A 57,671-nucleotide genomic window follows, 5' to 3' on the forward strand; every position below is an offset into this window, starting at 1 on the left:
TTCAATGCCGATAAAACTCCAGAAGGCGAGTCCCGCCGCCGCGCCAATCTGGCCCCAGTCGAAAGAGGTCGGTTCAGCAGGGATTGGCGGTATGACGTCTAACCAGGCCAGTACGGACAGCAGCACCACAATGCCGCCGACGCTGAAGGCGATGGTGGTTTGTAATGAACCTGACAGCTTGACGCCTCTCAGGTTGACCCACAGCATGCCCGCCACTAGCGCCAGTTTGACGGCGAGGAGTTCAGCCGGCGTCAGCGCCACCAGAGAGGTGAGAAACCAGCCCGCCATTTCCATCGCCGCGGGCAACCCTACCGGCACCAGGGCCAGTAATACCCAGCCTACGATGCGGCCTTGAGTCGCGCCAAAGGCGGAATGCACATAGTGGGAGGCGCCGCCGGCGTGAGGATAACGTTTACCCAGTCTGGCGAAAGCGAAGGCGATGGGAATAATGGCGAACACCAGCAAGCCCCATCCCCACAGCGCGTTGGCGCCGGACTGTTTGACGGTGAGCTCGGGAACGATAAAGACGCCGGTCCCCAAGAGGGCGGACACCAAGATGCCAAGACCCTGACTGAAACTGAGCGAGCGGTGGAGCGACTGCATGATAATTTTCCTCGAGGTGTTGCGGGGTCTATGGACAGCGTCGTGCTGTCAATGACGAAACGGCGACGGACCTTTGTAATAATAATCAAATCCCTCGTTGCAAATTGCGGCTTTACGCCGCCAAAATGCCGGTTTGATCGGCATAACGTCGGCGCGTCGCCAAAATGCGGGTGAAACGGCGCTTGATAGTTGATTTGTCGAGTATTTTAGTGGGAGAGCCTGTGGACAAATTCGATGAAAAAATTCTTCAGTCATTGCGTGAAAATGCGAGACAGCCAGTATCCGCCATTGCGGAGAAAGTAAGCCTGTCCCGCTCGGCGGTGACGGATCGTATCCGCAAAATGGAAGAGACGGGAATTATCCGCGGCTACCAGGTGCTCGTCACTCAGGCTCGGGAGGACCAGGTCTCGGTGTATCTGGAAATCAGCTATAACGAAATTCAGTGTACGGAAATGGCGCAGATACTCAGAACCATTCCTGAAATCAAAGTGTGTCATGGGGTGGCCGGGGACACGGATATGATGCTGTTCCTGAAGGCGCCGAACATGGCGCGGATTCATGAAATCCGCGACCGTCTTACCTCGATTCAGGGGGTGGGGAAAATCAAAACCCACGTTGTGATGTCTGAGTACATCAATGAATTTCTTAATGCCTGAGGGCGCTTAACCATAGCCTCGCGCCATGAGCACGCCGCATAACGGAATAAGCAGAACCAGCAGCATTTGCGCATGGATTGCGCGGGTGACTATGCGACGGGCGTCGACGCTAAATTCCGGCGTTTGTCCGGCCTGAATCGGCTTGCGCCAGCGCAGAAACTGCACTGTTGGATAAATGGAAATCAGCCCGGCGATGATGAACATCGCAAGCTTGCTCCAAAAGAAGAAGTTGGAAAAATAGTACGCCTCGCCTTTCTCAAAAAATACCCTCGCAAACCCGCTTGCCAGGACTGTCATCGCGCTAAGCCCAAACCAGCGGTCCGTCGCCAACAACGCCTTGGCGGTGTCCAGTGACCAATTCATACTCAGGATTTTCCGCTCTTGCAGCAACAGACTGACCAGCGCAAAGATGCAAATAAAGTGGAGCCAGGTTAGAGCGATGGGAAGGAACATGACGTGATTTCCTATTTATGTTGTCGGCGAAAACATTGTGCGTCTAAAATGTTTTCTGTGTCAACAATGTTGACGCTTGTGGTTTTGCGCCCCACACTTATCAGAGATATCCGGTTTGAAGCGGAATTTAACGCTTAACTTCGGAAGCATCGCACGAAACGGCGTTAAGCTGCTGTGGATCATGGGAGAGACTTTGAGATGGATTTATCCTGAACCAATAAACACAAATAAGTAGAAGAGAGTAAGGTGAGTAATTTGAGAGAAGCTGTCGCAGGCGTTGACGCGCACCAGCCCTACCATCACGGCAACCTAAGGAATGAGTTGCTGGACAAAGCCCTGGCGCAGCTCAAGCAGGTCGGGCCGGACAAGATCAGTCTGCGTGCGCTGGCGCGTGAAATCGGCGTGTCGCAAACTGCCCCCTATCGCCACTTCGCGGATAAAAATGCATTGCTGGCTGCCCTGGCGGCGCAGGGATATAGAGAACTGCAGCGGGTAACCCAGGAAGCCGCTGACGCGCATAACGACCCATCGCAACAACTTTGCCATTCCGGCAATGCCTATATTCAGTTCGCGCGAGATAACCCTGAACTCTACAAATTGATGTTCGGCCCTGTGATCGCCTGTCCGATGGACTATCCGGAGCTGGCGGAAGCAGGCAGCAGCGCGTTTCAGGTTATCCTTAACATCGCCACAAAAGGCGTGAGCGAGGGCGTGTTCACTGACCGGGATGTTTCTCTGATCGCCCACGCCGCCTGGTCAATGGTGCATGGCATCGCCAGTCTCTGGATAGATGGAATGTATAAATGCACGGAGAGCAGCGGCGAAAAATCGATGATTCTGGATTCTCTGAAAATCTCGCTGTACGGAATTTTGAAAAGGGACGGGGATTAAACAGGCGGGAGATGAAATTTGAAAAACGGCGGGAGAATGTCCCGCCGTTTATGCGATATGGGGTTCGCCGTCAGACGTTAAAAGAATGAGCGAGCTTCTTCGCCACTAACTGATTTTTCAGCTTCACGTAATCCGGCACGCCGTTTTTGTAAGGCGGGTAGGACTCGCCCTGAATCAATGGCTGCAGGTAGCGGCGCGCTGCTTCAGTAATGCCGAAACCATCCTCGGTGATGAATTCTTTCGGCATTTTCTTTTCCACGTTGGCGATCTTCGCCAGAGGCGCTTCGCCAATCGACCACTTATAGGGGCTGTCCTGCTCCCTCACAATGACCGGCATGACCGCATTTTTACCCGCCAGGGCCAGATCCACGGCGGCTTTGCCTACGGCGTAGGCCTGATCCAGGTCGGTGGCGGAAGAGATGTGGCGGGCGGAGCGCTGCAGATAGTCCGCTACCGCCCAATGGTATTTATAGCCCAGCTCGCTTTTGATCATATTGGCGATGAACGGCGCCACGCCGCCCAATTGCGTGTGCCCGAAAGCATCGGTGACGCCAGCGTCGGACAGGAAACGCCCGTCCGCATATTGCGCGCCTTCCGATACCACGATGGCGCAAAAACCGTCGCGCTTGACCACTTCATCCACGCGTCTGAGAAAGCTGGCTTTATCAAATGGCGTTTCCGGGAACAGGATAATCTGCGGCGCCCCGCCTTCTTCGCGCTGCGCCAGTCCCGCTGCCGCCGCAATCCAGCCGGCGTGACGCCCCATTACTTCCATGACGAATATTTTGGTGGAGGACTCGCACATGGATTGGATATCCAGGGAGGCTTCCATAATCGAGGTGGAGATATATTTGGCGACGGAGCCGAACCCAGGACAGCAGTCGGTGATAGGCAGGTCGTTGTCGACGGTTTTGGGGATGCCGATGCTGATGATCGGGTAACCCAGCTGCTCGCTGATCTGAGAGACTTTGTAGGCGGTATCGGAGGAATCGTTGCCGCCGTTATAGAAGAAGTAGCCGATATTGTGAGCCTTGAAGACTTCGATCAGGCGCTCATATTCAGCTTTGTGGGTTTTGATGTCTTTCAGCTTGTAGCGGCAAGAGCCGAAAGCGCCGCCGGGAGTATGTTTCAGCGCGGCGATGTCCGCGTCGCTCTCCAGGCTGGTGTCGATCAATTCTTCACGCAATGCGCCGATAATGCCGTTGTGGCCAGCGTAAACTTTGCCGATTTTATCGGAATGGGCGCGCGCTGTTTCCAGTACGCCACAGGCAGAAGCGTTGATGACCGAGGTCACACCGCCGGACTGCGCATAAAACGCGTTTTTAACCGTCATATTCGTTGTCGCCTCTCGTCGTCTTATGGGCGCGAATCATACGCGAGTTTAATGCCATTTTCATGTCCCTTTACAGGCGCTGACGGGCGTTTGACCGGGTAGTCAACTAACCAACGCCGGGCGTTTGGCGTGCAAATTCGCCTGCGTTTTATCACTTTGCCTGCAAAGCAGGGCATGTTATTTGGAGCAACCGGTGATTCAGGATTGCGTAATCAATGAGCTGCTCGCCTGCCTTTGCCAACCGCGCTTGGAACGGATTTTCTTAAATTTACTCAATACATAGGGCCATTTCCGGTCCGACGCTGGCGCTTAGGGAACCCGTCAGTAATAATTGACCGATATGCGCCTGAAGCTCAGTTTTCTGACGTTCAATTCGCAATCTGCGCCAAACAGACCGCCTGCGTGGGCGGCCGGACGGATGAGACACTGATTCTTTTCACTGATTAAAAGATAGCGATTAGCAAGAAACATGCATGTACACATACTAGGCATTTGCGGGACTTTCATGGGTAGCCTGGCGTTGCTCGCCAAGGAAATGGGATACAAGGTCAGCGGGTCCGACAAAAATGTATATCCTCCCATGAGCACTCAGCTGATGGCGCAGGGAATAGAGTTGCGCGAAGGGTATGACCCCTCCCACCTTGATCCCAAACCCGACCTTATTATTGTCGGTAATGCCATGAGCCGGGGTAATCCGCTGGTGGAGTATGTTCTGGATAAGGGGCTGCCTTACACCAGCGGCCCACAATGGCTGGCGGAGCACGTGTTGCAGGAGCGCTGGGTATTGGCGGTGGCTGGCACTCACGGTAAAACCACCACCACCAGCATGCTGGCCTGGGTGCTGGAGCAGGCCGGTCTGGCGCCGGGCTTTCTGATCGGCGGCGTTTCCCAGGGATTTGATGTCTCCGCCAGACTGGGCGATACCTCCTTTTTCGTCATCGAGGCGGACGAATACGACAGCGCTTTCTTCGACAAGCGCTCCAAGTTTATTCATTACCGTCCGCGCACCCTGATCATCAACAACATGGAGTTTGATCACGCGGATATCTTCCGCGATCTCGGCGATATACAGCGCCAGTTTCACCATGTCGTGCGCACCGTGCCGCGCCAGGGGCTGGTGATTACGCCTACGCAGACGCCCGCTGTTGAGGAAACGCTGGCGATGGGATTGTGGTCGCCGCGGCAGACATTCTCTTTGAGCGATGATCAAGCGGACATTCGGGTGGAGTGTCTGATAGAAGACGGCAGCCGTTTCGAAGTGTTTTTAAACGACGAGTCATGCGGCGTCGTGGAGTGGGGCATGAGCGGCGCTCACAACGTACAGAATGCGTTGGCGACCTTGCTGGCCGCCCGTCATATTGGCATTCGGCCGCAAAACGCGATTCCTGCGCTGTCCGATTTTCCCGGGGTTAAACGCCGCCTGGAAAAACTGGGCGAGCGCAACGGCGTGGTTGCCTACGACGACTTCGCTCATCATCCCACTGCGATTCAACTGACGTTGGAAGGACTGCGCAAACGGGTTGGCGATGCGCCGATCTGGGCGGTCATCGAGCCGCGTTCCAATACTATGAAAATGGGCGTGCATCGGGACACTTTGTTGGCGTCTGCGGAGCTGGCGGATCACGTGATCTGGGCCAATCTGGATAGCTACGAATGGCTTGATGAAGCGGTGCGTAATGCGTCGCCCAAGCACCAGTGTGTGGGCAGTGTTGACGAAATCACCCGTTTGCTTGCCGACGTGAAAGGTCCCGCACATATTGTCCTCATGAGCAATGGCGGTTTCGCGGGATTACCTGCGAAACTGAAAAGCCTGCTCGCCGAAGAAGAGGCGGTGTCGTCGTGACGTTCAAGGAGCCGATTACCATTGCGATTACCGGCGCCTCCGGCTTTCAGTACGGCTGGCGTTTGTTGCAGGTGTTGCTGCAAAAGCATCATCAGGTTTATTTGATGGTGTCGAAGGCGGCCTATGTGGTCGCCAGTGTGGAAGCCGATATCAAGCTGCCCGGTCAGGCGGCGAAGCTGGAGCAGACGTTGACTGAAGAGTTTGACGCAGCGCCAGGCCAGCTGCGCGTATTTGGGAAAGAGGACTGGATGTCTCCCGTGGCTTCCGGCTCAGGCTCTCCAGCGAGAATGGTGGTCTGTCCCTGTAGTACGGGAACCCTGTCCGCCGTGGCCACTGGTGCGAGTAATAATCTGATTGAGCGCGCTGCGGACGTTGTGTTGAAGGAGCGTAAGCAACTGATTCTGGTGCCGAGAGAAAGCCCGTACTCCACGGTGCAACTGGAAAACATGCTGAAGCTATCGCAAATGGGCGTCACGATTATGCCTGCATCTCCCGGTTTTTATCACAAGCCGGCGTCTGTGGAGCAGATGATCGACTTCATCGTCGCCCGCATTCTGAATCATCTCGGCATTGACCAGGATCTGACTCCGGCGTGGGGCAGGGCCTCCTCGACTCCCGGCGACGACGAATCCTGATCTGACGTCGTCCGCCTGTCTTAAAAATCAAATATTGCGAGCAGCATTATGAGTATTGATTGGAACGTGACTCCCGCCGCAATCTGGCGACAATTCAAAGGCAACCTGCGCGCCGTACGTGAAATTGACCCTGTGCGTTTTGATGAGCTATTGAACGTAGATCGTCAGAAAACGGCCTTGCAGCGCAATACGGAGCGCTTTCTGGCGGGTAAACCGGCTAACAACGCTTTGTTATGGGGCTCTCGCGGCACAGGCAAGTCGTCACTGATCAAGGCTATGTTGAATGAATATTTCCCTCAGGGATTGCGCGTCATTGAAGTCGACAAAGACGATTTGATTTATCTGCCGGAAATTGTCGATGAAGTACGCGACCTGCCTCAGCGCTTCATTATTTTTTGCGATGATTTGTCATTCGAAGCGGGGGAGAAAACCTATAAGGTTCTGAAAAGCGTACTGGAAGGTTCTATTGAACTGCCGCCGAAAAACGTGCTGATCTACGCGACCTCCAATCGTCGTCATTTGATGCCTGAGTACATGTCGGAAAACCTGGAGACCAAGCTGGTCAACAATGAGATTCACCAGGGGGATTCGGTGGAGGAGAAAGTCTCGCTGTCGGATCGTTTTGGCTTGTGGCTCTCTTTTTATCCGTTCAACCAGGACAGTTATCTGGATATTATCGATCACTATTTTCATGACTACACGGGCGACCGCGAGGCGCTGCACAGGCTGGCGATTCAGTTCGCCACCTCCAGAGGCGGCCGTAGCGGTCGCGTGGCGTTTCAATTCTACAAACAACATAGCGAAAATTAGTCGATGACGTGGCGCAAGCGGCTGGCGTGGGGCGGTCTTATCACCTTGCTGACGCTCTGTATTTTGACGGGAGTGGCCTGGTGGTTTGCGCCGCAGTGGTTGCCGCCTCTGGCGCAGGAGCTGGCGGGCCGCGCAGGCGTCGACATCCGCAAGCTGGAAATTGGACGTCCCGGCTGGGGAGGCTGGCGCTTGCGGGAGGTCGAACTTGGCCTGGATGGCGGAGCCATCGTCTACGGGGAAAACGTCAAAATCGGCTGGCGCTGTTGCCAAAAAATTGAACAATCACTGACTGCGAAAGCGCAACGGATTGTCTATACGCCAGCGGAGAAAAGCACTGCGGAGTCGAGCGCGCCGGTGGCGGTGAGCGCCTTGTTATACAGCGTGGCGCAACGTATTCCCTTTATCACGGTTGAGGTGGAGCAGCTGGAAACACAGGCTGGCGACCAGACGCTGACCGCCAGCCTGTCTCTGGAGCGGACGCTGGAAGGGCTGGATCTGCAGGCTCAAACCCAGTATCAGGATGCGCCATTGGCCGTGTCGTTAAACTGGGTGGCGCCTACGTCACTCTCTCTCAGTCTGGCGAGCGATCAACGCATGACGCTTAGCGCCAAGGGAGAGTTGGGCGATGACGGCGTCTGGCGTTTTAGCGGGGAACATTCTGCGGATTGGGCGGCGTTCCTCGCCGCCATTCGAATGCCGCAAGAGTCCATTACCTCACTGCAGACTTCCGGCGCGCTACAGCTGATGTTTCCAGATGTCATTGGCGGCGCTCCCTGGTCGTTCAGCATCAAGCCCAAGTTCCAAACGCAACTGGCGCAGCAGGATATCAAGATTTCCGGTGAAACGAATATTGAGCTTAATGGCGTGATGACTCCAGAAACCGCGGTGATCCAGCCATCGACGGTTCTAGTCAATGTGCCGCAATGGCCTGAGTCCGCGCCATCGCTGCCTTCGACATGGCAGGTAAGCGTGCTGGAAGCGGTGCGCTGTGAACATCTATCTGCGGAGCCGAGTTGTCCTGGCGCACTGAAACTGGAGTTGCACTCCAAACCAGCGTCGGACATGGAGCCGCAGCTCAATGCCAAGGCGTCGCTGCAATACGCCGCAGCGACAAAGACTGTGGCCGCGGTGCTGCAAACCGATGCAACCCTGACCGATCCCAAATACCCGCAAAAAGTAGAGCTGACGCTGGATGGGCAAGTTAAGTTGGGGACAGAAATTCAGGTGAACCTTAAAAAAGGCGCTCGTATCGCTTGGAGCGGCTGGTCGCTTCAAGACGCGTCAATGGAGCTCAAGGACGGAAACATCGAGCTTGGGAAGACGGCTCTGTCGATGAATACGGGAGCGTCGGGGCAGGGTAAGCCCGCATTTTCCTGGAGCTTAACTACGGATGCTAAAGCCAAAGTCAGCCTGTCTCACAAGGGGCAAAATGCGGAAGTGAACTTGGTGGGCAGGGTGAAAGCGGATGACAAACGTATCGCGCTGGATAAAGGACAGTTGAGCGCATTGGGACTGAGCAGCCCGATCGAAGTGATATACCGGACTGCGGAAAATAAAGGTTGGCTGTCTTACGATGTCGAAGGCAAATTAGCGAACTTCAACTTTATTAAATCCTATATCGCCGCTTTTCCCGAAGCATTGACGATCAGTCTTGGCAAAGTCTCCGCCAGCGGCGCCCTGAACTGGTCAATGAAAGACGCTTTGGCGATTGATGGGCGCTCGAATGTCGCGCTGTCCAATTGGGGAGCGACCTACGAAGAAATTAAAGCGAAAGGCGTTAGTCTGACCTCGGATGTGCAATTCACCGGACAGGCGGCTTCCTTTACTCAGCCGCTGCGCCTCACTGTCGCCTCGGTTGAGGCGGCGGATATGTTGCAGACCAGCGATGCGGCGGCGGAGGTTTCCGGTCGTGTGGAATACGCCAAGGGGCTCACATGCGACCTGCAGTTGGACCGCGCCTCCATCGGGCTTTTTGACGGCAAAGCGAGGCTGGTGCAACCGGCGAAAGTACAATGCCCGTTGACCCACTCCGACTTTTGGGTGGAAGTCTCCAATCTGGACCTGGGTAAGCTGGTTGCGCTGGAGAGCGATAAAATCAAGGCCAGCGGCCGCATTGCCGGTCTGTTGCCGATCACCATAAAGGACGGCGGCGTCATCGCCAATAATGGCCGGATCGCCGCCCAGTCGTCCGGTTCGATAAATCTGGTGGATGTGGACTACTGGCGGGCGCTCAGCGCCGCCAATCCCAGTTTGCAGTTTGCTGTCGATGCGCTGGAGAACTTTAACTACAATTCTCTGGTCAGCCGGGTGGATTACCAACAAAATGGCGTTCTGCTGTTTGATATTGAGCTGGCGGGAAGGAGCGCGAATAAACGCTACTCCGGCGCTCCTATCGCGCTGAACGTGAATCTGCAAACCAATATTATTGATAATCTGCGGAGCATTTTGGTCCCTGGCTCTATTCAGAAAAAGTTGGAAAAAGGGACTTATTAACCGTGGCGGCAGTTCAGTTTATGTTCAGCTACGGTTGCTATAGTTAACTGAAGTAAATAAGGCTTAGTTATTTGATGAATACTAAAAACTCAATATTGTGTGCGTTATGCTTACCGCTTATCGTCGCATGCGCTCCAAGGGTTGAAGTGGCGGTGCCTGACAAGCCCATCACGATTAACCTCAATGTAAAAATTGAGCATGAGATCAGGGTGAAGGTTGAGAAGGATCTCGAGAAGCTCTTCTCCGAAGAAGATGATTTGTTCTAAGCAGCGCCCCTACGTTGCGATAAAAGTAACCAAACGACCGCATACCTGTGTGTAGAGGCGCGAGAGAGGATTTCTGTATGAAAAAGATCATTCTGGCTTTATTTTGTAGTCTGTTTGTCAGCATGCCCGTGTGGGCGTTGGATTTAGACGAGGCCAAAGCGAAAGGCTTGGTCGGCGAGCAGGCTGACGGCTATCTGGGCGCAGTCAAATCTGGCGCGGAGGTCAACGCGCTGGTATCGGAAACCAACGATAAACGCAGCAAGAAGTACGCAAAAATTGCTGCGGAGCGCGGCATCTCTGTAGACGAAGTCGGCAAACTAGCCGGTAAGTTGCTCATAGAGAAAGCCGGCCCTAAAGATTACGTTAAAGGTTCCGGCGGCTGGGTAATGAAAGAGCAGCTTTAATCACCCCGCAAGGGAAATAGCGGCGACATGCATCCCTCTATTTCCCTGTTATTTGCTGGAGCTGGTTAAACGTTTTATCCGTCACGGTATACGCGGCTCCAAATCCTTTCACAAAACGACCGCTGGTGATCTCCAGCCTCAATAAGCTAAAGTCCGGCAGTTGACGCAGCATGGCGATAGTCGGGCCGAATTTGTCGGCGAACCTGTCGAGCATGGCTTCATAGTCCTGACTATCACGACCGACTTCTAACACTGCGCATCGCAGAATCAACCTCAATCTGGCGAAGAGATTCCGGCTTGCCTGCTCCTCCTCTATAAACAGCAAACTCGCGACGGGGGTTGTCTTCAGATAGGCTGTATGAGGCGCCAGCGCGCTGACGTAGATGTAAAAGTCTCCATCCTGTCTGACGAATGGGGCATAGCTCGCCAAAGGCTCGTTGTTCTCATTGACGCAGGCGAACTGCACCGTCTTAAAGCGTTCGATCAGCGCCTCTATTTCCGCCCTCAGCGATTCCGTTTCTGTTGACAAGTCCGTCTTCCTCTTCGCGTTAATCCAACGAGTCAGGCGTTTCGCTCGATCGCGAACTGTCTGTTTTCGTCAGTCAAAATGAAACTTTTCGTTATTGGTGGGTCCTGGCGTAATTGCGACACTGAATCCATATTCACACCATGGAAAACCTCCTCACAGAATAACAACAGGAGACGGTCATGATACCGAGAGCACTTTTCGATAGCGACCTGGAACAGTTCAGAGATTCCTTCCGCAAGTTTTTGGAAAAAGAAGCGGCCCCTTTTCATTTGCAGTGGGAAAAAGACGGGCAGGTGGATCGCGGCCTTTGGAACAAGGCGGGAGAGATGGGATATTTATGCCCGACGATGCCGGAGGAATACGGCGGCTCTGGCGTGGACTTTCGCTTCAGCGCAGTGATTTCCGAAGAGATTTCCCATTTGGGATTATCCGGCATTGGTTTCGGACTGCACTCGGATATTGTGGCCCCCTATATTCTTCACTATGGAACCGAGCCACAGAAGAAAAACTACCTCTCCAAAATGGCGACTGGGGAGATGGTGTCCGCCATCGCAATGACGGAGCCCGGCGCAGGCTCAGATCTACAGGGCGTGAAAACCACCGCGGTTAAAAACGGGGATCATTACGTCCTGAACGGCTCGAAAACCTTCATCACCAACGGACAACATGCGGATGTCGTGATTGTGGTCGCCAAGACCGATCCCAAAGAGGGCGCCAAAGGCACAAGTCTGTTTTTGGTGGAGAGTAACTGGAAGGGGTTCAGCAAGGGCAAGAATCTGGAAAAAGTGGGCATGAAAGCTCAGGATACTTCTGAGCTGTTCTTTCAGGATGTCATTGTTCCGGCGGAAAATCTGTTAGGCGCTGAAAACAGCGGGTTTATCGCCCTGATGCAGGAACTACCTCAAGAGAGGCTATTGGTAGGCATCACCGCAATCTCCGCCTGTGAAGCGGCGCTCGACCTGACCATCAAATACTGCAAGGAACGCAACGCCTTCGGTAAACCACTAATGGCGTTTCAAAACACCCGCTTCAAACTCGCCGAGCTAAAAGCGGAAGTCACAGCAGGCCGGGTCTTCCTGGACCGCTGCCTGGAACTCCATCTCGACAAAAAACTCGACGTACCCACCGCCGCCATGCTCAAACAGTGGTCCACCGACCTGCAATGCAAAGTCATGGACGAATGCGTCCAACTCCACGGCGGCTACGGCTACATGTGGGAATACCCCATCGCCCGCGCCTGGGCCGACTCGCGAGTCCAAAAAATCTACGCCGGCACGAATGAGATCATGAAAGAGATAGTGGCTCGGTCTTTGTGAGTGTTCGAGCCGTTTGGATCTGTTGTGAAATATTCTCAGGATTCAGCTTGGCTTTAAGAGTGCAAAGAACATGTATTGCCTTTATCTACGCTGACAACTGGGCAGTCCGTCACAATTCGGTTAGATGGTTCGTCCTGTAATGGGTATGACATCACCCAAATGGTACGTATTAATAAGTAAGCCTCGGGTAGTCTAGTCCCCCTCTGGAGCCTGATAATTTCGTCTGCAGTCAGGCTCCTGACTTTCCCTTCTTCTCCGTCTTCCCTTACTACGCGTGAGGCTCAGCCGGTTGCGGCTTTAACGTTTAAGATCAATGCGTCTGCAATCTCATGCCGGTTAGGTTGGTTGTGTACTATCCACTAGAGATAACGGACTAGTCCTAGGGCTAGACGGCCTGACCGATACAAAGAAATTAACAACGTTAATAGAATGCCCGGCCATGTGGGTCTAAGGTTATATGCATAGCATTTTCCGCTCTATCGAAAATGCTAAAGGACTTTGGGCCACCGCTCGAAGATACAAACTACAAAAAGGGCTGACTTATGTTTCATAAGAACAGAAAAGTTGGGGTATTTATTGGGACTGCTTTGCTAGCCAGCGCCGCGCAGGCTTCCCTACCGCCAGTGCAGGGCGCGTCTAACAGCCGTCCTATAGAAGTTCACGAACACGCCATTCCGTCTCAGCAGCAGACGGAGCTTCCACCGCCAGTGATGACGCCCACCAAAATCCATCAGAGCTTTATGATGATGGCCGCCAAGGAAATTGCGGCGGATTGCGATCCCCAGAATTTGGCTTCTCTCTCCGGGTCCGCATTGACCCAGGCCATCCAGAAATCCGATATGGGATGTATCAACGACCTGTTTCAGGCGCGCGGGGATTTGGCGCGCAATCTGTTCCAGGAAAGCAAAATGATTACGGTCGCGCAGGCGATGGCGTCTGAATCAAGCCGTTACCAGGGTGACAACACCACGGGTATGGAGCAGCTGATTCTCTACATGCGCGCCGGTTACTTCGTGCAGTGGTATCACTCCGATGAAGTGGGTGATTACAGCAACAACCTGAAACAGCAAGCCGCTACGGCGATCACCGCGTTCATGAATAGTGCGTTGAACTACCTGCATAAGCGGGAAAACGCATCGGTCATGGGTGAAGCCTTGACGTTGGTGGACAGCTCCTTGAACCAGGGCGTCTTTGTCTACGACACCATCTACTGGCTGCAACTGCTGCAGGACAAAGCCGCGACTGAAGATGCATATGCTCGCGCACTGAACAGCATTTTCACCATCTACTTCCGTGGCCATGGCTACGATGACTTCAAACAAAAAGTCGCCAACGATTCCCGCGTCGCCAAAGCGCTGTATGACTTCATCATGAAGAATGGCGCATGGCTGAACGATGGCCGTGATTACCTGGTGCTCAACGCGACCAGAGAACTGGGTCGCTTCCTGCAGTACGACGGTACGCGTAAAGCGGTGGGCGGTTGGATTGGCGCGTTAATGGATAAGTATCCGCTGGCGTCCGATACCGTGAATATGTGGGCGTTACTGGCCGGCGCTGTTGAGTTGAACGACCCGGAAAACTGCGGCGAATATAACGCATGTAACGTGAAAGAGCGGGTCAAGGAAGTGGTGCTCACCATCCGTCATGACTGTAGTCCGACGATTACTGTGAACGCCCAGTCGATGTCCTCCAAAGAACTGGCCTCCGCCTGTGAAACGTTGGGCATGCGCGAAGAAATCTTCCACGACATGTTGAAGACCAATAAACAGCCGGTCGCTGATGACTTCAACGACAAACTGGAACTGGTCGTGTTTAAAAACAGTGGCGCATACGGCGACTTCGGCTGGCTGCTGTTTGGCATAGACACCAACAATGGCGGTATGTATCTGGAAGGCACGCCTTCCGATCCTAATAACCAGGCGCGCTTCATCGCTTATCAGGCGGATTACGCCCCGGGCGAGCATCGGGTCTGGAACCTGGAGCACGAGTACACGCATTATCTGGACGGACGTTTTGACCTGTACGGCGATTTCAACACCGGCATGCAGGTTCCTACCGTTTGGTGGACCGAAGGTCTGGCGGAATACGTGTCCAAGCTGAAAGACAACCAGGGAGCGGAGGATGTAGCTCGTCGCGAGAAAGTGGCGCTGTCTAAAATCCTGCGCAACACCTATGACGATGGTGTTGACCGTATCTATCGTTGGGGCTACTGGTCCGCTCGTTACATGTTGGAGCAACGTCCCTCGGACACCGCCCAGATTCTGTCCTGGTTCAGAGCCGGTGATTACGAGAGCTTCGAAGCTTGGTTGAACTCCACTGGTCAGCGTTACGACGAGCACTTCGCCAACTGGTTGGCGGCGGTCTTGGAAGGTAACGACGATGGCGGAGATGACGGTGGCGATGATGGCGGCGACGACGGTGGTGATGACGGCGGCGACGATGGCGGTGATGATGGTGGCGACGACGGTTCCGACGATCCGCGCGCACTGGAGCCCGGCAAGCCCAAGTCACTGACTGCGGGCGCAGGCAGCCAGGCGTACTACTTCATGTTCGCGCCTCGCGGCACGGACCTGCTGCATTTGCTGACTCGCGGCGATAATGGCGATGTATCCGTTTACGTGAAGCACGACGGCTGGCCGACAACGACAGACTACGACCAGAAGTCCACTTCCGGCGCTGCTGACAACAACATTCAGGTTTCTTCACCTGAAGGCGGTACCTATTACCATGTGCTGCTGACGTCCACATCCGGCTACAGTGACCTATGTGTGACTGTAGGCTTGAACGACGCGCCAACCGACTGTGGCGACACTGGCGGCGGCGATGATGGCGGCGGTGACTCATCTGATGGTCCAGAGCTGTCCAGCGGCAAGCCGCGCAGCAACCTGGAGTCCACTCATGGCGAGTATTATTGGTTCTATGTTCCTGCGGGAACCCGCACCTTTGAATTGAACACCTGGGGCGGTCGCGGCAATGTCGATCTGTATGTGCGTAACGCAGGCTGGCCAGACGCCAGCACTTACGATGACGTGTCCGCAAGACGCAGCAACAACGAAAGAATCGTAGTGAGAAATCCTAATGTCGGCACATACTACCATGTGTGGTTGAAAACCGACGGCGGATACAGCGGCGTTAACCTGCAGCTGACTCTACGGTAGTTGAAGCCTCCAGCGCAGTCACCCTGGCTGCGCTGGCAAGCTTGAACACCCTTCCTTATTGTCCGGGCGTATCGTGCGCCCGGTTTTTTTGTTTCCGCACTGCTGAACCGACCTGAGTAGCTAAGGCTCCTTTCTCTCCCGTATAAGTTTCATCGCAAGGTTTTACAGTTATTTACAGCACATAAAACGACTGTTTCAAACAGATGTTTTAAACTCTGCGCTATTGGGTGAATGGCAATCAGGGGAATCAATACGGGAGGTGTTATGAAGAACATCCTGCAAAGTGCGGCTCTGGGATTAATACTAGCCGGTTTTTTCGCGGCCAGTGTTCAGGCGCAGGAAAATCTCACGGTGGAAGTTGATTCTGATAAGTCGTTCTCAGGCGCCTATCAGGTGGGAGAAGACCGCGTTGAATTCGCCAGCTTTCTGGGGCGGGACGCTTTGGTCAAGGTCTGCGTTAATGTGAATGGCGCGACTCGTGAAGCATCGGTATATCTGGAGGCGGGGGATATACAGAGCGCTAGTGCGAAACGGCTCAGCAACAAAGAAGAAACGTTGATATTTGACGCCGCCAATGCGCTGGCTGAATACCTCTCCGCCAGTCGCGAAGACATAGAAAACCCTGCGCTAATGCTGGTCGGCGTAATGGATTACTGGTCCAGTCGCACTCATTAAGCTGGCCTGAATCAAGATACGCCAGCATCAGAATTGACCAATGGGGCCTGAGCCTCCGGCTTGGGTTCCTTACGCGATTCGGTGACCTCCTGCTGTAGGGTTTTGACTTGATTCGTCAGGGATTCCACCTCTTTGTTTTTGCCCGCCAGATTTTTGCTCAACGTCGTGTTCTCTTGAGTCAACGCTGCGTTTTCCCGGCCCAACGTGGCGTTGGACGTTTCCAGTGTTTTTACTTGCGCCGTCAGTGACTCGACCTGAGTCGTCAGCGCAGCATGGGCGTCGTCGCTTTTTTGTTGTTGGGTGTTTTGCGTCGCCAGTGCGGCTTTGACTTCCTCTAATTGAGCGGTAAGGTTTTGCTCGCGCTCATTTGCGGTGGCGATATCCGCATTGCTGCGTTCCAACGCATCTGTCGCTTGCTGTAAAGCGGCGGCCGTATCAGCCAGCTCACTGGCTAATGTCTCGATGCGGGCGGTTTGCTGCTGAATGAGTTCTTGCTGCTGGGCGAGGGCGCCCTCCATGTCTTTTTGTTTGCTCGCCAACTCGGCGTTTTCCGACGCTTTATCTTGCAGTTGCTGTTGCAAGGACGCGGATTCATTTTGCGCGCTGGTCAGGGCTTGCGTCAGTTCGCGGGTCTTGGTCTCGCTGGCGTTCAGGCTGCTTTGCAGGGTGGATTTCTCTTGTTGTAATTGCGATTTTTCTTTGCGTAGCCCCTGTAGTTCCGCGCCAGCGCTACTCGCTTCCGCCCGACTGCTGGAGAGGCTTTGATTAAGCTGCTCGTTACGTCGCGCTGACTCCGTTAACGCCGTTGTCAGACGCTGGGCCTGGGATAACAAATTATCCAGTTCGCCGCGCACGCTTTGCTGGCGCTCTTGCAGTTGGAAGACGAGATAGCCGACGGCGACGAAGATGACGATAGCCGGAACGGTCAGCAAGGCCTGTAAACGACCGCCTTTCCTGGCGGCTTGCGCCGCAGCCTGCTGCGCCGCCAGTTGCGTTTCCACTTCTTTCATACGCTGATCGATATCACGCTGGCGCTCTTCCATGCTGCGCTCACGTTCTTTCAGCGCCTGTTCTTTGTCGCGTAAATCGCTGGCTTTTTCATCATTGCTTTTGGCGCGTTGCTTAGACTGCTCTTCCTGGCGGGTCAGGGCCTGCTCCTTGCGAGTCAGGCTCTGCTCGCGCATTTCGATAGAGCGCTGCTTGCGCTCCAGGGCCCGCTCATCATTACTTTGCATTGCTCCAGACTCCGGCTTATTTATCAAACTGTTATAAACAGTGTAGCCAATGCCCGGGAACTTGCCCTTAAGGGGTTAATGAAGACCAGGCGCTGTCGCAAAAGATATCGATATAGTGCGTCGGCGGCTTTTTCACGCGACTGGCTAACCAGTGGCGAGCGTAATCCTGCGCAGGGCCGATCAACAGCGAGTGGTAAAGATCGAAGGGCAGGGCGCGGATCTGGCCGTTTTCGAGATAGGGGGTAAACCAGTCTTTCAGATAGGTGAAATGTCGTTTGTTATCCTGCTTGAGTTTCTGCTGTTGCTCTTCACTGAGCGCTTCGCCTCTGGAGCCGAAAATATAGCGGGCCCAATCCGGATTTTGCGTTATCCATTCTATATAAACACGCACGACGGACTTCACGCCTTCTTCGGCGGTTTCGCATTCGGCGAGCGCATCTTTCAATTGCGCGAAATGATCTTCCATTCCCAGCATATACAAGGCGGCGGCGATAGCTTCTTTACTGCCGAAATGGTGATAAACGCTGCCTACGCTGGCGCCGGATTCCGCGCGGATCATATCAATGGTGGTCGCAGCGATGCCGTGTTGGGTGAAACACTTTAACGCCGCATTGAGAATGTCGTCACGGCGACTTTTGGAGCGGGTGCTTGAAATCTTCATATTGGAACAATATTCTAGAATAAAATTCTAATTTATCAGGAGGCTGTTATGACTGCCGCAGCGGCTGCTCCATCGGAGCAGGCGAGTTCCACGCTTCGTTTATATCACTCTTTTGCGCGTCTTCCTTTGGGCGCCTGGCTGTTCAGCCGCGCACTGTGCTTTAAAGCTCCTTATTTTAGCAGCATTCGGCCACGCATACGGCAGCTAAAACCAGGACTGTCTGAGTGGGAAATCAAGAACCGTCGCAGTGTGCGCAACCATCTGGGAACAGTGCACGCGCTGGCGATGGGCAACTTGGCGGAGCTGTGCGCAGGAACGCTGATGGAGGCGTCATTGCCGTCGCGCCTGCGTTGGATTCCCAAAGGCATGCAGATTGAGTACCTGAAAAAAGCGACGACGGATCTGGTGGCGACCGCCGTGATTGCTGATCCAAAGACGTGATCTCCCGGAAATTATGAAGTGGAAGTCATGGTGAAAAATACGCACGGCGAAGCGGTGTCGCGCGCAGTGATCACCATGTGGTTGAGTGAGAAAAACCAACATCGTTAGCTGCTAGTAATTAGCTGCTACAACAAACAGGAGGCGCCGCATGGACATCATGCAGATTGGAAACAAGATTCTAAATGAACAGCCTTTCAGCCGCTTAATGGGAACCCGGTTGGAGAGTCTGCAGCCGGGCTTCGCGCAGTTGGAGCTGGATATCAAACCGGAATTCTTGCAACAGCACGGCTATGTGCACGGCGGCGTCATCAGCTATCTGGCGGACAATGCGCTGACGTTCGCCGGAGGCAGTTTGTTCGGTGACGCGTTAACGGTGGAGTTTAAAATTAATTACCAACGACCGGCGCAGGGACAGCGGCTTATCGCCAAAGCGAAGGCGGAAGCTTCAGGTAGAAAAGTGGTGTGCTGCACTTGTGAAATTTACTGTCTGAATGATGAGGAAGAATTTCTATGCGCCTCCGCGCAGGGAACCGTGCTTGGAAAAGTCTGAGTCATTGACGCGCCGTTACGATGCGATGTCGACGGCGCGTTAGTCGGCCTAACTTGTGAATAAATCACGTAAAATCGACCTCTCAGGCGAATAATCGCTTGCCTCAAATCTTTTTTTGTACATACTTGCCAGTCAATTGAACTATCGCTTGATATAAGGTGCGGAATTATCTTTTTTCGCGAAAAAAAGATAGAAAAAACGCATTCTTATTGGGCGTTTTCTAGACAAATTGTACTTTCCGATTACATTTAAAGAGGAAGTGTTTCCTCTCTCCTTTGCTTAATTAATTTGGGGTGACAAGATGGCGACCAGCAAAAAAGGCAAAATCGGCCTTGATCGACTCTTTGACAAGGCTATTGAGGAATTGCGCAGTGCGCAAGACAAACTCAACACTCATGTGGGCCAATGGGTGACTAAGGCTGAAGCTGACCTGAAAGTGGATCAGTCTTTGAAAAAAGTATTCGCCCGCATCGAAGATCTGCAAAAGAAACAGATCGACAACATGCATAAATGGCAGAAAGATTTCGAAGCGAGATTCGCTGCTGTGCTGGATTTCCAAAAGCAAATGCTGGAAGCCATTATGCCTGCTGGTAAAGCGCCTGCCGCCGCCAGTAAAACCGCCAAGCCTGCAGCCGCTAAGCCCAAGGCCGCCGCTAAGCCAGCCGCGAGCAAAGCTGCTAAAGCGCCTGCTGCGAAGAAACCTGCTGCAGCCAAGAAGCCAGCCGCGAAGAAACCCGCTGCGACGACTGCTAAGAAAGCGCCTGCCGCCGCCAGCAAAGCCGCTTCTACAGCATCTGCGGCTAAAACAGCTGCAGCAAAACCTGCTGCCAAAAAGCCAGCGGCTAAGAAGCCTGCTGCGAAGGCTGCAAGCACAGCTAAAACTTCCACTACCGCCAAGAAACCGGCAGCTAAAAAACCTGCGGCTAAGCCTGCTAAACCAGCCGTAGCTGCGAAGAGCGCAGCGGACAAAGCCGCTGATGCGAAGCCGGCGGCAGCGGACAGCAAAACTGCATCGACAACGGCAGCCAAGCCAGCAGCGAAAAAACCTGCTGCTAAAAAGCCCGCCGCTAAGAAACCTGCTGCGAAGGCGCCAAGCGCCGCTAAAACTTCCACTACCGCCAAGAAGCCTGCAGCTAAAAAGCCAGCGGCGCCGCGTAAAGCCGCCGCCAAAAAACCGGCTGCGCCAGCAGTGAAGGAAGCCGCTCCAGAAGCGCCAAAAGCGACGACTGAGTCCACTTCAGCGCCGGCAGCGCCTTCCGCGTCCAGCTCCGAAGCATAAGCTTCGTCGAGAGGAAGACGCTTTCCATAGCAAACGGGGCCGCAGTGAGCGGTCCCTGTTTGTCTGATCCGACTAAATTCGCTTAGTTCCTCAACTAGAGCGCGCCGATAACCCTCTGACAATATTCTGGATGGCGGACATTGACCCCGCTCAGCATTCTTTATCAAGATGAATGGCTCGTCGCCATTGATAAACCTTCCGGCCTTTTGGTGCATCGCAGTGAAATCGATCGCCATGAAACTCAGTTTGCAATACAGCTGCTTCGCGATCAGATCGGACGTCGGGTATACCCGTTGCACCGCCTGGATAAGCCGACTTCCGGGGTTCTCCTGTTTGCGTTGGATTCCGATACTGCAAAGACATGCGGTGAATCCTGGGCGCAAGGCGTCGATAAAACCTATCTGGCGATTGTGCGCGGCGTTCCCGCAGAAGAGGGGACCATCGATAAACCGTTAAAAGAGCCTTGGGATCGTTTAGGCGATCGTAACGTCAGCAAGGACAAGCCGGAACAGCCGGCGGTAACGGAATATCGGCGTTTGGCGTCGTGTGAGTTGCCCTATGCGGTGGATCGCTATCCCACTGCGCGTTATTCTCTGGTCAGAGTGCATCCGCAAACCGGCAGACGCCACCAGATTCGCCGCCACTTCAAATCGCTGTCGCACCCTCTGATCGGCGACACCAGTTACGGAAAGAGCGTGCATAACCGCTTCTTCGCTGAGCAATACGGCGTGCAGCGTCTATTATTGCATGCGGCGGAAATGCGTTTGCCTCATCCCTACAGCGGCGAACCTTTGACAATCTGTGCGCCGGTGACGGGCGAGGTATTGCAGTTGCTGGAATCTCTGGATTGGTTAAATTCGATACCATTGGAGTGGCGAAAATTTTAATCAAAACCTGTATCATTGGCGCGCTCCCTGGGTATTGCGCCCGCCTGCGTCATTTTCTGATATTCCCGCCTGCCTGTGAGTAACAGTGCGTATGGTCTATTGGGGGCCTGATTCCAATAATTGTCCATTTTTTCATCGCCAGGCGTCGGCGGCCGGAGCGATCAAGACTTCCCAATAAAGAGGAAATTGTTGTTATGTGGTTGAATTACGCGGTGATAGGCTTGGCGGTTCTCGCTCTCCTAGGCGTGGTCCTGGAAGAGGTGATTCACGTAAACAAAGCCAAAATCACCCTTTTCCTTGGCGCACTGGCCTGGATTCTACTCTTTGCATTCAATAGCGGCGATCCCGAACATCAAGAAGCGGTCATTCATGGACTGGAAAGCAACATCGCCGAAATAGCCGGGCTCTGGCTTTTCCTTTTGGCGGCTATGACCTTCGTCGCCTACCTCAACAAAAAGGGAATGATTGAGAACCTTATTTATCTGTTTCTTCCCAAACGGGTATCGGAGCGCAAGCTTTTATTTCTAACGGGCCTGTTCTGTTTTGTTTTCTCCTCTCTCGCCGACAACATCACCGCGACCCTGGTTTCCGTCACCCTGATTCTGTCCTTGCGAATGGACACCGCCAAGACACTGCGCTTCGCCGCTCTCGTAGTATTCTCCGTTAACTCCGGCGGCGTCGCTCTGATCACCGGCGACGTCACCACACTGATGATCTTCCTGCAGCATAAAGTCGACATTCTGGATCTGCTGCTGCTTAGTATTCCCTCTTTCGTCGCCGTTATGTTTATGGCGACTATGTTGAGTTTCGGCCTGTCCGGCGATGTCATCGTGCAGCAGCACCGCACTGACGTGCGCGGCGTTGATATGGCCATCGCCGGCGTATTTCTGGCGACGATTCTGGGCACTATCGTTCTTAACGTCGTGTACCAGATTCCTCCTGTTCTGACGTTCCTGTTTGGTCTTGCGACCATGTTCCTGGTGGCGCGCTTCTTTAACGACGACATCGAGAACGACCCGATTCTGGAATACATCCGTGTTATCGAGTTTGAAACCCTGCTGTTCTTCCTGGGTATTCTGTTGCTGGTTGGCGTACTCAAAGAAGTGCATGTTCTGGAATCCTTACTGGCCATGTACTCGCAAGTGTCGCCGCTGGTGGCGAACTACCTGATGGGTCTGCTGTCCGCGTGTATCGACAACGTGCCTCTGACGGCGGCGCTGCTCAAGTCTGGCATCACCATGAGCAAAGCGGAGTGGATGGGGCTGACCTATGCGGTAGGCGTTGGCGGTTCTCTGCTGGTTATCGGTTCTGCGGCGGGCATTGTCGCGATGTCCAAAGTTCGCGGCCTGACTTTCGGCAGTTACGCCAAGTACGTGCCTGCACTGCTGGGCGCTTATTCCGTCGGTTACGCCGGCGTTTATATGTTGGCCCATTACGCGATGTAATACTTACGCTGGAGAGCGCAGTGGCGCTCTCCAGCGTTGCTTTCTTCTGACCACTTCCTTTCTCTCGTCTTCTATTTTTCTTGTTCTTGCTCGCCCGACCTCATTTTCCTGCTCATCAAAATCTGTCGATTGGTTCATACCCTTGTTCCGTCCGCTCCTTCTAAAGGCGGATTTGCCACATCAAGGCAATTGTTAAGCTCACCGGAGCCTATAAGAACAACAGTTAAACGGGGGGCGTCTATGCAGCCTGTCCTTTCCGATATGCTCTATGTGGAATCCGCTTTCGACTCTGCTCCATGGGAAGCGCCGCTCTCCGTATCTGAGCGCCGACATCTGCTTCTGCAATATGGCGCTCAGTCCAGCGCCTACTTCAGCTTTCAACCTAGTGCGCAGTTTTTTGGCTCCGCTCAGCATGGTTTTGTCAGCTACTGCCCGCTCAGTGGATGGAAGGGGGGAGTGGATGTAGTCTTCAACAATCCGGTATGTGCGGACCAGAATCTGACCTGGCTGCTCAATCGTTTTCTGGCGTCGCGCGAGCGTCCTGCGGTGTTTGTCGGCATTGAGAGCAAGGTGGCGGAGGCGCTGGCGCGGCAGGGCTATGTGGTCAACGAGATGGGTGTAGAGTTCAGTTTTTCTGTGCAGGACTTTTGCGTGCGTGGCAAGCACAAGAAGCAGTTACGCCACGCGGCCAATCTGGGAGCGCGCTATGACTTGAAGGTAGAGGAGCTGCGCGCTTCGCAGGTGGATGCTGAGGAGGTAGAGGCGATTTCGCAACGTTGGCTCAAGCAGAAGGCGGTGAAGCGCAGTGAGCTACGCCTGTTGACGCGTCCCCCGCAGCACCTAGATGAATGGCTGACGCGCCGATTCTATTGTTTTCATGGAGAGCGGTTACTGGGATACATCTACTTCGATCCTTACTTTACGCAAGGCGCGGTCACCGGATATTGCGCCAATATCCTGCGTTGTCTGCCGGATGTTGGACCGGCGGGATTATTGGACTACACCATGTTGCAGGCGATTGAGCAGTTTCGCAGGGAGGGGGTGCCGCGGCTCTCACTGGGGATTGCGCCCTTGCATGACTTGCAGGAAATAGCGGGAGAAAGTCCGTTGTTGCGGCGTCTCGGCCAATGGCTGTATCGCAACGGTTCAGGACTATACGCCTTTGCGCCCCTGGCGTACCACAAAACCCGCTATCGTGGAGAGGAGCGTAAATGGTATCTGGCCTACAAAGACCTTTCCCCTCCGCGATTGCTATGGAGCCTGATGGCGGGCACGGGCGTGCTGGGACGCTAAATCCGTTGATGGCGCGATCAGCCTAAAATTCGTCGATGTAGACAATGGGCTCGCAAAGCGGCGACGAGGATGATACTGAAGTGAGTTATAGTCTTTCTGGCATGGCGGCGCAGAAGGAATTCAACCATCACTCAGGAGAGAAATTGCATGTCATTGGTCAACGTGGAGAAGCGCGGGCATATCCTGTTAATCGGGCTGAATCGTCCGGAAAAAATGAACGCCCTGACAGTGGCGATGTTTCACGACATTGCGGCGGCGTATGGACGACTCCAGCGCGAAGCGGATTTGCGAGTCGGTTTATTGTGGGCGCAGGGCGACCACTTCACCTCGGGGCTGGAGCTAAACGATTGGGCTGAGACGTTTGCGACAGGACAGCCGCCGGAATTGGGCGAAGGAGAAATCGATCCCTTTTTTATCAGCGGCGAACCGCTGCGTAAACCGGTGGTGATGGCGGCGCAAGGATACTGCTACACCTGCGGCGTGGAAATGATGCTGAACACGGATGTGCGTATCGCGGCGAACAATACCCGTTTTGGGCAGTTGGAAGTGAAGCGCGGCTTATTCGCCTGCGGCGGCGCCACGCTGCGTCTGCAACAGGAAATCGGCTGGGCGAATGCGCAACGTTATTTGTTAACTGGAGACGCCTGGACTGCGCAGGACGCCTATCGTTGGGGGCTGGTGCAGGAGCTGGTCGAGCCAGGAGCGCAGTTCGAAAAGGCCCTGGACATTGCAGAGCGTATCGCCAACGCGGCGCCTCTCGGTGTGCAGGGCAGTCTGGCCTCTTCTAAACTGGCGCGTCTGCAGGGAGAAGAGGTCGCCAAAGCGCAGTTGTTCAGCGAGATCAAAAGCCTGATGAACAGCGAGGATATGCAGGAAGGCATCGCGTCCTTTCTGGAGCGACGCGACGCTGTATTTAAAGGCAGATAACCCGCTTAGAGAAATATCAGCACAATCCCGGGCCAGGCCACCAGAATCGCCAGGCGCAATATATCGGCGATGATAAAGGGCGTCACGCCCTTGTAGCACTCAACCAGATTGATGTGCTCCGCCTGGGACTTGAGCACGAAGATGTTCATGCCCACCGGCGGCGTGATCAGGCCAATCTCAATCGCCACCACCGCCAGCACGCCGAACCAGATGGCGGTGTGTTCCGGCGGCATGTTGAAGTTCAGCGACATCACTACCGGAAAGAAGATCGGCACGGTGAGCAGCAGCATCGACATACTGTCGAGGAAACATCCCAATGCAAGGTAGATCAACAACAGAATAATGATCACCGCCGTGGCGCTCAGGTGCATGGAGGTAATGGCGTCAGCGAAGGCATTGGGTATGTTGGAGAGAACAATCACGGAGTTGAACAGGTCCGCTCCCAGTATGATGAAAAACACCAGACCGGTAGTGACGGCGGTCTCCCTGAATATCTTCATCATCGCCTCTCTGTCGAGCTGGCGTTTGAGCTGAGCCAGCAGCCAGGTGGCGAATGCGCCGATGGCGGCGCCTTCCGTCACGGTGAACACGCCGCCGTAAATCCCTCCCAGCAAGCCGAGGAAGATCGCCAGCACCGGCGTGACCCGCAGCAACGCCGACAATCTTTCCACGGTGGACGCCTTGTGGGTTTGCGGTCCTACGGAAGGAAACAGACGCACGTACACCTGCACCGCCAGTAAATAGCCGATGGTGGCGATAATGCCGGGTACGGCGGCGGCGATAAAGAGTTTGGAAATGTTCTGCTCCGTTAACAGGGCGTAGATCACCAGCGCGATGGAAGGCGGAATCAGTATTCCCAGAGTGCCGCCAGCGGCGAGGACGCCCGCGCTTAATTGATTGGAGTAGCCATGGCGCTGCATTTCCGGCAGCGCCACTTTCGACATGGTCAGCGTGGTGGCCAGGGAAGAGCCGCTGATGGCGCCGAAGAAAGCGCAACTGGTGATGGAGGCCATGGCGAGCCCTCCGCGCACCGAGCCGAACCAGGAGTTGCAGGCGCTGAACAGGGTTTTATTAAGGTTGGCTACGGTGGCGAATTGCGCCATCAGCAGGAACATGGGAATGACGGCGAGATCATAAGAGGAAAACCGGTAGAAAGGACCGGAATTAAAATGATTCATCAACGCATCCCAGCCCAGGATGGCGGTATAACCCGCCGCTCCTGTCAACAGCATGGCCGCAGCCACCGGGATGCGCAGAAAAATCAACACGAGCAGCGAGGCGAAGGCGATTACGCCGATGTACAGATCATCCATAAGGGCCTTGTCCTTGGCTATTTATCGGTGACTAGTTTCTGCAATAAGTTACTCACGGCGATCAGCGCCGACAGAAAGCAGGGCGGCGCGCAGGCGAGCAGCACCCAGCCTAACGGGATGGCGAGGATCATGGTTTGTTCGTCGTAGGAAAAGAACTCCTCGGCGCCGTGCACAAGGCGCCAGCCGATGAACGCGAAAATCGCGCAAAGCGCGCATTCGGCGATCATGCAGGCGGCTTTCTCCAATCCCAGGGGAAGGCGCTTGACGAGGAGGTCCACCGCCAGGTGTTTATAGCCGTATTGGCAGGCGGGGAAGGTGTAAAAGATCGCGGTTGCGACGCCGATTTCGACAATTTCGAAATCGCCCGTCACCGCCGTTCCGAACAACCAGCGTCCGAATACGGAAATGGTCACCATCATGACGATGGCGACCAGCGCAGCGCCGCTGAGATAAGCGCTGCACTGCGCCGCGATGGCAAGCCAGGCGTCAGCAGTGCGGACGCTTTGGCGCAAGGCGGGATATGTCGACGACGCAATCATAACTGTCGCGACTTCTCATATTGAGTAACCAGATCTTCAGCTTGCCGCAGTAGATACTCGCCGTTCTTGTTCTGGGAATTCACTTTGGCGACCCAGTCTTCCCGCACAGGCTCCACCCGTTTCTCCCACTCTTTCAACTGGTCCGCCTTGATGGAATAAAAACGGTTGCCGTTTTTCTTGGCCAGCTCTATTCCCACTTTCTCGAAATCGTCCATGGCCTTGCCGATCTGTTTGCTCAATGCAATGCCGGAATTACGATCGATAATGGCTCTCAGGTCTTCAGGCAGCGAGTCGTATTTTTTCTTGTTCATCGCCAGGATGAAGGTGGCGGTATACAGACCGCGGGCGCCGTTGAGCAGGGTATGGCTTTCGGCCAGTTCGTCCAGCTTCAGTGAGGGCACGACTTCGAACGGCAACAACGCCGCGTTGATGACGCCTTTGGAAATGGCCTGAGGGACTTCTGGAGCGGGCATGAACAAGGGATTGGCGCCTAGTAGGCGCAGGGCCTCTCCTGACGCTCTGGTGGGAGCGCGGATTTTCAGGGACTCCAAATCGGCGATCTGCTCAATAGGCTTGCCGAGAATATGGAAAGAACCGGCGGCGTGAGTATGCAGGGACAGCACGTGCACATCCTGATACTCCTCTGGCGCATATTTCTCGATAAAGGTATGAAACGCCTGGCTGGTCGCTTCCGCGGATGAGGCCACGAAAGGAAGCTCGAATACGGAGGTCATCTGAAAGCGGCTGGGTGTATAGCCGGGCAGAGTCCAGATGATATCGACGATGCCGTTTCTGACCTGATCGAACAGTTGCTGTGGCTTGCCTCCCAACTGCATGGAGGGATAGATGCTGATTTTGATGCGTCCGTCGGATTCCTTTTCAATCTTTTCCGCCCAAGGCTCCATCCAGCCCTCTTGATCCAGAGAGGTCGCCGGCAGGAAATGATGCATCCGCAGCGTGACTTCCGCCGCGTGGGAAAAAACAGGGAAAAGCAGGGTAGTGAAAAAAAGCGTAGTGGCGGCGAATGAGATCGCCAGCAGGGTTAGAAATTTAGAGGTAAGTTTGGGTTGTTTGTGCGCCCCGGCCGCAAGCAGGGCGTCGCCAAGTCGCATGACGGCGTGTGATCGCATGGCTTCCTTCTCCAACTCAGTTCTTAGAATGAGCGCGCTATCGACCCCTTTAGCGCTGCAGGTCCTACATTAAAGTAATGTCGGGAGCCCCGTCAATCTGATGACTTGTTTTGAATTTGGAAGGGTGAACGGGTCGAGTTATCGCGGCAAAAGCGCTTGCAACAAGAGGCGAGAACCCCGGTCCGTCGGCGACGCCCGGGGTATTGAGAGCTTAGAAGCCGACTGGCTTGCCCTGTTCCAGGGACGCGTAGGCGGCGTTGGCGAGTTTTAAGGCGTTAACGCCATCCTGTACGCTGACGGGCATTGGAGATTGAGTTACCAGCGCCTGTACGAAGGCGGCCATTTCCGCCTGATAGGCGGCGGCGTAACGTTGCAGGAAGAAGTCTTCCAGCCTGTCGCTGTTTTCCCCTTCCGCGCCGAAACGATGCAACTGTGTGGGTTTGATATTGTGCGCTTGCAACATGCCTTTGGCGCCGAAGGCCTCCACGCGCTGGTCATAGCCGTAGGCGGCGCGGCGACTGTTGAGAATGACGCACTGGGCTCCACTCACGGTGGTCAGGGTAATGGTGGCGGTGTCGATGTCGCCAGCCTGGCCAATGGCGGGATCAACCTGACAACTGCCGATCGCGTGAACGTCCCGCAGGGGCTCATTCAGCAGCCATAACGCCATGTCAAAATCGTGAATGGTCATGTCCCGGAACAGGCCGCCGGACACTTTGATGTACTCCACGGGCGGCGGCGAAGGATCGCGACTGGTGATCACCAGTTGCTCCAGCTTGCCGAGATCGCCAAGGCCGCGTTGCAGGGCGGCGAAAGAGGGATCGAAGCGGCGGTTGAACGCCACGAAGTAGGGCAGGCCGCTTTGTTGCACGTGTTCCGCTACGCCGCTGGCGCTGTTGATATCCAGATCAATGGGCTTTTCGCAAAAGACCGCTTTGCCCGCATTGAGCGCGGCGTGACTGAGTTCCGCGTGGGTGTTGGTGGACGTGGCGATGATCACGGCGTCCACGTCATTCGCATTAATAGCGGCGTTTACATCCACCACTTTCGCGCCGACTTTTTCCGCCAGATCCCGCGCCGCCTCTTCCCGGGGATCGGCGATGTAACGAAGATCCACATTCAGGTTCGCCTTGGCGTTCAACGCGTGAATGACGCCAATACGGCCCGCGCCGAGAAGACTGATTCGAATCATAAAATTGCGCCTCTACTTTATACGCTGGTTATCACAACAGTAATAAGGTTTGCCTTTCATCCATACTGACGATGCAAACGGCGCGACCGGCGGGGAAGCTTGCGTTATCCCTGAGTCGGCCCGGCGTCAGCCGTCGCCCAGCTGTTGCTGCTCAATCTGGTAGGCCATGCCGATCACCAGAGCCTGAGCCAGACACAGACTGGATGTCAGCGAGCGGAATCCGCGCACCTCACTTTCCTTCACGTCGAAATAGACGGAGGAAATAGGCGCCAGCGGACTCAGCCGGCTGTCAGTAATACTGATAATGGGAACGCCGTTTTCATAAGCCTTGATGACCGCCGCGCGGGTTTCCTGAGCGTAGGGGCTGTAGCTGATGGCCACCAGCACGTCGCTTTTGTCCAGAAACGACGCCTGCTCCTGCAACATGCCGCCGCTGCCGTCGATCAAATACACCCTGCGTTTGATCTGACGCAGCGCGTAGGTGAGGTAAGAGGCGACGGAGAAGGAACGGCGCATGCCCAGCACATGAATGGCTTTGGCGTTATGCAGCAGCTTGATTGCGGCGTCCATGTTCTCGTCGGACACCATCTCCGGCAGGTGCTCTAGACTGAGCAGATTGCCGTTTACGAACTCGTTGAGAATGGTGTGAGAGGTCACTTTGCCGGAATGAACCGGTTGCGCGCTGGAGAGACGAATGCGTTCGCGGTAGCTGGTGCTGTTTTCCACCAGTTTTTGACGAAACAGTTGCTGCATTTCGCTGAAGCCATCGTAACCAAACGCCGCCGCGAAGCGTATCAGCGCAGAAGGCGTCACTTCCGCCTGCTCCGCAATGACGGACACCGTCTCCATCGCCACTGTGCTGGGATGGTCCATGACGAACTGCGCGATTTGCTTGAGCCGTTTGCTGAGATCGTTGTAGCGCTCAGTGATGGCCTGCTGCAGTTCTAGTAAGTTGGTGGGCTTAATCGCGGTGGACAATTCGATTCTCCGGCAATGAAAATGAAATACAGTGTCGCCAATCCTACAAGAAAATTTCAGTGCGGAGCGAGTGTAAATTCACTTCCAGATTGCGCTGAGGCCGCGCCAGCGAGGCGATACAAGAACAAACCGGCGCTACAAAAACGTGAAAATGGTTTTGGAATGGCTGGTTCAAGGCGTTCATGCGGTCCCCGGTTTATTGGCTTCCTGTTGTTCTACGGCGCTCCAATTATGGAACGTATGATCCATCCTATTTAAAAAAATTCCGCTTTTCAAACTTTTTGTTCCAAAAAATATCAAAATGGAATTTTCCCTTCTTTTCCTGGATAATCTGTTCTATTCCTTTTCTATTCTATCTACACAGGGCTGTAGCTGACTTGGGTTATTTGAAACGTGCCATCTGAAATTAAAATTATTGAAATTTTTGTTTCGTTTGTGGAATGATTGTTTTAATCTTGAATCGCATTGGCCATAGCGGCGCCTGTCGCAACAGACTGAGTTGCGCTCCGCGACCATCAAAACAACAATTTCCGTGTGATGCAGACGGTATCTAAATTCGCAGGTGGGTATGAGCAAGAAGAAACTACGAGTCGGCCTGATCGGCAGCGGTTACATGGGCAAGGCGCACGCAATTGCGTTTCGCTCCGCCCCCGCAGTATTTGAACTCTCAGCGGATATCGAGCTTGAGATGCTGGCGGATATCTCCGCTGAGCAAGCCGCCGAAAAGGCGGCGGTAATGGGCTTCAAGCGCTCCACCGGAGATTGGCGCGAACTCGTGAGCGACCCTGATATCGACGTAGTGGATATTTGCTCTCCCAACTGGCTGCACAAGGAAATGGCGTTGGCGGCCATCGCCGCCGGCAAGCATGTCTACGCAGAGAAACCTCTGGCCCTGAATGCGGCGGATGCGCGTATGATGACCGAAGCGGCGGAGCGAGCCGGGGTGAAGACGCTGGTCGGTTTCAATTACGCAAAAAACCCGACTGTGAGCCTGGCCCGGGAAATTATTCGCAGCGGGGAGCTGGGAGACATCGTCCATTTTCGCGGCACTCATAATGAAGACTATCTCTCTGACCCTGATGCGCCGTTCAGCTGGCGCCTGAAGAGAGAATTCTCCGGTTCTGGAACCCTGGGAGACATGGGCTCTCATATTATTAACATGGCGCAGTATCTGGTCGGCGACATCACGGAAGTCGTAGCGGATCTGAAAACCGTGCATAAGAACCGCCCCATCGCCAATGCGCCCGGTGAGTTCGGCGAAGTGGAAAACGACGATCAGGTTCATCTGTTGGCGCGCTTCGCCAACGGCGCCCAGGGGACATTGGAGTCCAGCCGTATTGCCTGCGGCCGCAAGAACTCGCTCTGGTTTGAAGTGACGGGAACCTTGGGCACATTGATTTATGATCAGGAGCGACTGAGCGAGCTGCAGTTTTATTCACGCAAAGACGCTGGACCGCGGGAAGGTTTCCGCCGCCTGTTAGTTGGCCCGCAGCATCCGGATTACGCTAATTTCTGCGTGTCCGCAGGGCATGGTCTGGGCTACAACGATCAAAAGATCGTGGAAGTGCGGGATCTGGTGGAAGGTCTGTGTGCAGACCGCCCCATGTGGCCGCAGTTTCGCCATGCCTATGAAGTGAACCGGGTATTGGATGCGGTGGAGCTGTCTCATCAGGAACGCCGCTGGGTCAGTATCGAAGAGATCGCTTGAGGCGCTGCGAGTCGCAGATCAACAGGATTAATCATTCACTAAGTTCGTAGAGGAGAGCCCGATGTCGCATCTGTTACGCAAAGCCAGACGGGAGCAACAGCAACGTATCCACGTCACGCCGGAAAATGCGTCCTGGAAATACGTGGGATTTCAGGCGCTGGCGTTGCAGGCGGGGGAGGCTTGGGAAGGCGAGTTCGCCGATGCTGAATGCTGTCTGGTGCTGGTGGCGGGGAAAGCGACAGTAGAGGCCGGAGCGGATACGTTCGCGGATATCGGCGAGCGTATGTCGCCCTTTGAAAAACTGCCGCCCTATGCGGTATATGTTCCGCCCGCTACCCGTATTCGCATCAGCGCGCAAACGGATCTGGAAGTCGGTCTGGGTTTGTCTTCCCAGGTCTCCGGGCAATATCCGGTGCGCCTGATCAAACCGGATCAGGTGGCGGTGATGAACCGTGGCGAGGGCAGTAATCTGCGTCGTATTCACAATATCCTGATGCTGGATCAGCCTGCGGAGCGACTGCTGTTGACCGAAGTGTTCACACCCAGCGGCAACTGGTCCAGTTATCCGCCGCACAAACATGACTCTGACCGTCTGCCGGAAGAGTCCTATCTGGAAGAAACCTATTATCACCGCATCAATCCGGCCCAGGGATTTGTATTTCAGCGAGTCTACAACGACGACCGCTCTCTGGATGAAACCATGTCTGTTTACGACGGCGATTGCGTGATCGTGCCTGAAGGCTATCACCCGGTCGGCGTGCCTCATGGTTATGAATCTTATTACCTCAACGTGATGGCGGGACCGGTTCGTGACTGGAAGTTTCACAACGACCCAGACCACGAGTGGATTCTGTCCTCATCATGAAGCCCTCTCGCTGCGACCTGTAGAGCGTCATAGGCGCTTAGCCTATTAACATGGCAATAACATTGGCATGCTAATAATCAGGCGGCCACCTGTCCCGGTGGCTTTTTTTATTTAGGCGGGGCGCCTCTTGTGAAAACGCCTGCGCCCCGGTAGCGTATATTCGAACGTTTTCCTTCGTATGACGAATTCTGTGTTTGGTTTTTATAGAAACAGAGGAGATCGGGCGATGACGATGGTGATTGATGAGGAGAAAATTGACGAAACCGTATTGGCTCTGTTGCATCTGACGTTGCACCAGGGCAACCGGGCCTGGAAAGGTTTCGACTGGGAGGTCATGAACCGGCTCTATGAAAAGGGGCTGATTCACGACCCGGTAGAAAAAACCAAATCCGTCGCTTTGACCGAACGCGGCATGCAGGAATCCGAGCGTTTGTTCCAGCGCTTGTTCGTCAAGGAAGAGCAGGAATAATCCCCGACGCCTCATGCGGTCTCATAAACGGTGAAAAAACTCCGGGCGTCCGCTGAACCACTCTATCAATAGTTCCTTGAAATAAATCAGCTTCTTCGGCTGATAGCGTTGGGCGGGAAACACCACGTACAGCGTGTGGGTGTGGGAGGGGTAGTCCTCCAGCAGTCGCACCAGCCGCCCGCTTTCAATATCTCGATAGGCTTCATAAAACGGCAGCTTGGTGACGCCAAGTCCTTCCACTGCGCATTGCCGCATCATGGGATATTGATTGGCGGCGATCTCCGCCTGTATCGGCACGCTGATTTCACGCTCGGGGCCGGTAAATCTCCACTGGCTCAGTTGCTGATGCTGGTTGTGGGCGATGCAGGGAAAGCGCGTCAGCTCCTCCGGGGTTTCCGGTCTGCCATGGCGCGCGATGAACTCCGGGCTGGCGCAGATGGCGTCCACCATCGCTCCCAAGGGGCGCGCGATCAGATAAGGGTCTGGTTGCGGCGTGGCGCGAATGGCGAGATCGAACTCCTCCGCGATCAGGTTGCGGCTCTCATTGGCGAGGTCGATTTGCACTTTTACCCGGGGATAACGCAACCGAAACAGTTTGAGGATCTCCGGCATCATGGAAATGCCCAGAGAAACCGGACAGGTAAAGCGCAGCACGCCAACCGTGTCCGCATTCAAATCATTCACCACCTCCGTCGCCTGGCGAAACAGCGCCTGAATTTCCGTGCTATAACGAAACAGCGCTTCGCCGGCTTCCGTAAGGCGCAAGCTCCGGGTGGTGCGGTGCAGCAGTTGAGTCTGCAGCAAGGACTCCAACGTCTTGATCTGTTTGCTGACTTGGGACTTGGAGCTGTTCAGGCTGGTGGCGGCCTGGGTGAAACTGCCGTCCTGAGCCACCTGATGAAAGGCGGCGATCAGGTCGAGGTGAGTCAGTAAGTTCTGCATATTGTTTCTGCATGGAAACAGTGAGTTGGTTTTTAGCTAGATTATCCCGAAGGTGTTTTTCATTAAAGTGGATTTATCAACAATCAACGTGGAGAAAGCACAATGAAAATCGTAGTGATTGGCGCCTCAGGCACTATTGGCAAAGCGGTTGTAGAAAACCTTCAGGACCGGCATGAAGTGATCAAGGTCGGCAAGAGCAGCGGCGACTATCAGGTGGATATCGCCGATGAATCCTCAATTCAGGCGTTGTTTGAAAAGGTTGGCGAGTTTGACGCGTTAGTCAGCGCGACTGGCGATCTGGCGTTTGCGGCGCTGGGAGAAATGACCTCTGAGCAATGGGACGTTGGGTTGCGCAGTAAGTTGATGGGGCAGATTAATCTGGTGCGCCATGGCTTGAAATATGTTCGCGATCAGGGCTCTTTCACTCTGACCAGCGGCATTCTCAGCGTTGATCCTATCGCCTGGGGCGCAGCGGCCACGACGGTGAATGGCGCTCTGGAGCACTTCGCCGTGGCGGCGGCGATCGAAGCGCCTCGCGGGGTGCGTATAAACGTCGTCAGCCCGACGGTATTAACGGAGTCCTGGGATAAGTACGGTTCATTTTTCCCAGGTGAAACGCCAGTGGACGCTGCAAAGGTGGCGAAGGCGTTTCAAAAATCCATAGAAGGCGCGCAGACTGGCAAAGTGATTTATCTGCGTGGTTAGAGCGATATACTCTGGCCTCTGATGCGCTCGGAGCCTCGGGCGCAAGTAGCGGTTCTCAACAGCCAGACAGAGGGCGTATGGATCGGCGGTTAGTGGTGAAATACCTGGCGGACGCGCCGGAAGCGGTTCCCGCCCTAGCGGCGTCTTTTGAGACGGAGTGGCCGGATTGGTACGGCCCGAAAGGGCCTGGTGACGCGGCAGCGGATTTGCGTCAGTTCTGTTCCCGGGACGCTTTGCCGGTAGGGATGGTAGTCTTCCTGGACGGTGAACTGGTCGGCGTGGCGGCATTGAAAGCGCAATCCATCACCACGCATCCCCATCTTGGTCCCTGGGCGGCGGCGGGTTGGGTGAAGCCCGAACTGCGCCGACGCGGACTGGGCGCAGCGCTGCTGACAGCATTGGAAGACGCAGCGTTAGTGATGGGGTATGACAAACTTTATTGCGGCACGGCGACTGCCGCCTCGTTGATGCGCCGCGGTGGCTGGCGCTTGTTGGAAGAACTGGATTATCACGGCGAAAAAGTGGGCCTGTACTGCAAGGCGCTTGGCGCCGCCGACGTTCCGGCGTCGTAAACGGCCATGGCCCTCAGACCCTAAAGAGCAGGCGAGTACTCCCCCCTCGGATCAACATACGCCTGCGTGCTGTTGATAGGGTGGCGCTTTACGATTTACTCATGAGCCTTCCGCCAGTTTCTCCAGCGCATTGAGCTGCGAGCTGTAATTATTCCTGGATGACAACACGACCTTGCTGCGTCCTCCTTCCTGGAACAGGGTCAGGATATTGTGATGATTGGCGTCATCGGAAAAACTGCGAATACTTGCATCTATTTGGCGGAAATTCCTGGGCGCACTTTTCAGTTCAAACATAACCCGGGTTTCATGATCGCCCAGATCGACGACGGTTGGCGTCAGCGCAATGTCCACCCCATCCACCTTGAGTTTGACGGTGTCCAACAAATACTTCGTTAGTTCCTTCTCCTGTTCCTCACGAGTGAAGCGCGCGCCGCTGCGCTCAGTCTGTAGCTGACTCAGCGTGGTGGAAACGCTGGCTTGCGCGAGGACCGCGTTCAGCCGCCAGACATTGTCCTCTCCGCGAGAGAGATTGAAGAACGACATGAACGGGTAATGCGCGAAAGCGGACGGCGTTGATAACGCCAACCAGAACAGCGTTAGAGCGAAAGTTTTGTATCTGCGCATCGTCACTCCACGATCAACTGTTGCTTCGCCAACACGCCTTTCAGACAGCGCGGAATATTCACGTCCTCCGCCGAGGAGGAGTGGTAGTGATACATGCCGGTAGGATAATGGATGGTCGGGCCGAAATGGCCGTTGCATTCATCCAGATTGGCTGGGGTCGCGCCGTTCATCTCCAGATTGGTGTAGATGGGGTAACCATCCATGGCGTACGCCACCAGATCGCCGGAGCCTTTCGGATAGACCGCTTCGCAGCGAACTTCGCCAATATGATGCTTGGCGTAAATATCGTTGATGGTTTCCGGGAAAATATGGGAGTGGTAGAAGCCTTCGTTAATGTGCCCGCCGCAGGCGTCCAGGGCGGGCATACTGCCGACTCCAGTAGGCGCGCCGGGAATGCCGTTGGCCACTGAGGGCGGCAAGCCGTTAATGGGCATCCCGATCAGGGATAAGCCGACAATCTTGGAGGCATCGTCCATGGGCGTGGATTCCTGGGCATGCCAGGAGAAAACGGGAATCATGTACGAGAGTTGCAGGCTATTGTCGGGCTCGACCTCGATGCAGTAGGACAAGTCCGGGTCCAGATTAGGTATTTCGCCGGTTTTGATCATGATGAAGCGGATGTTGCCGTCGTCATCCACGATATCGTAGCCGTCCGCCTCCATGTCCTCGAACAGGTCTCTTTTCAGCACCCGCAAACCGGGATTGGTGGCGCCATCATAAGGATAAACGCCGCCGATATCATTGATGGTTTCCGGGCAATAAGGACCGTTTTCCACGGGGTTACTTTTGACTTTCAGTTTGTAGCACCAGGATTGATAGCCGTTATTCAGTTCACAGCGCTCCATGGAAATATCCTCAAGGAAGTGCTCTTTATCGAAATAGGAAGGAATTAACGCAGGAAAGAAATACCCTCTCCCGTATTGAATTTCCTGGGCGTTCGCCGCAGTCATCCACACTCCCGTTATTGCAGCGGCGAGACCGCCCGGAAGAGCGATGGCGCGAATGGAGATCGAGCGTATTTTCATATCAGTTCCCTTTTTTGGCTGGTGAATAGTTCCTGTATGTGAGCGCTTGCTATATCTCAGTGGCTTGAGATGTCGCCTTTCTTGTTTTACGAGCTTGCTTTAACGAATTGGTCGAATCGCGCCAGCCGCACAAGGCTAGCGGGGAGGAGTAACAGGTGTCGGCATAGAGGTTTCCTTCTTATGTTTGGCTTGGCGGTTCCTTTGCTCCCGACGCTGATTTGAGGCGCAGTGGCCTATGAGGACAATCAGCCGATGATCGGGATAAGCGAATTATTTCGAAGGAGAGGTTAACGACTGGTTAATTTGCAGGCAGAAAATGTACGCAAGGAATGTTAGGGATTTAAAGACGGCAAGTTAACGAAGAAGGTCACGCTCCAGGAGGAGTGGGTTAAGCGTGGCGATAGATCGCCAACTCTCTTTGGACGCGGTCAGTATCCGAATCCACAGTCGACTGGGTTGCGCGCAGACTTGCAAGATAATGGCTCGGCAGCTGCAATGCTTCTGCGCCCCGCAGCACATGCTCCAGATACCAGTCAAAAGGGAGAAGCGTTGCGTCAGTTAGTGTTGCAACGTAAGTAAGCGCTCGCATAACCGCGCCGCTTTCTGTTGTTATCCATAGGTCGGTGGGGTCATACCCCTTTCCTGCGCCTTCGGCGAGATCAAGGGCGCGTCGATCTTGTTTGTTAATCTGGAAGAGGCCGCCATAGACGACGTCTTCATGATTTCCGGTATGAAAAAGATCGCACTTGGCGGAGCCATCTTTTCCCACTTTATGAAAGCGCAGCTGATATCCCGTTAACCGGCCCGTGCACAAGAAGCGGGCGCTGGGCGTGCGGCCGCGCAACCGGAGCAGGGACATATTGGAACCATAAGCGAAGTAGTCAAAGCGGGGCAGGGAAGTCATATCAGAACTGGATGAATTTCTGAATCAGCATCGGCTCGTAACCGAACAGGGCGCTAAGGTGATGCAGGTAGGCATGCTGGCCTTGTCCCTGCCAGACGCCGCTGATTTGCTGACGTATTTGTCCGTAACGCTCCAGCATGGCGGAGGGCGTTTCGGATTGCAGGGGGATGTCTTCGCCAAAAGATTGAATCAACGCCAGCCAGTGGGCGCTGACGCCCATGATGAAATAAGGCCAGGTTTTTTGCAGATGAGGCTCCCAATTGGGATCGCTGGTGGCCTGCAGGTCGGACGTCAGGTCGCGGTAGCCGCATTTGATGACCAGCTGATTGAGATCGCCGCTTTGCAGGAGCTGCGCAACGACTGGCGAACTCTCCAGACCCTTGAATACACGGCCTGCGGTGTTCGGATCTGTGTAAAACAGCAGGCTGAACTGGTGACCGGCGGCGTCCGGCGCGGCGCGTCGATGAAAGCGCCACAACGGCAAAGCGCCTGCATACTGCGCCAATACGGGGGCGACGACCTGGTCCGCCAACAGTAAGTCCATGTTCCAATTGGGATCGCCGTTATCATCAAAAGGCATTTTGAAACAGGCGCGCCACCAGTATTGCTCTTGCGTCGGCGCAATAGGATGAACGCCTGGAGTCGTTAAACCCGGTTTGCTATGCGTGGGTTGATGGGCGCAGGCGGCCAACCCGAGCAGGGTCAATAAAGCCGCCATGAGACGCAGGATCGACGCAGCCGTCCATCCCGCCGGATTGAGCTTGCGCATACCGAGCGATGGCGGCGTTGGGGTGGCTGTCTGCATGGCGGACTCCTTTGGTTGGCTTAGGCGCCGTAGTTACTCAGTGCATCCCGCAGCGCGGAAATCAGATCGTCGCGAATTTCCTGCGGCTCCATTACGTTGCATTCTGCACCCAGGTTCATCAGCCAGTTCCGCAACTGAATAGTGCGTCGCACCTTGGCGGTAAGGATGTAGGAACCGCTTTCGTCAGTAGACGGCTTGATTTTCTGGTCCACGGCGATGGGGTTCTCGCTCAGGTCGGATATCAGGTTGCTGTATGGATTAGCCGGCGTGATGCGCAACTTCATGGAGTACACAGAGTTGTCTTCCGGGTCGATGAACACGTCCATCTTGCCCGCCTCCAGGTAGTCCCGCAGCCGGAATTTCTTCGGCACGCGGGAACTGCGCTGATCCATGGTGATGCGTTCGATCTTATGCAACAGGAAGTGGCGATAGGCGCCAGGGGTGTCGATGTCCTCGTCCTTTTTCGCCACCAGATAGATTTTCGGCAGCAGGATCGCAACGCCGAAGGGATGGGCGCGATACTCTTTGCCGCGATAAGTGAACAACACCTGCTTGTTTTTCAGAATGGCGCGATAGATGGTGTCCAGATGCTCGATATCGAAATCCGCCGGTTGCAGACGCTGGCCGCGCTGATAGAACTCCACGGAATCGCGCAGACGGTTGTACAACTGCGGAGACAAGGATTTCTCCGACTGCTCCAGGCGCTCCTCCGCCTGGGCGAAAAAGCGCTCCAGCTCGGAGATGGTGTTGCGCGGCAGCAGATTGGACAGATGCTTCTTGGCCATGGCGAAGGCGATAGCCATGTACTGAGGCATCTTCTCATAGTCGTATTGCAGGGTGGAGTAGGGGTCGAGTTTCCATAGCAGGCTCTTGCCTACGCCCCTCACCACTTCCAGGCCGAACTCGTTGCCGGGCTCTTCGTCTTCGTCCTCCATTTCGTTTTTGCCGTACAGGAAATTCATGTCGCGTTGGATCAGGCGCTTCTGTGAATTTGGATCGCCGCCCTCTTCCATATAGTCCGCAGAAATCAGGTGGTTGATGATTTCCTCGGTGGATTTGGGCGTTCTGGCCGATTTCAGATAAGCCAGGATGGATAAGCGGCGTAGAAAAGTTCTCATCAGTTCCCCATAAAAACTTTGCGAAGACTAAAGAATACATTCTTTTGCGACATCAATGGTCGTTTTACTTCCTAATCTAACTCCTGTAGACGAAATAAACCATCTCGGGAGAAAGAAAAATGTACAGAGTCAATGCGTTTACCCAAAAAGGAGCCAAATTCCGCTTCCGTATCCAAAGCGAAAGCGTCGCCGACCTGCATGACATCCTGGATCGCATCTTCGAAGGTCGCAAAATGCGTCTGGTTGTCGTTGAACCGGTAGTATGACGAATGGCTCTCCCTCTCCGGGGCTGGCGCGTCGTCTGCAGTAGCCGCCTCCCCGGATATTTCCCGTTTCGCCCCAGGTAAGCGGCGACTTCATAGTAAAAACTCCCTTCCCGCCACTCAAGTTATTGATTACGCATTTGTAAGCGCGTGTAACTTTTCTCCGGCATTAAAAATTTTACTGTTATTCCGCAAGCTAGATCTGTACAATTAGCGACCATTTTTTATTCACTGCAAAGCAGCCCCCCTGATAGGTCCCGAATTAATGTCTTCAACTGATTCTGCAACCGCGCTGTCGAAAGATTTCGCTTCTCTTGGTTTATCTGATTCTCTTTTGTCCGCTCTAAAAGACGTGGGTTACGAGCAACCCTCACCGATCCAGGAGCAAAGTATTCCCCTGTTGCTGCAGGGCGAGAGCATTTTAGGGGTGGCGCAGACTGGTACCGGCAAGACAGCGGCTTTCGCTCTGCCGTTGTTGGAAAGACTTGATCCTAAGATTCAGTCTCCACAAATTATCGTGCTGGCTCCCACCCGGGAACTGGCGATCCAGGTGGCGGAAGCATTCAAAAGCTATTCCCGTTACCTGCCTGACTTCACAGTACTGCCGATCTACGGTGGTCAGGATATGCGCGGACAATTGCGCTCCCTGAAACGCGGCGTGCAGGTTATTGTCGGTACGCCTGGCCGTGTGCTGGACCATTTACAGCGCAAGAGCCTGGATTTGTCGCAAATTCGCGCAGTCGTGCTGGACGAAGCTGACGAAATGCTGCGCATGGGCTTCATCGACGATGTAGAGGAAATCCTCTCCAACGCGCCCGGCGCCTGCCAATACGCACTGTTCTCTGCGACCATGCCTCCCGCTATCAAACGCGTGGCGGAAAAATATCTGAAAGGGGCGAAAGAAGTTCGTATCGCCGCTAAGACTTCCACCGTTGAGCGCATCAGCCAGCACGTTTTGATGGTTGATAACTCTCACAAACTGGACGCGCTGACCCGCGTACTGGAAGTTGAAAACTTCGAAGGCATGATCATTTTCGTGCGCACCAAGTCCGCCACCACGGAACTGGCTGAGAAGCTGCAGGCGCGCGGTTACGCCGCTGAAGCCCTGAATGGCGACCAGACCCAGAAGATTCGTGAGCAGACGATCGACCGCCTGAAGAAAGGTCGTCTGGACATCGTTGTCGCGACTGACGTTGCGGCCCGTGGTCTGGACGTAGAGCGTATCGGTCTGGTTCTGAACTATGACATTCCTTACGACACAGAAGCCTATGTTCACCGTATCGGCCGTACTGGACGCGCTGGTCGTGAAGGGAAAGCGATTCTGTTCGCCGCGCCTAAAGAGCGTCGCCTGCTGCGCGCAATTGAAATGGCCACCAAGCAGCCGCTGACGCCTTACGAAGCGCCTTCCGCTGAAAAAATCAGCGAGCAGCGCATCCAGCAGTTCCAGGAAAACCTGCACCGCACTCTGGACGGTCAGGATCTGGAGTCCATGAAAAAGGTGGTGCTGGACTTCTGTCAGGAAAATGAGTTGTCGCTGGAAGACGTCGCCGCCGCACTGGCGTTCCGTCTGCAGGTGGAACAGCCTCTGTTCCCGATCCTGAAGGATCTGCCGAAGCTGGATAAAGACTTCCGTGGTCGTGACCGCGATCGTGACGGCCGTGGCCGTAACCCTCGCGACCGTGATCGTCGTGGTCGTGAAGGCCGCGAAGGTCGTGATTCACGTCGCGACGACGGCATACCGAGAGAGCGTTACCGCATCGAAGTGGGCCGCTCCCATGACGTTAGCCCGGGCGATATCGTCGGCGCTATCGCGAACGAAGCGAACATTGAAAGCAAGTACATTGGCCACATCGCCATTTACGACAACTTCAGTACCGTTGAGCTGCCAGAAGGCATGCCGAAAGAAGTGCTTCAGCACCTGCAGAAAGTACGCATTCGTCAGCAGCTGATCAACATGAAGCCGGATGCCGGTAAGCCAGAGCGCAAGCCCCGCAGCGGTAGTGGTCGTGGCGGTCCTCGTCCTTCCTCTAAGCGTCCGCGCTCATAAGACTTAGTCCGCTGATCTAACAGCGGCATTCAAACCAGTGGGATGGCTTCTCGCCACCCACTGGTTTTTTGTTTTCTTCAGCGACACTCCCACACTTTTTCCGCATTCCGCATTCCGCCGGGCCTGCATCAGTGATTCTTTAGAACTTTCAGATCGTATTAACGCGCATGCTTACGACGTTATTTGCCTCTAACTCGACGCAGAGATCTTCCGGTGTGTAGCCGCTGACGTGTGAGACATAAAAATAGACAAGAGAGATATGAGTGGGTATGGGGTAAGTAAGTCGTACTGATTAGTGTTGGTCGCTAGGAGCGCGCCCGCCTGGATCTAAAGCGGAGAGGCGCTCTTACAATGGCATGGGCTTGTGGATGTGATAGCCCTGTACGAAGTCTACGTCGAGGCTTTTCAGACGCTCCACCGTTTCTTCATTTTCCACGAACTCCGCCACCACGTTCAGCCCCATGATATGGGCGACTTCAGTGATGGAGCGGACCATGGCCAGATCCACGGGGTCGCTGAGGATGTCGCGGACGAAGCTGCCGTCAATCTTCAGAGAGTTTACCGGCAGGCTTTTCAGGTACGAATAAGAGGAAAAGCCGCTGCCGAAGTCATCCAGGGCGAATTTGATGCCTTTGGCGCGCATGTTCTGCACTAGGGCGGTGGTTTCCACCAGGCTGGAGATGGCGGAGCTTTCCGTGATTTCAAAGCAGACTTTGTCCAGAGGAATGCTGTATTTGCTGAACGCGGACAGCAGAAAGTCGGCGAATTCCGAGTCGTTGATAGTCTGGCTGCTCAGGTTGATGTTGACCTGACTTAGCCGTTCCAACTGTCCTGGTCGCGCATGCAGCCACTTAAAGTAGGCGTCAATTACCCAGCGATCCAAAGAGCGGATGATGTTGTAGCGTTCGGCCGCCGGCAGGAAGGCGCCGGGAGGAAGAATGTCCGCTCCCTGCTTCAAACGCACCAGAATTTCATAACGCTCGCCGCACAGTTCCGGTTTCAGCGCACCGATATTCTGTTTATAGAGCACCAACTGATTCTGCTTGATCGCTTCCTGCAGCGCAGTGACTACCTGCATCTCGCTTTGACGGCGAATGATTTCCCCGGTCTTCTCGTTATGCACGATGATGCGGTTGCGGCCGGCGTCTTTGGCGGCGTAACAGGCGGTGTCGGCGAGGCTGAATATCTCCTCGATGGAGGGCGTCGCCGCTGTAATCGGTACAATGCCGATACTGACGCCGACGCTGAACACTTTCTCTTTCAGGGCGAAGCGGAATTCGCTGACTTCATTACGTAAACGGTGAGCGATTTCCGACGCCTTTTCTATGCCGCAGCGCTCCAGCAGGATGCCGAATTCATCTCCGCCCAGACGGGCGAGAGAGTCGCGCTCCCGCAGATGTTGACGGAACATGACGGCGATCTGGCGCAACAGCTCGTCGCCGGCGGCGTGGCCGCTGGTGTCGTTGACGATCTTGAACTGATCCAGATCCATGAACAACAGCGCATGATGCAGCCCCTGCTCACGAGAGCGCAGCAGCGCGCTGTTGAGGCGGTATTCGAATTCAGTACGGTTGAGCAGGCCGGTCAATGGGTCGTGACGGGCCAGATAGTGCAGCTGCTGCTCGTTCTCTTTTTTCTCTGTGATATCGACAATAGAGCCTTCCACAAAGCCGGGGCCGCCGGGCGTGAGGATCTGTCGGGCGAAGATGGTGGCCCAGAACTGTTTGCCGTCGAGACGCTGGCAACGAGCCTCGAATCCGAACACATGGCCGTATTGCTTCAGCGACAGGAAAAACAAACGGCGGGCGTCTTCCTGAAGGGGAATCATGCCGGTCAGGTCACGGGTATTGCTGACCAGCTCCTTCTCATTACGCGCGCCTAATAACTGTGCGAATGCGGGATTACAGGCCATCAGAGCGCCTTTGGCGTCCAGACGGAACATGCCTTCCAGAGAGTTTTCATAGATGGCGCGATACTTTTCCAGGTTTTCTGTCGCCTGCAACTGCGCGAACTCGCGCGCTGATTTTTCGCCCTTCAGACGGTCCGCTAACGCCAGACTGAGCGCCAACACCATGCCGACAACGCCAAATTGAGTGGCGTGTCCAGTCACGCCGTTTAACGGCAGCAGGCCGAATTTGCCTGCGCAGAACACCAGGGAAGCGAACACCAGGAAGGTGTAGGCCAGGGTGAAATATCGGGCTGGACGGAAATTGGAGCGCAGCAGATACAGTCCGGTGAAGTAGCCGAACATCGGCGTCACGGCGATGTTGAGCAGGGATAACTTGAGCATGGCGGTGTTGGAGGCGAAAAACGCCAGCGCCGCGCACAACAGACACCAGGCGGCGATATGCACGAAGCCCTGCGCCATAGCCGGCAGACGCTCTGGCAATGACAGGAAACTACGGGTGAACAACGCCAGCGCGGCAAGACAGAGGTTGATGAAAAACACCAGACTCTTGTCGTTCCATACAGGATTGTCCGGCCAGAAATACGCGTACGCCATCCCGCACAGCGTCGCCTCCGCCAGAGCGTAACTGGCCAGCGCGGCGGTGAAATACAGGTAGCCTTTGTCGCGCAGGAACAGAAACAGCATCAGATTGTACGCCGCCATGATGCCGATGATGCCCAGCAATGCGCCGGACAGGCTGGCTTCCTTGTGGTTGTAGGCGGTGAACTGAGACGGCTCCCACAGGCTGATGGGTACCTGGATAGAGGACGTGGCGTCGATCTTTAAGATCACCTCATAGCTGGTATCTCCCGCGAGCTGCAGAGGGAAGACAAAATGCGGGTGATTGATCGGACGCTCATGGTAGGGACGTTGATCGCCGCTGCTGATGGCGTATTCCGGCTGGGTTTCGCCGACCCGGAACAGGAAAAGCTCAATGTTGTCCAGCAGTGGGTTGCCGAGGCTAAGAAATAGTTCGCGGCTGTCGCTGCTGCGATTCAGAAGTTTGAACGCGAACCAGTGTTCTTTGCCGGTGAAGCCGAAGTTGATCTGCGACGCGGAGACGGTTGGCGCTGTGCGCAGAGCCTGTCGCGCCTGCTCCAGTGGCGATGAGCCGATTTCTGTGGCGAAGTGATGAACCTGTGGAATGGTCGGCGGAAACTCGCCGGCGTACACATTCACGTCGTCGGCGCTCGCGTGCAACGAAATCAAGCAAAACAACGCCAAAGCGATTACGGCTGACAGCGCGTTCGCAAAGCGTGGTGCTGGAAATATCGGAAAAATTATTGAGCGCCGGATCATACCTGGGGTTACTGCAATAGAAGGCCACTAAAATAGGCGATGCAGCGTCCCGTTAAAAGCGGTAAACGTGAACAACTGTAATATTAACTGGGCGCTAAAGGCGGTAGACGCCGGACTCCAGTGCGGCGATCATTTCCTGAGACAATAAACGGTATTCTCCGGCTTCCGGCGCCCATAGATAAACCTGATCCTCCGGCTCATTCAACTGATAGCCGTTTTTTTGCAGGTCCACCTTGCGGTATTTGAATGTGCCGGTTTTGGCGATGCTCGGCGTAACGCGAATGAAGACTGGCATGGCGTAAGTCGGCAATGCTTCCCGCATGACCTGAGCCAGTTGTCGCATATCCAGACCGCGTTGCTTGTCCTTCGCCACGATGGCCGCCATGCCGGCTTTGCCGCTCATGTTGGGAATCTCTACACCGTAGACGACGGCTTCTTCCACATCGTCCAGCTTGTCCAGCACATTCTCCACTTCAGTCGTGGAGACGTTTTCGCCTTTCCAGCGAAAGGTGTCGCCCATGCGGTCCACGAACTGCAGATGACGCCAGCCGATTTCCCGTAATACGTCGCCAGTATTGAACCAGGCGTCGCCTTTGCGGAAAGCGTTGCGGATGATGGCTTTCTCCGTCGCTTCCGGCTGGGAGTAACCTTCAAAGTTCCATTTGGGCGTGATTTTACCCAGCAGTAATCCCGGTTCGCCCTTGGCGACTTTTTGCAGTTTGCCTTTGCCGTTGCGGACTGGCTCGCGGGTGCCTTCATGGAATTTCAYCAAGGCGAAAGGCGCAGTGGAAAAGCCGACAGTATTGTCCAGATTCAAAAAGTTGGTGAAGCCGACATTGCCTTCGCTGGCGGCATACAGCTCCGCAATCTGTTCAATGCCGAAACGCTCTTTGAACTGGAGCCAGATGGAAGGGCGCAGACCATTGCCGATCATTTTTTTCAGTTTGTGATGGCGATCCTGGGGCCCCGGCGGTTGGGCGAGCAGATAGCGGCATAATTCGCCGACGTAGCCGAAGCAGGTCGCGCCATAAAGACGCACGTCGCTCCAGAATTCACTGGCGGAAAATTTGCGTCGGATGGCGAGAGCGGACGCGCCCGCCAGCGCAGCGCCCCAGCACACCAGCAGTCCGGTGCCGTGATACAAGGGCAGGGGAGCATAGACGACATCTTTTTCGGTTAGCGCCAGCGACATATGACCAAAGCCTCCATACGCCTTGAACCATTTGCGATGGCTGCTGGGCGCCGCCTTGGGCAGGCCGGTGGTGCCGGAGGTGAACAGGTAGACCGCGGTATCGCCGGCGAGGGGACGATCTGTGACAACCGGATTGGCGTCGGGATAGTTTTTAATGATGGCGCCCAGATTGACGTATCCTTCAGGGGCGGTCGAATCCTCCTTGAGCGTATCCGCATCCGCCAGAAAGAGCATGCGTTGTGAGTCGACGGGGATGTTCAGTAGCGACGTAGCGGAAGCGATGGCTTCCAATTGCTCCTCGCCCACGACCACAAGTTTGGGATGAGTGAGGTTCAGGCAGTGGGCCAGCGCGTCTCCGCGCAGGGATGTGTTGATCATGGCTCCCGCCGCGCCCAGTTTTAACGCACCCGCCAGCGCCGCCAGCAATTCCGGTCGATTCTCCAGGTTCAGGGCAATCACATCGCCCCGCGCCACGCCGCGAGCGCGATAGTAATGGGCGAAGCGGTTGGCCCAGGCATTAAACGCTTCATAACTGATGCGCCGGTCGCGGTAGAGCACCGCGTCGCATTCGCCGTGGGTGTCCGCATTGCGTTCGATGATGTCGCCAATGGCCAGGGCTTTATCCGGCTTGAGCAGGGCGTAGTAGTAATAACCTTTGAGCAGGGAAGGCAGTTTCTGGGCGACGAAGGGCAGTTGACGGGCCAGATCCCGCGCGGATATGCGGCCTTCCTGCGGCATAGTTCGGTCCTCTTGTTTTCCTGTTTCCTAATTGCCTATCTATCAATAGAGAGCGGGTCCGGTACTGCCTTTCAATGTTAGTCAATAAACCCGGTTAGTCGACCGTCTCTGCTAGTCGATAAACAGGTCGGTCATTAGCGCCTGACCCGCTTCGGGATTGTAGGTGTAGGGGGAAAAATCCGTCACGCCGGTATCGCGCAGCACTTGTTCGTCAATGAGCCACTCGCCGCTGCGGCGCTCTTCTTTATCCGTCAGTATGGCGTAGGCGGCGTCCGCCATGATCTCAGGGCTACGCGCCCGGTCCAGCGCCTGTTTGCCGCCGGCTTCGAACTCCACTGCGGCGGTGGCGATCAGGGTCTGCGGCCATAGTGAGTTCACCGCGATGTTATAGCGACGAAACTCCTGCGCCATCCCCAGGGTCAACATGGACATGGCGTATTTGGTCAGCGTATAGGGGGAATACTGAGCGAACCACTTGGGGTTGAGATTGACCGGAGGAGACAGGTTGAGGATATGTCCCAGCCCGGACTTCTTCAGCCAAGGCAGGGCGGCCTGGGCGGTCGTCATCACGGCGCGGGTATTGACCTGATGCATCAAGTCAAAACGTTTCATAGGCGTATGCTCCACGCCGGACAACTTGATGGCTCCTGCGTTATTGATGACGGCGTCCACGCCTCCGAACTCAGCAGCGGCGCGCTCCACCATCGCTTTGACGGCGTTATCGTCGCGCACGTCCAGTTGCACGGGGAGCGCTTTGCCGCCAGCCTGCTCGACTTCCTCCGCCACACTGTAGATGGTGCCGGGCAGCTTGGGGTGAGGTTCGGCGGATTTCGCTGCGAGGACAATATTGGCGCCGTCCCGGGCGAAACGTAACGCCATGGCGCGGCCGATACCGCGTGAAGCGCCGGTGATGAGGATGGTTTTATTATGTAGGGGCGACATGAGCGTGTCCTTGTTTGTTGTTTTTATTGGCGGTTTATTCTGCGCTTAGAGTGAGAGTAACCAGCAGTTCCCGGATTCTGACCTGATCGCCGGTTTTTACTTTGATGTCCTCCACCACGCCGGATATATCCGCTTTTAACGGATGCTCCATTTTCATGGCTTCCAGCACGACCAGCGTTGCGCCTTTCTCCACGCTTTGGCCGGGTTCGACCAGCACGTCCACGATGCGGCCGTCCATAGATGCGCGGATGCTGCCGTCGCCAGTCGCGTCGCCGGCTTCCGCTGGCGCATGGGTTAGGTCTTCAAAGTCATAAACAACGCCGTCTAGATGCAAAGATAGCCGGTTTTCCTGCCGTAGATAGCGAACCCGGCGACGTAGGTCGTCGCATTCGAACAGGGCTTGCTCGGGCTCAATATACTGCAGTCCCAGCGTGATAGCGCGGTCGTCCAGTTTGACCTGAAACGCGCCATCTTCCTGCGTCTCTAGCGCCAGCTCCCAAATGTCGTCGCCGCTGCTCAGTTCGTAAGGCCAGGATGAATAGCCGGCGCTGCGCCAATGGCGGTGAGGCTGGCTCAGTTCGGTCTGATGGTGAAAAAGCAGCGTCGCCAGGGCGACGACTAAGTCGGTCGGCGTTTGTGGCGAAAGCGAGGGATCGTCCTTGAATTCATTCGTGAGAAAGCCGGTATTGGCTTCTCCTTGTTGAAAAGTGGGGTGCTTGAGAATATTGACCAGGAATCGTTGATTGCCGTTGACGCCGAACAGCAGGCTGTCTTCCACTGCGCGTTGTAGACGACGACGAGCCTGTTCGCGGTCGGCGCCCCAGGCGATGATTTTCGCCAGCATGGGGTCGTAGTGGGGTGTGATGGTTTGACCTTCTTTCACGCCATCGTCGATGCGCACGCCTTCGCTTAACGCAGGTCGCCAACGTTGAATACGGCCGGTTTGCGGCAGGAAATTCTGCTGCGGGTCTTCCGCATACAAACGTACTTCCATGGCGTGGCCCTGGATGCGCACTTGCTCCTGAGTAACAGGTAAGGGCGCGCCGGCGGCGACCTGAATCTGCCACGCCACCAGATCGAAGCCGGTGACCAGTTCGGTGACCGGATGCTCCACCTGTAGGCGCGTGTTCATTTCCAGAAAATAAAAGCGCTTGTCTTGATCCACCAGAAACTCCACTGTGCCGGCCCCGACATAACCGCAGGACAGGGCCGCCTTCACCGCTGCCGCGCCCATGCGTTCGCGCAGGTCCGCGTCAACGAAGGGCGAGGGCGCCTCCTCCACCACTTTCTGATGGCGGCGCTGTACGGAGCAGTCACGTTCCCCCAGATACAGCGCGGCGCCCTGTGTATCCGCAAACACCTGGATTTCGATGTGACGGGGTTGCAGCAGGGCTTTTTCCAGAATCAGCTCACCGCTGCCGAAGGCGTTGAGAGCTTCTGAGCGCGCCGTTTTGATTTGCGCCGCCAGCTCAGCTTCGCTCTGCGCCAGACGCATGCCGCGTCCGCCGCCGCCAGCGGAAGCCTTGATCATGACCGGGAAGCCAATGCGTCGCGCTTCGGCTATCAATGTGGCGTCGCTTTGATCCTCGCCCTCGTAGCCGGGAATGCAGGGCACGTCCGCTTCCTGCATGGCGAGCTTGGACAGGCGTTTGCTGCCCATCAGGGCGATGGCGTCGGCGGGAGGGCCAATAAACGTCACTCCGGCGTCAGCGCATTTTTCCGCAAAGCGGGCGTTTTCTGAGAGGAAACCGTAGCCAGGGTGCACCGCGTCAGCGCCGCTCAGGCGACAGGCGGCGAGGATTTTATCGGCGTCCAGATACGACTCCGCCACGGGCGCAGGGCCGAGATGCACGGCTTCATCCGCCAGTAACGCWTGAGGGGCGTCGCGGTCGGCGTCGCTGTAGACGGCGACGGTGCGAAAGCCGAGATCGCGGGCGGTGCGGATCACCCGGCAGGCGATCTCGCCCCGGTTGGCGACCAGAATTTTGGTGATCATTGCGCCCACTCCGGGTTACGTTTTTGCATGAACGCCAGGGCGCCCTCTCTGCCTTCCGGGCCCTGAATGGCGCGGGAGAAGTCGGCGGCGGCGCGATCCAGCAACGTTTCCAGATCGGCGCCTTCAACGTCCAGCAACAACCGTTTGGTGACGGCGTTGGCCTGGGGCGCGCAACGTTTGATCTGCGCCAGGATCGTCGCCAGTTTGTCCGCCAGCTCATCGGCGTTTGTCACGCACTCATGAGCGATGCCGAGTCGTGTCGCTTCTTCTCCGTCGCAACGCATGCCCAGCAGCGCCAGGCGGCGGGCTTGCGTGAGTCCAATGCGGCGCGCCACGAAAGGCGCGATTTGCGCCGGAGGAATGCCCAGCCCTGTCTCCGGTAAGCCAAAGCGGGTGCTGTTCAGGGTGATGGCGACGTCGCTGACGCAGGCCAGTCCAAAGCCGCCGCCCAGCACGGCCCCTTCCAGTATGGCGACGACGGTTTGTGGGGCCTGATTGACGCGAGTGATCATCCGCCCGAATTCCCGGTTCAACGCCTGAAACGGATCGGCGTCTCCTGACTCCGCCGCCGCGCGGGCGTTGGCCATGTCGGCGATATCGCCCCCGGCGCAGAAATGACCGTCGGCGCCGCGCAGGACGATTGCGCGGAGGCGTGCATCTGTGTCGGCATAGTCGAACAGCGCCATAATCTCACGCACCATTGGCAGGCTCATGGCGTTACGTACTTGCGGCCGATTCAGAGTGATGTGCAGCGCGTGATCACGGCATTCAGCCAGCAGGGTTTCAGTGACGGGCGGACTCATGATTTATTCTCCTGTGGAATTGGCGCTGCGCTTGCCCGGCAGCGTCCCCATCAGCTTGCAGATGATGCCAAGCATGATTTCATCAGCGCCGCCGCCAATGGAGACCAGACGCACGTCGCGGAACGCCCGCGACACCGGGTTGTCCCACATGTAGCCCATGCCGCCCCAGTATTGCAGGCAGCTGTCAGTGACTTCGCGACCGAGTCTGCCGGCCTTGAGTTTCGCCATAGAAGCCAGTTGGGTGACGTCTTTGCCCTGGATATACAGCTCGCAGGCTTGATAGGTCAGGGCGCGCAGGGCTTCGATTTCCGTCTGCAGCTCCGCCATGCGGAAATGAATGTATTGATTGTCGATCAACGGCTGACCGAAGGTCTTGCGCTCCCGGCAGTAAGCAATGGTTTGAGTGACGCAGGCTTCCAGCGCCTTGATGGTGTTGGCGGCGCCCCACATGCGCTCTTCCTGGAATTGCACCATCTGCATCATGAATCCCATGCCTTCGGCGCCGATGCGGTAACGCTGGGGAATGCGCACATCATCGAAAAACACCTGAGCGGTTTCTGAGGAGCGCATACCGAGCTTGTCCAGATGCGGCGCCACCTCAATGCCCGGCAGGTTCATGGGGACGACCATCAGGGTCTTGTTCTTGTGCGGCTTGTCGTCACTGGTATTGGCCAGTAAGCACATGAAATCCGCCTGCGGCGAGTTGGTGATCCACATTTTGGAGCCGTTGATCACATAGTCGTCGCCGTCTTTGCGGGCGTTGGTTTTTAGCCCTGCGACGTCAGAGCCGGCGGAGGTTTCGCTCACGCCGATACAGCCGATCATCTCGCCGCGGATGGCGGGAGTAAGAAACTCGCTTTTGAGTTCATGGGAACCGAAGCGGGCGATGGCGGGGGTGCACATGTCGGTTTGTACGCCGATGGAGAGGGGCACGCCGCCGGCGCCGCAGGCCCCGAGCTCCTCCGCCGCCGCGAGATTGTAGCTATAGTCGAGGCCCAGGCCGCCGTATTCCTCCGGCTTGTGGATGCCAAGCAGGCCAAGCTCGCCAAGCTTTTTGAAGATTTCCCGCATGGGATAGGCGCCGGCTTTTTCCCATTCATCAATATGCGGATTGATTTCGTTCTGCACGAAATTGCGCACGGTGCGTCGAAGTTCGCTGTGTTCCTGAGTGAATATCATTGTTATTTTTCCTCTGTGTAAACCTGCCTCGCCGCGCCTGCGTCAGAAGCGCGCTACGCCGAAAGTGTTGGGGCGCAAAGGCCTGCGCTCCGCTTCGTAACAAACGTCCAGCAACAGGGCCAGTACGTGTCGGGTGTCGCGGGGATCTATCAGTCCGTCGTCCCACAAACGTGCGGTTCCGTAGAGTGCACTGGAGCCTTGTTCAATTTTTTCCGCCGCGGTTTTCTCAATAGCGTCGAGCATCTTTGGGTCCGGCGTCAGGCCCAGTTTGGCCTGCTTTTCTTCAGTGACGATACGCAATACCTTGCCCGCCTGGGCGCCGCCCATGACGGCGGTGCGACTGTTGGGCCAGGAAAAGATGAATCTGGGGTCCAGTCCGCGGCCGCACATGGCGTAGTTGCCGGCGCCGTAAGAACCGCCGACCACCATGGTCAGTCGTGGGACCTTGGCGTTGGCCACCGCTTGCAACATCTTGGAGCCGTGTTTGATGACGCCGTTCTGTTCCGCATCGGTGCCGACCATAAATCCGGTGGTGTTATGGAAGAACAGGATCGCCGTATTGCTTTGCTCGCAGAGCTGGATGAACTGAGCGGCTTTGGCGGCGCCTTTGGGCGTGATTGGGCCGTTGTTGCCGATGACGCCGCAGGCCATGCCCTGGATGTGGAGGAAGCCGCATACGGTCTGATTGTCGTAGAGCGACTTGAAGTCCAGATATTCCGAGCCGTCCGCGATGCGGGCGACGATTTCGCGCACGTCATAGGGCTTGCGGACGTCGGCGGGAACCACGCCCAGCAGTTCTTCCGCCGGATACAGCGGTTCCTTCCAGGTGCGCGCAGGCGCGGGAGCGAGCTGTTCGTTCCAGGGAATGCGTTTCAGGATATCCCGCGCCAGGCGTACGCCGTCAGCGTCGTCTTCCGCCAGAAACTCCGCGGTTCCGGCGATGGATGCGTGCATTTCCGCGCCGCCCAATGTTTCGTCGTCGGCGATCTCACCGGTGGCGGCCTTCAACAGGGGCGGACCGGCGAGAAACATTTTGGCTTTGTTCTTTACTGCGATCACATAATCGGAAAGGCCCGGCTGATAGGCTCCACCCGCGGTGGCGTTGCCGTGCACCACGGTGACCTGGGGCAGACCTGCGGCGGACAGGCGGCACTGGTTGGCGAAGCCCCGCGCGCCCTGCACGAAAATATCCGTCGCGTAGTTGAGGTTGGCGCCGGCGGATTCCGCCAGGGTGATCACCGGCAACTTGTTCTCCATGGCGATCTGCTGCACGCGCAGCGTTTTCTCCAGACCGGCGGGGGAGATCGCGCCGCCTTTGACGGCACTGTTGCTGACGATGATCAAGCAGCGCACGCTCTGCACGTAACCAATGCCGACGATGGAGCCGCCGCCGGCGTAGGAGCCGTCTTTGTCGTCATGCATTTTGTAGCCGGCGAGGGAGCACAGTTCCAAAAAAGGCGCGCCGCGATCCAGTAACAGGTTCAGGCGCTCTCCGGGCAGCAATTTACCTTTTTTGTGAAACTTCTCGCGGGCCTCCAGGGCTTTCTCGCGCACTTTGTTTTCAATACTGCGGAAGGATTCGATCGCCGTCATCATGGCGCGACGGTTAGCGGCGAATTCTTCGGAATGAACGTCAATCTGAGAGGTGAGTTTCGGCATGGCGCGTTTCCGGCTGTTAATCGTCGAGGACTTTGGGTCGGACGGCGCGATGGAAGCCGTTGTAGACCGGTACGTTTTTCGCTTTCGGCAGCGGCCATACGCGGCCGCCCAGGGAGGCTGCGCCGTCCACTCTCAAGGTGGCTCCGCTGATAAAAGCCGCCGCCTCGCTAAGTAAAAAGCAGATGGCGGCGGAAACTTCGGCCTCCGTTCCCAAACGTTTCAATGGCACGCCATTGGCCAGCGACAGCAGCATGGGTTTCATGCTGGCGTCGTAATGGTCCAGTCCGCTGGAGGCGATCCAGCCCGGCGCTACGGCGTTGACGCGCACCCCCGCCGCCGCCCATTCAACGGCGGCGGTTTTGGTGAAGTTGTCCATGCCGGCGCGGGCGGCGCCGGAGTGACCCATGCCGGGCATGCCGCCCCACATGTCGGCGATAATGTTGACGATGGCGCCGCCCTGTTTATTGAAACATTGGTTATACAGCTCGCGGGCCATTAGAAATCCGCCCACCAGATTGGTGCGCACGACGGTTTCAAATCCTTTTTGATTAATGGCGGAGAGAGGCGCAGGGTACTGACCGCCGGCGTTGTTCACCAAGCCATGGACCGGGCCCAGCTCCGCAAGGATTTCTGCGATGACTGCTTTGACTTTATCCTCTTCGCGAATATCGCATACGTATGCGCTGGCGCGGCCGCCATCCTCCTGGATCTCCGCCAGCACTCGGTCCAGCTTTTCCTGCTTGCGTCCGATGATGGCGACGCGTGCGCCCAGCGCCGCGAGTTCGTGAGCGACGCAGCGCCCGATGCCGCTGCCGCCGCCAGTGACGATGATGGTGCGGTCGGCGAATGCGTTTTCCCGGAATACCGATTGATAAGACATATCAGGCCAGCTCCTCTGCAATGGCGCTCGGAATGGGGATCGGGAATTCCAGCAACTGCTGGGCGAAGGCTTTCCCCTGAGGATCAATGCGCAGACTGGCGACGCCTCCCCCTCCCAGGCTGTTCTCCAGCAGGAAGTTCAGGGCGGATATACCCGGCAAGTCCCAGCGGGTGACGCGGCCATTCTCCGGGTGCAATACATGATGCATATAGTCGCCCACCGCGGCCTCGGTGAGGGCGGCGCGAATATAGGGAAGATATTCCGGCCGGCGCGCAATGACGCCGATATTGGCGTGATCGCCTTTGTCTCCCGAGCGGGCCCAGGCCAATTTGACCAGCGGCGCCTGTGTGGTGGTCGCTTCCAGTTGCGCTGACTCAACTTCCGTTGTGTCCGCCGGGGAGGGCGTTGCCTCGTAGTCCCACTCGACCTTCACTGGTTTGCCCACTCCGTCCATATTGGCGGTGATGGTGATGCCGTTCTTTGGGGTGAGGAAGGAAAACAGACGAATCTTGGGCCACACGGTCGGCCTGCCGCCTACAATGCCTGTAATGCCTGGAGCCATGCCTGTGGCGGCCTGGGCGATCTCCCGGGAAAACAGCGCGAGGGCTTCCTTCTGGGGGTGCGCGCAGGCGATTTTCACCACGACTTCCCGACTGCCGGCGATGCGGGAATGGGGGCCATAAGTGGCTTCTGTTCCCAACAGTTCGATATCGACATCGGTGAAGGCTGGCCAGCCGCGCTCTTCGAACTGTCTCTGGGTTTTACCAATAATGGCGTCGGCGGTGACTTTGGCTTTAGCGGCGGCGTCGATGCCGGCCATGAGAAACGTGGCGACGCATTTATGGCCGTCAGGATAGGTGGCGCATACCTTATATAGACGGGTGGGCGCGCGTCCGCGGGCGCCGGTGACGCGCACGCGATCCGGACCGGTTTGCTGCAGTTTTACCTGGGTGAAATCGCAAGTGACGTCCGGCAGCAGATAGGCGCCGGGATCGCCGATTTCATAGACCAACTGTTCCGAGACCGTTCCAATGCTGACCAGACCGCCAGTGGCTTCAGGCTTGGTGACGGTAAAGTCTCCGTTGGCGTCGACTTCCACGATGGGAAATCCCATGTTGTCGAAGCCTTCCACCGCGCGCCAGTCCGTGAAGTTGCCGCCCGTGCATTGTGCGCCGCATTCGATAATGTGGCCTGCGAGGCTGCCCTGAGCCAGTTTGTCGTAGTCCTTCATAGTCCAGCCAAACTCATGAATCAGCGGCGCCAGGACCAGCGCGCTGTCCACAACCCGCCCGGTAATCACTATGTCCGCGCCGTAAGCCAGGGCGGCGGCGATACCCGGGGCTCCCAGATAAGCGTTCATGCTGACGCTGACCGGGGGAAGAGGCGCGCCGGAGAACATATCGGTGAGATTCTGGCGCTCAAACTCCGCGCGTCGATGCAGAATGTTGTCTCCCATGACGGCGGCGATTTTCAGATCGAGGCCCAGTTTGTCGATGATTTCCTGTAGGGCGTCGCGGCAGGCCTGGGGATTTACGCCGCCAGCGTTGCTGATCACCTTCACGCCTTTTTCTTTCAGCTTCGGCAGGAGCGGCTTCATCACATGGTCAACGAAGTCTGTGGCGTAGCCTTTGTTCGGGTCTTGCAGCTTCTGGCCGGTGAGAATGGACATGGTGATTTCCGCCAGATAGTCGAACACCATGTAATCGAGATCGCCTTTTTCCAGCAATTGCGCCGCGGCGGTGTTGGTGTCGCCCCAAAATGCGGCTGCGCAGCCAATGCGCAGAGTAGACTTGGTGGTCATGATCGTCGCCCGTTCCTTTCTGGTCGATAACGCGGATATGCGCGTATCGTCCAGGTATGTCGTTTTGAATGGTTATTGTCGATGATGCGAGCCCGGTCAACGATACCAAGCAAGCGCTTGGTTTGTAAAGGGGCCGAATTGAGATAGACTTAGGGGCGACCTAAATCTTCGGCTAAGCGCCATAAGGGAGTTTTTTTCGACGTTTGCCGTTAGAATGTGCGGCCCCGCACGGCGCCCCGGATTCCGCCGTGGGTCTCCCATCAGTCAGCTCAGGAATGTGATTGCTTATGAAACAACTTGCGCAACTTATCGAAGAGGGACGCATCACTGACCCTCAGAGCGCCAGGGGCAGGTTACTGGCCAAGGCTGCGCACCTGTTCAAGGAAAAAGGTTACGAACGCACCACGGTCAGAGATCTGGCTGCTTCCGTGGGCATTCAAAGCGGCAGTATTTTTCATCATTTCCGCAGTAAGGAAGACATCCTGTTTGCGGTGATGGAAGAAACCATTCTCTACATCACCGCTAAAATGCGCGAAGCCCTGGAGCGGGCGCCGACGGCTCGCGATCGACTGCTGGCGCTATTGCGCTGCGAACTGGAGTCCGTACTCGGCGGCACCGGCGAGGCGATGACCGTGCTGGTGTATGAATGGCGAAGCCTGTCGGACGCGCGACAGGAAGAAATCCTCAAATTGCGCGATCAATATGAAGGCCTGTGGCTGGACACGCTGAGCGAAGCCCGCGACGCCGGACTGGTTAAAGGCGATGTGGCGGTGTTGCGACGCTTTCTCACCGGCGCCTTGAGCTGGACCATCACCTGGTACAAATCGGAAGGCAGCATGACGGTGGAAGATCTGGCGCAGCAGGCGCTCTATCTGGTGGTCAAAGATTAGGTTGTTTTCTGCCGCGTTCAACGACGCGTTCTCCGCCAACATGGTCTATAGTTTTCCTTGAAATTCGTTGTCTGGAAAATTTGCTGACGGGGATGGCGCGCTGATTCCAGGCGTTCGCTTCCCCAGCTGGGAAAACCGCCATGGCCTCTATCCGCAGCAGCGCTCTGTGCTGCGCGCTTCTCTGGCTACAGACCCTGCCATCCGCCGCTGAATCTCAACTCAAGCTTCATGCGGTTTCTGAAGAGTGGGCGCCTTATTCCAACGCCGACTGCACTGGTCTCTACTGGGATGTCCTCGCCGCAATTTACGAGCCGGGCGGTGTCTCAGTTATCTGTGAGATCGTACCCTGGAAGCGCGCTTTG

At 55.8% G+C, this 57,671-nt stretch carries 53 protein-coding genes (2 of these 53 only partly in view); 27 read left to right on the top strand and 26 right to left on the bottom strand.

Annotated features, from left to right (window positions below; all coding sequences use genetic code 11):
- Positions 1–603 carry the 5' end (the start) of an L-methionine/branched-chain amino acid transporter gene (yjeH, locus tag KP814_RS10940; RefSeq protein WP_216736804.1) on the bottom strand. Its footprint begins 657 nt before the window's first position, so only the first 603 of its 1,260 coding nucleotides appear in the window; it begins with the start codon at positions 601–603; its stop codon lies off the left edge, out of view.
- A 221-nt stretch (positions 604–824) separates the two neighbouring features.
- On the opposite strand from yjeH, the gene KP814_RS10945 reads away from it, so the two are divergent.
- Entirely contained in the window at positions 825–1,259 is a 435-nt protein-coding gene (locus KP814_RS10945; RefSeq protein ID WP_371824053.1) for an Lrp/AsnC family transcriptional regulator, read from the top strand.
- A gap of 6 nt (positions 1,260–1,265) precedes the next feature.
- Here the strand turns inward: KP814_RS10945 and KP814_RS10950 are convergent, their stop codons facing one another.
- On the bottom strand, positions 1,266–1,712 hold the full coding sequence (locus KP814_RS10950) for a DUF2214 family protein (protein WP_216736806.1): 447 nt from the start codon (positions 1,710–1,712) through the stop codon (positions 1,266–1,268).
- A gap of 246 nt (positions 1,713–1,958) precedes the next feature.
- Between KP814_RS10950 and KP814_RS10955 the strand changes: the two genes are divergently transcribed.
- The gene (locus KP814_RS10955; RefSeq protein ID WP_279506898.1) at positions 1,959–2,603 is read left to right on the top strand and encodes a TetR/AcrR family transcriptional regulator; all 645 of its coding nucleotides are present in this window, start codon (positions 1,959–1,961) and stop codon (positions 2,601–2,603) included.
- A 70-nt stretch (positions 2,604–2,673) separates the two neighbouring features.
- Here KP814_RS10955 and KP814_RS10960 read toward each other — a convergent pair whose 3' ends face one another.
- Positions 2,674–3,936, bottom strand: coding sequence for a 6-phosphofructokinase (locus KP814_RS10960; RefSeq protein WP_216736807.1), 1,263 nt, complete (start codon positions 3,934–3,936; stop codon positions 2,674–2,676).
- Positions 3,937–4,405: 469 nt separating this feature from the next.
- Between KP814_RS10960 and mpl the strand changes: the two genes are divergently transcribed.
- The 6 genes from mpl (at position 4,406) to KP814_RS10990 (ending at position 10,387) form a co-directional block, all read left to right on the top strand.
- A complete protein-coding gene (gene mpl / locus KP814_RS10965; protein ID WP_216736808.1) occupies positions 4,406–5,779 on the top strand; it encodes a UDP-N-acetylmuramate:L-alanyl-gamma-D-glutamyl-meso-diaminopimelate ligase in 1,374 nt (457 codons plus the stop codon).
- On the top strand, positions 5,776–6,414 hold the full coding sequence (locus KP814_RS10970; protein ID WP_216736809.1) for a flavin prenyltransferase UbiX: 639 nt from the start codon (positions 5,776–5,778) through the stop codon (positions 6,412–6,414). The genes mpl and KP814_RS10970 overlap by 4 nt, the downstream gene beginning before the upstream one ends.
- 48 nt (positions 6,415–6,462) lie before the next feature.
- The gene (locus KP814_RS10975) at positions 6,463–7,224 is read left to right on the top strand and encodes an ATP-binding protein (RefSeq protein WP_216736810.1); all 762 of its coding nucleotides are present in this window, start codon (positions 6,463–6,465) and stop codon (positions 7,222–7,224) included.
- Positions 7,225–7,227: 3 nt separating this feature from the next.
- Positions 7,228–9,717 (top strand): YdbH domain-containing protein, encoded by a 2,490-nt coding sequence (locus KP814_RS10980; protein ID WP_216736811.1) that lies wholly within the window; start codon positions 7,228–7,230, stop codon positions 9,715–9,717.
- A 74-nt stretch (positions 9,718–9,791) separates the two neighbouring features.
- A complete protein-coding gene (locus KP814_RS10985) occupies positions 9,792–9,983 on the top strand; it encodes a YnbE family lipoprotein (RefSeq protein ID WP_041598940.1) in 192 nt (63 codons plus the stop codon).
- Between the two features lie 77 nt (positions 9,984–10,060).
- A complete protein-coding gene (locus KP814_RS10990) occupies positions 10,061–10,387 on the top strand; it encodes a YdbL family protein (RefSeq protein ID WP_216736812.1) in 327 nt (108 codons plus the stop codon).
- Between the two features lie 37 nt (positions 10,388–10,424).
- On the opposite strand, the gene KP814_RS10995 is transcribed toward KP814_RS10990, so the two are convergent.
- Entirely contained in the window at positions 10,425–10,916 is a 492-nt protein-coding gene (locus KP814_RS10995) for a HugZ family protein (RefSeq protein ID WP_216736813.1), read from the bottom strand.
- A 179-nt stretch (positions 10,917–11,095) separates the two neighbouring features.
- On the opposite strand from KP814_RS10995, the gene KP814_RS11000 reads away from it, so the two are divergent.
- The 3 genes from KP814_RS11000 (at position 11,096) to KP814_RS11010 (ending at position 16,065) form a co-directional block, all read left to right on the top strand.
- The gene (locus tag KP814_RS11000) at positions 11,096–12,232 is read left to right on the top strand and encodes an acyl-CoA dehydrogenase family protein (protein ID WP_216736814.1); all 1,137 of its coding nucleotides are present in this window, start codon (positions 11,096–11,098) and stop codon (positions 12,230–12,232) included.
- A 542-nt stretch (positions 12,233–12,774) separates the two neighbouring features.
- A complete protein-coding gene (locus KP814_RS11005; protein WP_216736815.1) occupies positions 12,775–15,390 on the top strand; it encodes a M9 family metallopeptidase in 2,616 nt (871 codons plus the stop codon).
- Between the two features lie 264 nt (positions 15,391–15,654).
- The gene (locus KP814_RS11010; protein ID WP_216736816.1) at positions 15,655–16,065 is read left to right on the top strand and encodes a hypothetical protein; all 411 of its coding nucleotides are present in this window, start codon (positions 15,655–15,657) and stop codon (positions 16,063–16,065) included.
- An 11-nt stretch (positions 16,066–16,076) separates the two neighbouring features.
- On the opposite strand, the gene KP814_RS11015 is transcribed toward KP814_RS11010, so the two are convergent.
- On the bottom strand, positions 16,077–17,300 hold the full coding sequence (locus KP814_RS11015) for a hypothetical protein (protein WP_216736817.1): 1,224 nt from the start codon (positions 17,298–17,300) through the stop codon (positions 16,077–16,079).
- Between the two features lie 67 nt (positions 17,301–17,367).
- Positions 17,368–17,961, bottom strand: a complete 594-nt coding sequence (locus KP814_RS11020) for a TetR/AcrR family transcriptional regulator (protein ID WP_216736818.1) — start codon at positions 17,959–17,961, stop codon at positions 17,368–17,370.
- 48 nt (positions 17,962–18,009) lie between these two features.
- Here KP814_RS11020 and KP814_RS11025 point away from each other — a divergent pair, with 48 nt between their 5' ends.
- The 7 genes from KP814_RS11025 to KP814_RS11055 all read left to right on the top strand — a co-directional run bounded on the left by KP814_RS11025 (position 18,010) and on the right by KP814_RS11055 (position 24,783).
- Positions 18,010–18,402, top strand: a complete 393-nt coding sequence (locus KP814_RS11025) for a hotdog fold domain-containing protein (protein WP_253938303.1) — start codon at positions 18,010–18,012, stop codon at positions 18,400–18,402.
- Positions 18,403–18,550: 148 nt separating this feature from the next.
- The gene (locus KP814_RS11030) at positions 18,551–18,952 is read left to right on the top strand and encodes a PaaI family thioesterase (RefSeq protein WP_216736819.1); all 402 of its coding nucleotides are present in this window, start codon (positions 18,551–18,553) and stop codon (positions 18,950–18,952) included.
- Between the two features lie 301 nt (positions 18,953–19,253).
- A complete protein-coding gene (locus KP814_RS11035; protein ID WP_216736820.1) occupies positions 19,254–20,231 on the top strand; it encodes a hypothetical protein in 978 nt (325 codons plus the stop codon).
- 140 nt (positions 20,232–20,371) lie between these two features.
- Positions 20,372–21,118, top strand: a complete 747-nt coding sequence (locus tag KP814_RS11040) for a tRNA pseudouridine(65) synthase TruC (RefSeq protein ID WP_216736821.1) — start codon at positions 20,372–20,374, stop codon at positions 21,116–21,118.
- 194 nt (positions 21,119–21,312) lie between these two features.
- Complete coding sequence (gene nhaD, locus KP814_RS11045) at positions 21,313–22,563, top strand: sodium:proton antiporter NhaD (RefSeq protein WP_127968724.1); 1,251 nt, start codon at positions 21,313–21,315, stop codon at positions 22,561–22,563.
- Between the two features lie 240 nt (positions 22,564–22,803).
- A complete protein-coding gene (locus tag KP814_RS11050; RefSeq protein WP_216736822.1) occupies positions 22,804–23,856 on the top strand; it encodes a DUF2156 domain-containing protein in 1,053 nt (350 codons plus the stop codon).
- 147 nt (positions 23,857–24,003) lie between these two features.
- A complete protein-coding gene (locus KP814_RS11055) occupies positions 24,004–24,783 on the top strand; it encodes a crotonase/enoyl-CoA hydratase family protein (RefSeq protein WP_216736823.1) in 780 nt (259 codons plus the stop codon).
- 5 nt (positions 24,784–24,788) lie between these two features.
- Here the strand turns inward: KP814_RS11055 and KP814_RS11060 are convergent, their stop codons facing one another.
- From KP814_RS11060 to KP814_RS11080, 5 genes are all read right to left on the bottom strand, one after another.
- Positions 24,789–26,096, bottom strand: a complete 1,308-nt coding sequence (locus KP814_RS11060; protein ID WP_216736824.1) for a TRAP transporter large permease — start codon at positions 26,094–26,096, stop codon at positions 24,789–24,791.
- 17 nt (positions 26,097–26,113) lie between these two features.
- The gene (locus KP814_RS11065; RefSeq protein ID WP_216736825.1) at positions 26,114–26,635 is read right to left on the bottom strand and encodes a TRAP transporter small permease; all 522 of its coding nucleotides are present in this window, start codon (positions 26,633–26,635) and stop codon (positions 26,114–26,116) included.
- Complete coding sequence (locus KP814_RS11070; protein WP_216736826.1) at positions 26,632–27,765, bottom strand: TRAP transporter substrate-binding protein; 1,134 nt, start codon at positions 27,763–27,765, stop codon at positions 26,632–26,634. The genes KP814_RS11065 and KP814_RS11070 overlap by 4 nt, the downstream gene beginning before the upstream one ends.
- Before the next feature lie 211 nt (positions 27,766–27,976).
- Complete coding sequence (gene iolG, locus KP814_RS11075; protein ID WP_216736827.1) at positions 27,977–28,957, bottom strand: inositol 2-dehydrogenase; 981 nt, start codon at positions 28,955–28,957, stop codon at positions 27,977–27,979.
- Between the two features lie 126 nt (positions 28,958–29,083).
- Positions 29,084–29,935 (bottom strand): MurR/RpiR family transcriptional regulator, encoded by an 852-nt coding sequence (locus tag KP814_RS11080; protein WP_216736828.1) that lies wholly within the window; start codon positions 29,933–29,935, stop codon positions 29,084–29,086.
- A 568-nt stretch (positions 29,936–30,503) separates the two neighbouring features.
- Here KP814_RS11080 and KP814_RS11085 point away from each other — a divergent pair.
- The 3 genes from KP814_RS11085 (at position 30,504) to KP814_RS11095 (ending at position 32,977) form a co-directional block, all read left to right on the top strand.
- Positions 30,504–31,643 carry a Gfo/Idh/MocA family protein gene (locus KP814_RS11085; RefSeq protein ID WP_216736829.1) on the top strand — a complete coding sequence of 380 codons (1,140 nt, stop codon included), beginning with the start codon at positions 30,504–30,506 and terminating at the stop codon, positions 31,641–31,643.
- 61 nt (positions 31,644–31,704) lie between these two features.
- Positions 31,705–32,508: a 5-deoxy-glucuronate isomerase gene (gene iolB / locus KP814_RS11090; protein WP_216736830.1), complete on the top strand. Its 804-nt coding sequence runs from the start codon at positions 31,705–31,707 to the stop codon at positions 32,506–32,508.
- Between the two features lie 226 nt (positions 32,509–32,734).
- Positions 32,735–32,977, top strand: coding sequence for a DUF6429 family protein (locus KP814_RS11095; RefSeq protein WP_216736831.1), 243 nt, complete (start codon positions 32,735–32,737; stop codon positions 32,975–32,977).
- Positions 32,978–32,998: 21 nt separating this feature from the next.
- Here the strand turns inward: KP814_RS11095 and KP814_RS11100 are convergent, their stop codons facing one another.
- Positions 32,999–33,919, bottom strand: a complete 921-nt coding sequence (locus tag KP814_RS11100) for a LysR family transcriptional regulator (protein ID WP_216736832.1) — start codon at positions 33,917–33,919, stop codon at positions 32,999–33,001.
- A gap of 102 nt (positions 33,920–34,021) precedes the next feature.
- Here KP814_RS11100 and KP814_RS11105 point away from each other — a divergent pair, with 102 nt between their 5' ends.
- Together KP814_RS11105 and KP814_RS11110 are read left to right on the top strand one after the other, a co-directional pair.
- Positions 34,022–34,624, top strand: a complete 603-nt coding sequence (locus tag KP814_RS11105; RefSeq protein ID WP_216736833.1) for a short chain dehydrogenase — start codon at positions 34,022–34,024, stop codon at positions 34,622–34,624.
- A gap of 77 nt (positions 34,625–34,701) precedes the next feature.
- On the top strand, positions 34,702–35,196 hold the full coding sequence (locus tag KP814_RS11110; RefSeq protein ID WP_216736834.1) for a GNAT family N-acetyltransferase: 495 nt from the start codon (positions 34,702–34,704) through the stop codon (positions 35,194–35,196).
- A gap of 99 nt (positions 35,197–35,295) precedes the next feature.
- Here KP814_RS11110 and KP814_RS11115 read toward each other — a convergent pair whose 3' ends face one another.
- The 5 genes from KP814_RS11115 to KP814_RS11135 all read right to left on the bottom strand — a co-directional run bounded on the left by KP814_RS11115 (position 35,296) and on the right by KP814_RS11135 (position 39,672).
- On the bottom strand, positions 35,296–35,820 hold the full coding sequence (locus tag KP814_RS11115; protein WP_216736835.1) for a hypothetical protein: 525 nt from the start codon (positions 35,818–35,820) through the stop codon (positions 35,296–35,298).
- 2 nt (positions 35,821–35,822) lie between these two features.
- Positions 35,823–36,845, bottom strand: a complete 1,023-nt coding sequence (locus KP814_RS11120; protein ID WP_216736836.1) for a YHYH protein — start codon at positions 36,843–36,845, stop codon at positions 35,823–35,825.
- A gap of 388 nt (positions 36,846–37,233) precedes the next feature.
- Positions 37,234–37,749: a gamma-glutamylcyclotransferase family protein gene (locus KP814_RS11125; RefSeq protein ID WP_216736837.1), complete on the bottom strand. Its 516-nt coding sequence runs from the start codon at positions 37,747–37,749 to the stop codon at positions 37,234–37,236.
- Position 37,750: 1 nt separating this feature from the next.
- A complete protein-coding gene (locus KP814_RS11130; RefSeq protein ID WP_216736838.1) occupies positions 37,751–38,554 on the bottom strand; it encodes a hypothetical protein in 804 nt (267 codons plus the stop codon).
- A gap of 20 nt (positions 38,555–38,574) precedes the next feature.
- Complete coding sequence (locus KP814_RS11135) at positions 38,575–39,672, bottom strand: YafY family protein (RefSeq protein WP_216736839.1); 1,098 nt, start codon at positions 39,670–39,672, stop codon at positions 38,575–38,577.
- A gap of 119 nt (positions 39,673–39,791) precedes the next feature.
- Between KP814_RS11135 and KP814_RS11140 the strand changes: the two genes are divergently transcribed.
- Positions 39,792–39,938, top strand: a complete 147-nt coding sequence (locus KP814_RS11140; RefSeq protein WP_158304996.1) for a hypothetical protein — start codon at positions 39,792–39,794, stop codon at positions 39,936–39,938.
- A gap of 262 nt (positions 39,939–40,200) precedes the next feature.
- Complete coding sequence (locus KP814_RS11145; protein ID WP_127968742.1) at positions 40,201–41,982, top strand: DEAD/DEAH box helicase; 1,782 nt, start codon at positions 40,201–40,203, stop codon at positions 41,980–41,982.
- 346 nt (positions 41,983–42,328) lie between these two features.
- Here the strand turns inward: KP814_RS11145 and KP814_RS11150 are convergent, their stop codons facing one another.
- From KP814_RS11150 to KP814_RS11190, 9 genes are all read right to left on the bottom strand, one after another.
- A complete protein-coding gene (locus KP814_RS11150; protein WP_253938304.1) occupies positions 42,329–45,139 on the bottom strand; it encodes an EAL domain-containing protein in 2,811 nt (936 codons plus the stop codon).
- A gap of 184 nt (positions 45,140–45,323) precedes the next feature.
- Positions 45,324–47,159: a long-chain-acyl-CoA synthetase gene (locus KP814_RS11155; protein WP_216736841.1), complete on the bottom strand. Its 1,836-nt coding sequence runs from the start codon at positions 47,157–47,159 to the stop codon at positions 45,324–45,326.
- Positions 47,160–47,270: 111 nt separating this feature from the next.
- Entirely contained in the window at positions 47,271–48,101 is an 831-nt protein-coding gene (locus KP814_RS11160; RefSeq protein ID WP_216736842.1) for an NAD(P)-dependent oxidoreductase, read from the bottom strand.
- Positions 48,102–48,135: 34 nt separating this feature from the next.
- A complete protein-coding gene (locus KP814_RS11165; RefSeq protein ID WP_216736843.1) occupies positions 48,136–50,097 on the bottom strand; it encodes an acetyl/propionyl/methylcrotonyl-CoA carboxylase subunit alpha in 1,962 nt (653 codons plus the stop codon).
- Positions 50,094–50,900, bottom strand: a complete 807-nt coding sequence (locus KP814_RS11170; protein ID WP_216736844.1) for an enoyl-CoA hydratase/isomerase family protein — start codon at positions 50,898–50,900, stop codon at positions 50,094–50,096. The genes KP814_RS11165 and KP814_RS11170 overlap by 4 nt, the downstream gene beginning before the upstream one ends.
- Before the next feature lie 3 nt (positions 50,901–50,903).
- Positions 50,904–52,079, bottom strand: a complete 1,176-nt coding sequence (locus KP814_RS11175; protein WP_216736845.1) for an acyl-CoA dehydrogenase family protein — start codon at positions 52,077–52,079, stop codon at positions 50,904–50,906.
- 42 nt (positions 52,080–52,121) lie between these two features.
- On the bottom strand, positions 52,122–53,738 hold the full coding sequence (locus tag KP814_RS11180; RefSeq protein ID WP_216736846.1) for an acyl-CoA carboxylase subunit beta: 1,617 nt from the start codon (positions 53,736–53,738) through the stop codon (positions 52,122–52,124).
- Positions 53,739–53,754: 16 nt separating this feature from the next.
- Positions 53,755–54,618 carry an SDR family oxidoreductase gene (locus KP814_RS11185; protein WP_216736847.1) on the bottom strand — a complete coding sequence of 288 codons (864 nt, stop codon included), beginning with the start codon at positions 54,616–54,618 and terminating at the stop codon, positions 53,755–53,757.
- Between the two features lies 1 nt (position 54,619).
- The gene (locus KP814_RS11190) at positions 54,620–56,419 is read right to left on the bottom strand and encodes an acyclic terpene utilization AtuA family protein (RefSeq protein WP_216736848.1); all 1,800 of its coding nucleotides are present in this window, start codon (positions 56,417–56,419) and stop codon (positions 54,620–54,622) included.
- Positions 56,420–56,706: 287 nt separating this feature from the next.
- On the opposite strand from KP814_RS11190, the gene KP814_RS11195 reads away from it, so the two are divergent.
- Both KP814_RS11195 and KP814_RS11200 read left to right on the top strand, forming a co-directional pair.
- On the top strand, positions 56,707–57,309 hold the full coding sequence (locus KP814_RS11195; RefSeq protein ID WP_216736849.1) for a TetR/AcrR family transcriptional regulator: 603 nt from the start codon (positions 56,707–56,709) through the stop codon (positions 57,307–57,309).
- Between the two features lie 140 nt (positions 57,310–57,449).
- A protein-coding gene (locus KP814_RS11200) for an ABC transporter substrate-binding protein (RefSeq protein ID WP_216736850.1) crosses the window boundary here: on the top strand, positions 57,450–57,671 show its 5' portion. The gene runs 564 nt beyond the window's last position; 222 of the gene's 786 nt are visible here — the first part of the coding sequence; it begins with the start codon at positions 57,450–57,452; the stop codon falls past the right edge of the window.

Source organism: Hahella sp. HN01 (assembly GCF_018986435.1).
GTDB lineage: Bacteria > Pseudomonadota > Gammaproteobacteria > Pseudomonadales > Oleiphilaceae > Hahella.

Bases quoted from the DNA above. Each gene is read 5' to 3' on its own strand.
- nhaD (WP_127968724.1), top strand. From the start codon at position 21,313: ATGTGGTTGAATTACGCGGTGATAGGCTTGGCGGTTCTCGCTCTCCTA.
- KP814_RS11110 (WP_216736834.1), top strand. From the start codon at position 34,702: ATGGATCGGCGGTTAGTGGTGAAATACCTGGCGGACGCGCCGGAAGCG.
- KP814_RS11190 (WP_216736848.1), bottom strand. From the start codon at position 56,419: ATGACCACCAAGTCTACTCTGCGCATTGGCTGCGCAGCCGCATTTTGG.
- KP814_RS11050 (WP_216736822.1), top strand. From the start codon at position 22,804: ATGCAGCCTGTCCTTTCCGATATGCTCTATGTGGAATCCGCTTTCGAC.
- KP814_RS11030 (WP_216736819.1), top strand. From the start codon at position 18,551: ATGGACATCATGCAGATTGGAAACAAGATTCTAAATGAACAGCCTTTC.
- KP814_RS11160 (WP_216736842.1), bottom strand. From the start codon at position 48,101: ATGTCGCCCCTACATAATAAAACCATCCTCATCACCGGCGCTTCACGC.
- KP814_RS11175 (WP_216736845.1), bottom strand. From the start codon at position 52,079: ATGATATTCACTCAGGAACACAGCGAACTTCGACGCACCGTGCGCAAT.
- KP814_RS11000 (WP_216736814.1), top strand. From the start codon at position 11,096: ATGATACCGAGAGCACTTTTCGATAGCGACCTGGAACAGTTCAGAGAT.
- KP814_RS11180 (WP_216736846.1), bottom strand. From the start codon at position 53,738: ATGCCGAAACTCACCTCTCAGATTGACGTTCATTCCGAAGAATTCGCC.
- KP814_RS11140 (WP_158304996.1), top strand. From the start codon at position 39,792: ATGTACAGAGTCAATGCGTTTACCCAAAAAGGAGCCAAATTCCGCTTC.
- KP814_RS11100 (WP_216736832.1), bottom strand. From the start codon at position 33,919: ATGCAGAACTTACTGACTCACCTCGACCTGATCGCCGCCTTTCATCAG.
- KP814_RS10960 (WP_216736807.1), bottom strand. From the start codon at position 3,936: ATGACGGTTAAAAACGCGTTTTATGCGCAGTCCGGCGGTGTGACCTCG.
- KP814_RS11145 (WP_127968742.1), top strand. From the start codon at position 40,201: ATGTCTTCAACTGATTCTGCAACCGCGCTGTCGAAAGATTTCGCTTCT.
- KP814_RS10985 (WP_041598940.1), top strand. From the start codon at position 9,792: ATGAATACTAAAAACTCAATATTGTGTGCGTTATGCTTACCGCTTATC.
- KP814_RS11015 (WP_216736817.1), bottom strand. From the start codon at position 17,300: ATGCAAAGTAATGATGAGCGGGCCCTGGAGCGCAAGCAGCGCTCTATC.
- KP814_RS11020 (WP_216736818.1), bottom strand. From the start codon at position 17,961: ATGAAGATTTCAAGCACCCGCTCCAAAAGTCGCCGTGACGACATTCTC.
- KP814_RS11070 (WP_216736826.1), bottom strand. From the start codon at position 27,765: ATGCGATCACACGCCGTCATGCGACTTGGCGACGCCCTGCTTGCGGCC.
- KP814_RS10990 (WP_216736812.1), top strand. From the start codon at position 10,061: ATGAAAAAGATCATTCTGGCTTTATTTTGTAGTCTGTTTGTCAGCATG.
- KP814_RS11060 (WP_216736824.1), bottom strand. From the start codon at position 26,096: ATGGATGATCTGTACATCGGCGTAATCGCCTTCGCCTCGCTGCTCGTG.
- KP814_RS10950 (WP_216736806.1), bottom strand. From the start codon at position 1,712: ATGTTCCTTCCCATCGCTCTAACCTGGCTCCACTTTATTTGCATCTTT.
- KP814_RS11125 (WP_216736837.1), bottom strand. From the start codon at position 37,749: ATGACTTCCCTGCCCCGCTTTGACTACTTCGCTTATGGTTCCAATATG.
- KP814_RS11195 (WP_216736849.1), top strand. From the start codon at position 56,707: ATGAAACAACTTGCGCAACTTATCGAAGAGGGACGCATCACTGACCCT.
- iolB (WP_216736830.1), top strand. From the start codon at position 31,705: ATGTCGCATCTGTTACGCAAAGCCAGACGGGAGCAACAGCAACGTATC.
- iolG (WP_216736827.1), bottom strand. From the start codon at position 28,957: ATGATTCGAATCAGTCTTCTCGGCGCGGGCCGTATTGGCGTCATTCAC.
- mpl (WP_216736808.1), top strand. From the start codon at position 4,406: ATGCATGTACACATACTAGGCATTTGCGGGACTTTCATGGGTAGCCTG.
- KP814_RS11170 (WP_216736844.1), bottom strand. From the start codon at position 50,900: ATGAGTCCGCCCGTCACTGAAACCCTGCTGGCTGAATGCCGTGATCAC.
- KP814_RS11025 (WP_253938303.1), top strand. From the start codon at position 18,010: ATGACTGCCGCAGCGGCTGCTCCATCGGAGCAGGCGAGTTCCACGCTT.
- KP814_RS11120 (WP_216736836.1), bottom strand. From the start codon at position 36,845: ATGAAAATACGCTCGATCTCCATTCGCGCCATCGCTCTTCCGGGCGGT.
- KP814_RS11130 (WP_216736838.1), bottom strand. From the start codon at position 38,554: ATGCAGACAGCCACCCCAACGCCGCCATCGCTCGGTATGCGCAAGCTC.
- KP814_RS10975 (WP_216736810.1), top strand. From the start codon at position 6,463: ATGAGTATTGATTGGAACGTGACTCCCGCCGCAATCTGGCGACAATTC.
- KP814_RS11135 (WP_216736839.1), bottom strand. From the start codon at position 39,672: ATGAGAACTTTTCTACGCCGCTTATCCATCCTGGCTTATCTGAAATCG.
- KP814_RS11105 (WP_216736833.1), top strand. From the start codon at position 34,022: ATGAAAATCGTAGTGATTGGCGCCTCAGGCACTATTGGCAAAGCGGTT.
- KP814_RS11065 (WP_216736825.1), bottom strand. From the start codon at position 26,635: ATGATTGCGTCGTCGACATATCCCGCCTTGCGCCAAAGCGTCCGCACT.
- KP814_RS11010 (WP_216736816.1), top strand. From the start codon at position 15,655: ATGAAGAACATCCTGCAAAGTGCGGCTCTGGGATTAATACTAGCCGGT.
- KP814_RS11055 (WP_216736823.1), top strand. From the start codon at position 24,004: ATGTCATTGGTCAACGTGGAGAAGCGCGGGCATATCCTGTTAATCGGG.
- KP814_RS11005 (WP_216736815.1), top strand. From the start codon at position 12,775: ATGTTTCATAAGAACAGAAAAGTTGGGGTATTTATTGGGACTGCTTTG.
- KP814_RS11095 (WP_216736831.1), top strand. From the start codon at position 32,735: ATGACGATGGTGATTGATGAGGAGAAAATTGACGAAACCGTATTGGCT.
- KP814_RS11035 (WP_216736820.1), top strand. From the start codon at position 19,254: ATGGCGACCAGCAAAAAAGGCAAAATCGGCCTTGATCGACTCTTTGAC.
- KP814_RS11085 (WP_216736829.1), top strand. From the start codon at position 30,504: ATGAGCAAGAAGAAACTACGAGTCGGCCTGATCGGCAGCGGTTACATG.
- KP814_RS10980 (WP_216736811.1), top strand. From the start codon at position 7,228: ATGACGTGGCGCAAGCGGCTGGCGTGGGGCGGTCTTATCACCTTGCTG.
- KP814_RS11115 (WP_216736835.1), bottom strand. From the start codon at position 35,820: ATGCGCAGATACAAAACTTTCGCTCTAACGCTGTTCTGGTTGGCGTTA.
- KP814_RS11185 (WP_216736847.1), bottom strand. From the start codon at position 54,618: ATGTCTTATCAATCGGTATTCCGGGAAAACGCATTCGCCGACCGCACC.